Origin of the sequence: Duganella sp. S19_KUP01_CR8 (assembly GCF_036688705.1) — a bacterium.
In the GTDB taxonomy this organism is placed as follows: Bacteria; Pseudomonadota; Gammaproteobacteria; order Burkholderiales; family Burkholderiaceae_D; genus Rugamonas.
The window spans coordinates 1-57671 of sequence record NZ_JAQQPR010000026.1 but is presented as its reverse complement, the minus strand read 5'-3'; the positions used below and the strand labels follow the sequence as shown (position 1 = coordinate 57671).

The following is a 57671-nucleotide window of genomic DNA, read 5'->3' as shown; positions in this document are numbered from 1 at the left end:
GCCGGTGTAAGTGGCCAGATTCGAGCGCGGCGTGCGGCCTATCGGTTTCTGGTCGACCTGCACCAGCCGCTTGATGCCCACCATGCCGTCCGCCACCCGCCCCTGCAGCGCGCCCGGTTCGGCGTGCGCCAGCACATCGTCGGGCGCATCGGCCGGCTCGCGCGCGGGCTCGTGGCCCAGGCGCGCCTGCACCAGCTGCACCAAGGCCTGGCTGACCAGGCTGGACTTGCCGGAGCCGGAGACGCCGCTCACGCTGCTCAGCACCCCCAGCGGAAAGTCGGCGTCCAGCCCGGCCAGATTGTTGCGCACCACGCCGCGCAAGCGCAACCAGCCGCTCGCTGCGCGCACGGGCAGGTCCGACACCGGCGCCCTGCCGAACAGATAGTGCGCCGTGCGCGACTGCGCCACCGCCGCCAGCCCGTCCGGCGCGCCGCTGTACAGCACCTGGCCGCCGTGCTGGCCCGCACCGGGGCCGACGTCGACGATCCAGTCGGCATGGCGGATCACCTCCAGCGCATGCTCGACCACGAACAGCGAGTTGCCGGCCGCCTTCAGGCGGTCCAGCGCCCGCAACAGCGCTTCGGTATCGGCCGGATGCAGGCCGGCGGACGGCTCATCGAGCACATACACCACGCCGAACAGGCTGGATCGCACCTGCGTGGCCAGCCGCAGCCGCTGCAACTCCCCCGGCGACAGCGTCGGCGTGGCGCGCTCCAGGCTCAGGTAGCCCAGCCCCAGGTCGAGCAGCACCGCCAGCCGCGCCAGCAGATCGGCGGCGATGCGCTGGGTGACGATGGTCTTTTCCGGGTGGCGCTTGGCATCCCTGCGGGCGCCGCCCTTGCCGTCGGCATAGGGCTGCAGCAGTTGCGCCAGCCGCTGCAGCGACAGGCGTCCGATCTCGGTGATATCGTGGCCGGCAAAGCGCACCGCCAGCGCCTCCGCCCGCAGGCGCTTGCCCTGGCATAGCGGGCAATCCATGCCCACCAGGTACTGGGCCACGCGCTTTTTCATCAGCGCGCTTTCGGTGCCGGCGAAGGTCTGCAGCACGTACTTGCGCGCTCCCGTGAACGTGCCCTGGTAGCTGGGCGTTTCCTTGCGCTTGTGGGCGCGCCGCGCCTCGGCCGGCGTCAGCCCGGCATAGACCGGCACCGTCGGCTGCTCGTCGGTGAACAGGATCCACTCCCGCGTCTTCTTCGGCAACTCGCGCCATGGCGTATCGACATCGTAGCCCAGCGTGACCAGGATATCGCGCAGGTTCTGGCCGTGCCACGCGGTCGGCCAGGCCGCCACCGCCCGCTCGCGGATGGTCAGGCGGTCGTCCGGCACCATCGAGCGTTCGGTGGCTTCATAGATCCGGCCCAGTCCATGACATTGCGGGCAGGCGCCCTGCGGCGTATTGGGCGAAAACGATTCGGCGTACAGCAACGGTTGGCCGGCCGGATAGTCGCCGGCGCGCGAATACAGCATGCGCAGTGAGTTGGACAAGGTGGTGACGCTGCCAACCGAGGAGCGGGTGGTGGGCGTGCCGCGCTGCTGCTGCAACGCCACCGCCGGCGGCAGGCCGTCGATAGCGTCGACCTCGGGCACCGGCATCTGGTGGAACAAACGCCGCGCGTACGGCGAGACCGATTCCAGATAGCGCCGCTGGGCTTCGGCATACAGGGTGCCGAACGCCAGCGACGACTTGCCCGATCCGGACACGCCGGTGAACACCACCAGCGCATTGCGGGGAAGGTCGACATCGACGTTTTTCAGATTGTGTTCGCGCGCGCCCCGCACGCGCACGTAGCCTTCGTAATCGGTGGCAGGGTCGGCGCGGCCGCCTGTTCTGGAGCGTGGCATGGTGGATTCCGTCGATATGGATAACGCCAGCATCGCCGATCGGCCCGCATCGGTATGTACGGCAACACACGTCGAACGCTACATTGAACTGCTCAGGCCTGCCGCTTCAGCTCCACCACGCGGGCGGCGCGGAAGCGGGCCGCCAGTTCGGTCCACTGCGCGTCCGCCTTATCCAGCGCCGCCAGTTTCACGTGGCCGTAGCCGCGCACCTGGTCCGGCAACTGCGCCAGCTTCAGCGCGACCTCCTTGTTGTCGGCCTTCAGGCTGGCCGCCAGTTCGGCGGCGAACGCCAGGTAGCGGTCGCGCAGCGCGCGTTCGCGCTTGCGCTCCTGCGTGTAGCCGAAAACGTCAAGCGGCGTGCCGCGCAGCGATTTGAACCTGGCCAGCACGCCGAAGGCCGGCATCATCCAGCCGCCGAAGCGCATCTTGACCGGCACATCGGAGCCCGGCTTGCGGCGCGCCAGCAGTGGCGGCGCCAGATGGAAGGCCAGCTTGTAGTCGCCGTCGAACTGCGCGGCGATCTGCGCGCGGAAGGCAGGATCGGCATGCAGCCGCGCCACTTCGTACTCGTCCTTGTAAGCCATGACCTTGAACAGGTTGCGCGCCACGGCCTTGCTCAGCTGCCTGCGCGAGCCGCTGCCTTCCAGCGCGATCTCGCGCTGCTCGACGGCGGCCACCGCGTCCGCGTACTGGCGCGCGTAGGCGGCGTTCTGGTAGCTGGTCAGCCAGTCGACGCGGAAGGCCACGATATCGGCCAGCGACTTCGGCGCGGCGAACTGGATCACCTGCTGCGACGGCTGCACCAGCCGGTCCAGCGCGGCGCGGTCGGCGGCGGCCAGGCGGCCCAGCGTGAAGGCGCGCTTGTTCATGTCGATGGCGACGGCGTTCAGTTCTATCGCCCGCATCAGCGCCTCCAGGCCCACCGGCACCAGCCCCAGTTGCCAGGCAAAGCCCATCAACAGGATATTGCCGCCGATCGGATCGCCGAGGAAGCGCTGCGCGGTTTCCTGCGCGTCCAGTTGCAGCACGTTGGCCGCGCCGGCCGATGCGGCCAGCTTCTCCAGCAGGCCGGCCTTGTTGATCGAGGCGTCGCGCTCGCGGGTGAAGTCTGCGGTCGGGATCTCGCGCTCATTGGCCACCACCCTGGTGTGACCTTCGCGCATCACGGACAGGCTGTCCGGCATGGCGGCCACCACCAGGTCGCAGGCGAACACCGCGTCGGCCTGGCGCAGGTCGATGCGCACCTGGTTCAGGCGCGACGGCGACGACGCCACCCGCACATGCGACAGCACCGCGCCGCCCTTCTGCGCAAAGCCCATGAAGTCCAGCGTCGATGCCCCCTTACCCTCCAGGTGGGCCGCCATCGAGATCAAGGCGCCGACCGTGACAATGCCGGTACCGCCGACACCAGCCACCAGGATCTCGAACGGCTTGGCCAGCGCATGGCGCGGCGGCGTTGGATAGTCGGCCAGCGCCCGTTCCAGATCGGCCAGCGACAGCTTCACGCTTTCCGGCTTGCGCAGCGCGCCGCCGAGCACCGAGACAAAGCTCGGGCAGAAGCCTTCGACGCAGGAGTAGTCCTTGTTGCAGGACGATTGCTCGATCTGGCGCTTGCGGCCCAGTTCCGTTTCCAGCGGCAGGATGGACAGGCAGTTCGACTGCACGCCGCAATCGCCGCAGCCTTCGCACACGGCGGGGTTGACCACCATGCGGCGCGCCGGGTCGGGGAAGACCACCTTGCCCGGCTTGTTCTTCTTGCGGCGGCGGCGCTTCTCGGCGGCGCAGGTCTGGTCGTACACCAGCACCGTCACGCCGGCGATCTCGCGCAGCATGCGCTGCATCGCATCGAGTTCGGTGCGATGATGCACGGTCACGCCTTCCGGCAAGCTCACGCCCTGGTAGTTTTCCGGCGCGTCGGTCACCACCACGACTTTTTTCGCGCCCTCGCTACAGACTTGCTGCACGATCTGCGGCACCGACAGGCTGCCGTCCACCGGCTGCCCGCCGGTCATCGCCACCGCGTCGTTGTACAGGATCTTGTAGGTGATGTTGGTGCGGGCCGCAATCGCCTGCCGTATCGCCAGCGATCCCGAATGGTAGTAGGTGCCGTCGCCCAGGTTCTGGAACACGTGCGGCTCGCCGACGAAACGCGAGGAACCGACCCAGGCGACGCCCTCGCCGCCCATCTGCGCCAGGTAGTTGGTGTCGCGCTTCATCCACGTCGCCATGAAGTGACAGCCGATGCCGGCCAGCGCGCGACTGCCTTCCGGCACGCGGGTGGAGGTGTTGTGCGGGCAGCCGGAGCAGAAATACGGCGTGCGCTTGACGCCATCGGCGCCGTTGGACAGCAGCTCGGCGGCGCAGAATTCCGGCAGCATGCGCGCCAGGTCCAGCTGCGCGAACTTCGGCGCCAGCCAGCGCACCAGCGCCGGCGCGATGCGCGACGGCCGCAGCTCGCCCAGCGCCGACAGCAGCTCGTGGCCGTCGCGGTCGGTCTTGCCGATGACCGTGGGACGCTGCTCGGAAGGCAGGTTGTAAAACAGGTTCTTGACCTGCTGCTCGATGACGGCGCCCTTCTCTTCCACCACCAGGATCTCGCTCAGGCCGGCCGCAAACGCCGACAAACGGGTACGCTCCAGCGGATAGGTCAGGCCCGGTTTGTACAGGCGTACGCCCAGTTGTTCCAGCCGGGCCAAAGGCAGCTCCATGCGCTCCAGCGCCTCCAGCAGATCGAGGTAGGCCTTGCCGGCGCTGATGATGCCGATGGTGGCGCGCGGCGCCGGCACCACCAGCCGGTCGATGGAATTGGCACGGGCGAAGGCCTGCACCGCTTCCAGCTTGGCGGCCGCGCGCTGCTCCAGCGCCAGGCCTGGCAGGTCCGGCCAGCGGTTGTGCAGGCCGTCCGGCGGCGCCACGTAATCGGTCGGCGTGACGTACTGCGGCAGCGGCGGCAGCTCGACCACCGCGCCGCCCTCCACCGTTTCCGAGATCGCCTTGAAGCCGCTCCACGCTCCCGAATAGCGCGACATGGCCCAGCCGTACAGACCGAACTCCATGTACTCCTGAATATTGGCCGGATTAATCACCGGCATGCTCCAGGCGATCAGCGCCTGCTCGCTCTGGTGCGGCATCGACGACGACACGCAGCCGTGGTCGTCGCCCAGGATCACCAGCACGCCGCCGGTCGGCGACGAGCCGTAGACGTGGCCGTGCTTGAGCGCATCGCCGGCGCGGTCCACGCCAGGCCCTTTGCCGTACCACATGGCGAACACGCCGTCGACCTTGCGCGTCGGGTCGGCCTCGACCTGCTGCGAGCCCATGACGGCGGTCGCGCCCAGCTCTTCGTTAATCGCCGGCAGGAATTCGATGTGGTGGCCTTGCAGCAGGTCCTTGGCGCGCCACAGTTCCTGGTCCACGGCGCCCAGCGGCGAACCACGGTAGCCGCTGACGAAACCGGCGGTGTTGAGTTGCCGCGCCTCGTCGCTGAGCTTTTGCATGCACAGCAGGCGCACCAGCGCCTGGGTGCCGGTCAGGAATACGCGGCCTTCGGCGCGGGTCAGGTTATCGTCCAACGCATAGTGGGGATCGGCCAGGAATGGCACAGGCAGGGTCAGGGTATTCATTGTCTCGTCTATATTTTTTTGATGAGAAAGGATATGTCCCCATAGGCGAAAAATTATTTCTATCTAGTCGCCTCAGAGCGCTAAAATGGCGAAAATCTTTCTCAAAACGAGTAAAATCATGAAAAACGTGTCTATCGACCCAGCCTCGCTGAAAATCCTCGTCGAATTGCAGAAAAACGGCAGGATCTCGTCCAACGAGCTGGCGGAGAAGATCGGCATGTCGGCCAGTCCGTGCTGGCGCCGCCAAAAGGAGTTGGAGGACAACGGCTACATCGTCCGCTACACCGCGCTGGTGGACCGGCGCAAGCTGGGCCTGTCCGTGGTGTGCCTGCTGCATATTTCGCTGCTGCGGCATGCGGAGGGCGTGGTCGAGCAGTTCGAGGCGGCGATGCGGCTGCGGCCGGAAGTGGTGGAGTGCTACGAGACCACCGGCAGTTCGGACTACATGGTCAAGGTGATCGTGGCCGACATGGACGCCTACCACGACTTTTTGCACAACGTGCTGGTCAAGCTGAACGGCGTATCGCAGGTCAACACCAGCGTGGCGCTGCGCGAAGTGAAGTATGAGACGGCGCTGCCTTTGTAGGCTGACTGGCCCGCGCTTGATCTGAATCAATCAAACTTCACATTCAACTCCCTACGATGGATGCATATGCAGTGGCACCCATCACGGAGGTAGCATGTCCTACAAAACGATACTCGTGCACGCCGACGGCTCGCCCCAGGCGGCGCAACGCATCCGGCTCGCGGCCCAGCTGGCGCAGGCGCACGACGCCCATCTGATCGGCGCCGCCATGACCGGCTTGTCGCGCCATGCCGTGCCCGATGGTTCGATCGCCCCCATCGGCGCGCCCTTCCCCTTCGACCTGCGCCTGCTGCGCACCCGCGCCGACACCGCGCTGACCCAGTTCGCCGATTGTGCCAGCCGCATGGGCTTGCCCTCCTTCGAGACCCGCCTGGTCGACGACGCGGCGGACGACGGCCTGATCCTGCAAAGCCCCTATGCCGACCTGCTGGTGCTGGGCCAGGGCGACCCCGACGGCGATCCATACGCGCTGCCGAACCGGCTGCCGCAGGACGTCATGTTCCAGTGCGCCCGCGCGCTGCTGATCGTGCCCCACAACGGCCGCTTCGAGCAGGTCGGAGAACATGTGCTGGTGGGCTGGGACGGCAGCGTGGCGGCCATCCGCGCCTTGACGGCCGCCCTGCCGCAGCTGCGGCGCGCGGCGCGCGTCACGTTGGCGGTCAGCCCGGCACCGGACTACCACGCTCGGCAGGCCGGGCTGCCGGGCGTCGAGCTGGCCCGCTATCTGGCCCGGCATGGCGTCAGCGCCACCGTAACCGAAGTGGACGGCGGACGGCAGGCCGGCACAGCGCTGCTGGAGATGGCGTCCGAGGTGGGCGCGGACATGCTGGTCATGGGCGGCTACGGCCACTGGCGCGTGCGCGAATGGATGCTGGGCGGCGCCACCCGCAGCGTCCTGCGCGGGATGACGCTGCCGGTACTGATGGCGCACTAGGCGTTAGCGGCCTGCATGAAGATGGGAGCGCGGGCCGGTGCGGCGGCGGCCGGCGCGATGCCGGTGGCCAGCTCCTCCAGCTTGGCGTGGTCGAGGAGGCGCAGTTCGCGCTTGTCGACCGCGATCCAGCCGCTGGCGCGGAAGCGCGACAGCAATCGGCTGATGCTTTCGATGGTCAGGCCCAGGTAGTCGCCGATATCCTCGCGCGACATGCGCAACTGGAAGCTGCTGGGCGAGTAGCCGCGCGCCGCATAGCGGGTCGACAGGTTCAGCAGGAAGGTGGCGAAGCGCTGCTCGGCGCGCATATTGCCGAGGAAGAGCATGGCGTTTTGCTCGCGCATGATTTCCTGGCTCATGATGCGGTGGAAGTGGCGCAGCAGTTGCGGCACTTCGGCAAACAATTCCTGCAGGCGGGCGAAAGGAATCTCGCACACCTCGCTGTCCTCCAGCGCCACCACGCCGCAAGCGTGCTGGCCGTTGCCGATGGCGTCCATGCCCAGCAGTTCGCCCGCCATCTGGAAGCCGGTGATCTGCTGCTGGCCGCCGTGGTTGACGCGCGAGGTCTTGAAGTGGCCGAAGCGCACCGCGTACAGGCTGTGGAACGGCTGATCCATGCGGCACAGGTTTTCGTCGCGCTCGACCCGGCGGCGGCGGACGATGATCTTGTCCAGCCGGCCGATCTCGCTGTCGCTGAGCCCCTGCGGCAGGCACAGGTTCTTGAAGCCGCACTTCGCGCACTTGCTCTGGCCTGCGCCCGTTGCGCCGCCGGATGCGGCAAGTTGTAGATTCGTCGTCATGTCCATGCTCCCTGTTGTGCTGTCCGTCGCATCGCAGCGATGGATTCGGTATGGGATCAGTATCGACGATGGCGGGCGCGCTGCGCATCGGGCTTCGCGGCCCTGTCGTGTAGGGGGTGGCCGACAAATTCCTGTAGGGGATCCCCTACAACCGCTAGATCAGCCCGTGCTCCAGGGCGTAGCGGGTCAGTTCGGCATTGCTATCGAGTCCCATTTTTTCCAGGATGCGGGAGCGGTAGGTGGTCACCGTGTTGGGGCTGAGGTGCAGGGTTTCGCCGATGCGCACCAGCGATTCGCCGGCCGCGATCAGCTTCAGCACCTCCAGCTCGCGGTTGGACAGGGCCTCGTGGCCGGCGTTGCCGCCGCCGCCGATCAGGCTGGCCAGCTTCTCCAGCAAGGCCGGGCTGACGTGCTTGCCGCCCGAGGCGGCCTTGCGCACCGCCGCCACCAGCGTGGTGGTCGGGGCGTCCTTGATCAGGTAGCCGGCCGCGCCCAGCTTGAGCGCGCGCACCGCGTAGATGTCTTCCGAATAGGTGCTCAGCATCAGCACGGCCAGCTTGGGGCGCTCGCTGCGCAGCTGCTTGAGCAGCTCCAGGCCGTTCTTGCCGGGCATGGTGATGTCGAGCAGCGCCACGTCGAACTCCTGGGCCAGGACCAGTTGCAGCGCTTCCTGCGCGTTGCAGGCCTCGCCGTCGACGCGGATATCGTCGGCCGAGCTCAGCATCAAACGCACGCCGTTGCGCGCGATCGCATGGTCGTCGACCAGCAATACGCGGATGGGATTAGTACTCATGTTGTTCGTCCAATGGCAGGCGCAGCAGCAGGGTCGTTCCCTCGCCGGGCTGTCCGGTAATTTTCAGTTCGCCGTCGAAATGACGGCAGCGTTCATGCATGCCGAGGATACCCCAGCTCTCGCGGTTCAGCAGGCGCTCGGCCGCTATGCCCTGGCCGTCGTCGCTGATGCGCAGTTCCAGCACGCCGTCGGCATAGTCGACCTGCAGCGCGGCGTTGCTGGCGCCGGCGTGCCGCACCACATTGGTCAAGGCTTCCTGCGCGATGCGGAACAGCATCGTGCTGCGCCCGGCATCGAGTTCCAGCTCGGCCGCCGCAGCCGCCACCGTGCACTGGCAATGCAGGCCCGAGCGGCGTTCGACCTGTTCGGCGTACCACTCCAGCGCGGCCCACACGCCCAGCTGGTCCAGCACGCTGGGGCGCAGGTCGGTGATCACGCGCCGCACCGTGTCGATCGCGTCCTGCGCCAGTCCGGCCGCCTCGGCCAGCAACGGTTCGGCCGGTGCGGAGGCCGCCGCGGCGCGCTCGATGCTGACCGCGATATACGCCTTGATGCCGGTCAGCAGGCCGCCCAGCTCGTCGTGGATTTCCTGGGCGATGCGCTTGCGTTCATTTTCCTTGATCTGTTCCTGGTGCGCCGACAGGCTGCGCAGCGCCTGCTGCGACGCCAGCAAGGCCTGCTCGCCCAGCTTGGTCTGGGTGATGTCGATCATGATGCCCTGCATGAACAGCGGCTGGCCCTGCTCGTCGCGCACCAGTTCGGCCTGGTCGCGCAGCCACAGCGCGCGGCCGTCGCGCGCGTGCAGCCGGTATTCCAGATGCAGCGGGCTGCCGTCGCGGCGGCTGCGCTGCAGCGCCGCCAGCGTCGCCTCGCGCTGCTCCGGGTCCATCAGGCTGCCGTGCAGCGCCGCATCGGCCAGCCATTCGGCCGGGCTGTAGCCCAGCAGGCCGATCTGCGGACTGATGTAGCGCAGCGCGCCGTCCAGCTCGGCGATGTAGCTGATCGCCTGCATCTGCTCGACCAGCGTGCGGAACTGCGCCTCGACCTGGCGCTTGTCGTCCAGCAGCCGCTGTTCGCGCAGCATGCGGTGGATCGCGCCCGGCAGGAACTCCAGGTAGTAGCCGTCGACGTCCTTGACCAGATACTCGCGCGCGCCGCGCCGCATGGCCTCGGCCGCGACGGCGGCGCTGTCGGCGCCGGTCAGCATCATCACCGGAATGCCCTGCGCGGCGCCGTCCTCGTTCAGGTGGGCCAGGAACTCCAGCCCGGTCAGGTCGGGCAAATGGTAGTCGAGCAGGATGCAGTCGGGACGCTGGCTGCGCGCCAGCTCCAGGCCCTGCTCGCCGCTGTCGGCCTCCAGCAGCTCGAAGCCGGCGGCGGCGGCGGCGAACGCGCGCCGGCAGGCCATGCGGTCGACCGCGTCGTCCTCGACGATCAGCACGCGCAGGGAGCTGCTCACGGCATCTCGCTGATGGTCCAGTACCGGTCGATCGAGCGCATCATCTCGACGAAGCGGCGGTAGTCGACCGGCTTGGCCATGTAGCCGGCCACGCCGAGGTCGAAGCTGCGCACCTTGTCCTGCTGCTCCTCGGAGGTGGTCAGCACGATCACCGGAATCCGCCGCAGCGACGCATCATGTTTGACCTGCTGCAGGAACTCGATGCCGTTCATGACCGGCATGTTCAAGTCCAGCAGGATGATGCAGGGCCGTTCCTGCGCCGGATCGCGCAGGTAGTCCAGTCCCGCCTCGCCGTGCTCCATGCTGACCACCGGGTTGCCGACCTGGATTTCCTTCAGCGCGCGCCGGATGGTCATGATGTCGACGTGGTCGTCCTCGACCAGCAGGATGGGTTTGTTACTGACTTTCATGCGGGGCTTCCTGTTCCGGATAGTCGGGCGCCGGACTTGGGCAGCGTGAACCAGAAGGTGCAGCCCTGCCCCATCTGCGATTCGAGCCAGATGCGGCCCTGGTACATTTCCACGATTTTCTTGGCCAGCGCCAGGCCGACGCCGGTGCTCTCGACCCGGTCGCGCGAGGCCAGCGTCTGGAACAGCTGGAAGATGCGCTCGAAGTGGCGGGGCTCGATGCCGGGGCCGTTGTCGCGCACGCTGAAGCGCCAGTGGCTGCCGTCGTCCTCGCAGCCGATCTCGATCATGCCGTCCGGCTTGTCCATGTACTTGATGGCGTTGGAGATCAGGTTGTGGAACACTTGCTGGATGCGGGTCGGCTCAGCCTGCACCGTCGGCAAGGCCGGCGCCACCGTGATGCGGAACTGCGGCGGCGGCGCCAGCAGGTCCACCACGTCCACCAGCAGCCGGTTCAGATCGACCGCCGACTGCGCCTCGCGCACCCGGCCCACGCGCGAGTATTGCAGGATGCCGTCGATCAGGCTGCTCATCCGGTGCACCCGGTTGATCAGCAGCCGCATGTGCTCCTTGCCTTCGTCGTTGAACTGGTCAGCGTAGTCGGTGGCCAGCCAGTCGGCCAGCGAGCCGATGCCGCGCAACGGCGCCTTCAGGTCGTGCGACACCACGTAGGCGAAGTTGGTCAACTCCTCGTTGGCGCTGGAAATTTCCTGCATCAGGCGGCGGTTGTGCTCCTCCGCCTGCTTGCGTTCGGAAATGTCGCGCACCATGCCGGTGAACATGCGGCGCGCGCCCAGCTGCATTTCCACCACCGACAGCTCCATCGGGAACACGCTGCCATCCTTGCGCAAGCCTTCCACCTCGCGGCCCTTGCCGATGATGCGCTTCTCGCCGGTGTCGCGGTAGTGCGCCAGGTAGCCGTCGTGCAGCTTGCGGTGCGGCTGCGGCATCAGCATCGAGACGTTGCGGCCCGCCACTTCCGCCTCGGCGTAGCCGAACAGGCGTTCGGCGGCCGGATTCAACCGCTCCAGCACGCCCTGCTCGTCGATGGTGAGGATGGCGTCGACGGCGGTCTCGAAGATGGCGCGCATGCGCGCCTCGCTTTCCTGCAGCGCCTGCTGGGCCAGCTTGCGCTCGGTGACATCGCGCACCGTGGCCAGCACCAGCGGCAGCCCCTGCGAGGTGCGCAGCGGCGACAGGCTGACCTCGACGCCGAACTCGTGGCCGGCACGGTGCCGCCCGAACAGCTCGGCGCCAGCGCCCATCGCGCGGGCGCGCGGCTGCTCAAAAAAATCGGCCCGGTGGCCGACATGGGCGGCGTGGAAGCGGGCCGGCACCAGCGCCTCCAGCGCCAGCCCCAGCATCTCGCCGGAACCGTAGCCGAACATGCTCTCCAGCGCCGGATTGGCCAGCACGATGTTGCCGGCCTGGTCGACGATCAGCATGGCGTCGGTGGCCGACGCCAACAACCATTCCAGGCTCAAGCCCTCAATTCCGAGATTTTTCAACAGCGCGTCCTGTAAAACGATGCCGGTCCGGCATCCAGAACCAAATCATACGATCGAATGCCCCGGAACACAAAAAAAAGTGCCATATCGGCAATCCGCCCCACCGTGGCCGGCGCCACCCGCAAGTATTGTCGGGCATTTTGATCTGGATCAAGGGACGCTACAGACGGCGTCCGGGCATGGCCTTACAGTGAGGCCATGAATCCGTCTTTCCCACCCGACCTGGCATCGCTCGCCACCCGCCTGCAGCACCAGCACGCCGAACTGACAGCCCAGCTGCGCCGGCGTTTGGCGTCGGCGCAGCCGCTGGCCTCTCTCCTTCTGGCCGGCAACGCATCGCTGGACGACCCTGCCGTGATCCGGCAACTGCCGCGCTGCGACCTGACGCGGCTGGCGGACGAACTGTTCGCGCTGCGCAGCCTCGACGCCGCCTGCGCGCGCCTGGCCGACGGCAGCTATGGCCGCTGCCTGAGCTGCGGCGAGCCGATCGCGCCGGAGCGCCTGCGGGTCCAGCCCACCGCTCAGAACTGCCTGTCTTGCCAAACAGCACACGAGCAGCGTTTGCCGACGGCTGGCACCAGGTACCAGCCCAGCTGACGGCGAATTTCTTCCAGCGGCGGCGGTGGCGCCGACACCGCCTTGGCGCGACGCGCCAGATAGGCACGGACGGTTTCTTTTGAGGGATGCGTGGTGCAGGTCATATGCATCGCCGGCGGTTGCGCCGGCGCCTCGGTAAAATTCAGATATACCGTTTATACGCAAGCCAGCGCACACGGTTTCACCAATCTTGAGCGACTAAGCCATTGCAAGCAGCCGGGAGTAAAATGAGGGCAATGCACTCCTTCAATGGACCGACCGTGAGATCTGCAGCCACATTGATGCTTTGCCTGGGCCTGATGCAGGGGAATGTGGCCGCCGCGCGCGAAACGATACTGCTTGCCCATCCCTATCCCAAGGAAACCAACTACGCCCCGCGCGTACTGATGCTGATTTGCACGGACGCTTTCGATCAACTGGGCAAGGATGTCGACGTGCGCCTCTATCCGCCCTTGCGTGGCTCCATCGAGGCAGGGGCCGGCAAGATCGACGGCGAAGTCGGACGGGCCTATGCCTACGGCGACAACCACCCGAATCTGATCCGGGTGGGCGAAGCGCTGGTGTCGTTCCGGGTGACGGCCTTCACCCGCATACCGGGGTTGAAGATAAGCGGCTGGGATAGCCTGAAAGGCACCTCGTACCGGGTGCAGTATCGCAGCGGCTATACCACCTTCAAGACGCGGCTCGAACAGGTCCTGCCTGCGGACCAGGTTTCCTCCGTGGTAGACAGCCAGTTGGGCTTGCAAAACGTCGCGCTCGGCCGTACCGACGTCTTTGTCGATCTCGAAGAGTTTGGAGAGCTTCAGCTGGCCAGGCTGCAAAACCGCTACGGCGAGGTCTACAACGCCGGCCTGGTGCAGGACACGCCGGTCTACATCTATCTGCACAAGCGGCATGCGGCGCTGGTGCCGCGCCTGGCGGAAATCGTGGCCAGGATGAAGTCCAGCGGCGCCATCAAGCGTTATGTCGCCCAGGCGCTCGGCGAGGAACGCGGCGCCGCGCCTTAGCCTGGTTATACGCGACTGAACCGCCGCAGCTGCAGCCGGCGCTAGCCAATCAGCTTCAGCAGACGCAGCATGCCGTCGAACACCCTGCCGTAGGGCGGATGCAGCAGGCGCACGCCGCTCAGGCGCGACTGATGAAACACCGGCTTTTGCTGGCTGAAGGCGCGGAAGCCCCAAACGCCATGATAAGCCCCCATGCCGCTGGCGCCGGCGCCGCCGAACGGCTGCGATTCCTGGCACAAGTGCCACAGGCAGTCGTTGATCGTGACGCCGCCGGACACCGTCTCGCGCAGCACCCGCTCGCGGTTGCGCGCATCGCTGCCGTACCAGTACAAGGCCAGCGGACGCTCGCCGCCGTTGATATAGGCGATCGCTTCGCCGACGTCGCCGCTATAGGTCAGCACCGGCAGCAGCGGTCCGAAGATCTCTTCCTGCATGATGCGCATCGACGGCGCCGTGTCCAGCACCAGCATCGGCGCCAGCTTGCCGGCGGCGGCCGCGCGCTCCCGCTCGGCGCGGTCGGCGCAGCCCAGCGGCAGCAGCCGGGCGCCCTGCGCCTCGGCGTCGGCCAGCAGCCCTTGCAGGCGCTCCAGATGCTGGCCGTTGACGATGGCGCTGTAATCGGGATTGTCGGCCAGCGCCGGATACATGCGCGCCGCCGCCAGGCACAGCGCATCGACCATGGCGTCGCGCAGCGCGGCCGGCACCAGCAGGTAGTCGGGCGCCACGCAAGTCTGGCCGGCGTTGACCAGCTTGCCGAACACCAGGCTGGCCGCAGCCGCCTCCAGCGCGGCGCTGCTGTCGATGATGGCCGGCGACTTACCGCCCAACTCCAGCGTCACCGGCGTCAGGTTGCGGGCCGCGGCCAGCGCCACGTGGCGGCCGGTGGCGGTCGAGCCGGTAAACACCAGGTGATCGAACGGCAGCGCGGAGAAGCCCTGCGCCACCGCGCTGTCGCCGGTGACCACCACCATCTCGTCCGGCGAGAAATAGGCCGGCACCAGCTTCGCCAGCAGCGCCGAGTAGCGCGGTGTATATTCGGACGGTTTGAGCATCACCCGGTTGCCGGCCGCCAGCGCGGCGATGGCCGGCCCGAACGCCAGCTGGTGCGGATAATTCCACGGCGCGATGATGCCGACCACGCCCACCGGCTGGCACAGCAGCCGGTTGCGGCCCGGCAGGAACTGCAGGGCGGTGGCCATGCGGCGCGGCTTCATCCACTGCGTCAGGTGGCGCTGCGCATGGCGCGCGGCGCCGACGATCAGCGTCAGTTCGGCCAGCCGCGTCTCGTGCGCCGAGCGGTGGCCGAAGTCGGCGCTGATGGCCTCCACCAGCTCCTGGCCGTGGCGTTCGGTCAGCTGCACCAGCCGCTCCAGCCAGTCGTGGCGCTGGCTGCGGGCGGGATGGGGATCGCGCCGCCAGGCGGCGCGCAGACGCTGGTGGACCGCCGCGAGCGGGCATTCAATCAGGCTGGTAAAAGGCTGGTTCATGGCGTGACGATCTTGAACAGTGGATCGAAGTCGACCAGGTTGCCGAGGAAGGACAGCGCGCGCGGATCGCCTTCGAGCTTGACCTCGCCCGCCTGCACCATCTGCGCCAGCGGCGCTTTCGCCACCAGCATCTTGAACAGCGCCGGCTGCGACAGGCGCAGCGTCACATCGGGATGCGCCAGCACCCTGCCCTTGGTGTTGTTCAATACGGAGTTCGACAGCTCCAGCGCGTAGTTGTCGCCGCTGTCGGTGAAGGCCAGGTTGATGCCCACCGAGCGGCCGTCGCTCTTCTGGTGGTCCAGCCGCACCGACATGAAGTCGAACATCATCTCCAGCGGCACGGCCTTCAGCAGGTCCGCCCCCTGGGTCGAGGTGGGATTGCGCTTGACGCCTTCGCGCAGCTCCTGCGCGGCGGTCAGGTACTCGTTGCGCCATACGCCAGATTCGGCCTGGTAGCCCAGCTGCTCCAGCGCCTTGACCTGCATCGCCCGCGCGGCCTGGTTGTCCGGCTGCGCGTACACCAGGTGGTTGACCATCTCGGCAACCCAGCGGTAGTCGCCGGCGTCGTAGGCTTGCTGCGCCTTGGACAGCACCGCCCTAGCGCCGCCCATCGCCTCCACGTAGCGCGTGGCGCTCTGCCGGCGCGGCAGCGGATTGAGCGTGGCGGGATTGCCGTCGTACCAGCCCAGGTAAAAGTCGAAGACGCCGCGCAGGTTGTGGCTCAAGGTGCCGTAGTAGCCGTGCGTGGAGAAGTCGTCGCGCAGGCCGCGCGGGAAGAAGTCGGCGTTGCCCAGGTCGACCGCCGTCTTGCCCTGGTTGGCCAGGTGCAGCGCCTCGTCGTGGATGAAGCGATAGGTGTCGCGCTGGTTGACCAGCTGCTGGCGCAGCGCCTGCCGGCCCCAGGTCGGCCAGTGGTGGCTGCGGAATCCCACCTCGGCGTCCGGGAACAGGTCCAGCATCTCGTTGATGTATTTGCTCCAGCCCAGCGCATCGCGCATCCTGGCGCCGCGCAGCGTGTAGATGTTGTGCATGGTCTGCGACACCACCTCGGACAGGCACAAGGCCTTTTGCTGCGGGAAGTAGAAGGTCATCTCGGATGGCGCCTCGGTGCCGTTCGCCATCTGGAACACGATCGGCACGCCGTCCACGTCGAGCCGCTGGCCGGTCTTCGCGATGGTCTCGGTCGGCGCGATCAAGCCGATGCTGCCGACCGAGGTGGCCTTGCCCAGGCCCGTGCCTATCATGCCGCGTTCATTCCACGGCAGCGCTGTACCGAACTGGTACTGGGCGCGGCGCGTCATGGCGTTGCCGGCCAGGACGTTCTCCGCCACCGCCGATTCCATGAAGCCTTCCGGCGCGATCACGCGCACCTTGCCGGCCTTGACCTCGGCGTCGTCGATGACGCCGCGCACGCCGCCGAAATGGTCGAGGTGACTGTGGGTGTAGATTACCGCCACCACCGGTTTGTCGCCCAGCTGCTGGCGGGCGAAGCCCAGCGCCGCCCGCGCCGCCTCGGCGGTGAGCATCGGGTCGATGACGATCCAGCCGGTCTTGCCGGCCACCAGCGTCATATTGGCCAGGTCGTAGCTGCGCAGCTGGTAGATGCCGTCGGCGACCTTGAACAGGCCGTGCACGCCGTTCAGCGTCTCCTGGCGCCACAGGCTGGGATTGACGCTGGCCGGCGCCTCGCCGCGCACGAAGGCGCCGCGGCCGCTGTCCCACACCACGCCGCCCTTGGCGTCCTTGACGACGGCGTCCGGCATGGTGGCGATCAGGCCGCGCGTGGCGGCGTCGAAATCGCGCTGGTCGGCCAGCGGCAGGCTGGCGCCGAAGGCGCGGTTCAGCTCCGCCGTGCGGGCCGTCGGCGCGCCGGCCTGGCTGGGTTCCTGCGCGGGCTTGGGCGGCAATGGCGCTGCCATGGCGTTGGCGGTCAGCGCGGCCAGCAGGGCCGCATGGATCATCGTGCGTTTCATGTATGTGTCCTTGTGTTTTTTATTGTCGGGCGTCGAAGCGCATCATGTCGGCGGCTTTTTCCGCGATCATGATGGTCGGCGCATTGGTATTGCCGCTGACGATGGTCGGCATGATGGACGCGTCCACCACCCGCAGGCCGGCGACGCCGCGCACGCGCAGCCGCTGGTCGACCACCGACAGCGGATCGTCGCCGGGCCCCATGCGGCAGGTGCCGCATGGGTGGTACTGGGTGTCGGCGCGCCGGCGGATATCGGCGCGCAGCGCCGCCTCGTCGTCGGCGTCCACCGGGTACAGCATCTTGCCGCGCACGCCGTCGAACGGCGCCGACTCGATGATTTGCTGCTGGATGCGGGCGCCCTTGGCCAGCACCTCCAGATCGCGCTCGTCGGACAGGAAGCGCGGATCGATGACCGGCGCCTCGCGCGCGTCGCGCCCGGCCAGCGCCACCGTGCCACGGCTGTGCGGCCGCAGCACGTCGACGTGGCAGGAGATGCCGTGCCCGAGATGCATCTTGCGCGCATGGTCGTCGACGATGGCCAGCACGAATACCAGTTGCAGGTCCGGCGCCTCGACGCCGGGCCCGGAGCGCAGGAAGGCGCCGGCGCCGGCGTAGGGACTGGTCACCATGCCGGTGCGGTGCCGGCGCCACTCCAGCATGGCGGCGCCCATTTTGGCGCCGCCGCGCACCGACACGCCGAACGTCTCGGTGTCGCTGCGGGTGCGCCACGATTGCACATAGTCGATATGGTCCTGCAGGTTCTGGCCGACGCCCGGCAGGTCGCGCGCCACCGGGATGCCGTGGCGGCGCAGCTCGGCGGCCGGCCCTATCCCGGACAGCATCAGCAGCTGCGGCGAGCCGAAGGCGCCGGCCGACAACACCACTTCGCGTCGGGCGCGCACCTGCTTCGTCTGGCCTTCCTGATAATATTCCACGCCCACCGCGCGGCCCTCCTCCAGCAGCACGCGGGCCGACACGGCGCGCGTCAGCACCGTCAGGTTGGGCCGGTCCAGGTTGGGGGTCAGGTAGCCCTTGGCGGCGCTGCATCGCTCACCGTCCCGCTGCGTCACCTGGTACATGAAGGCGCCTGCCTGCTGTGCGCCGTTGTAGTCGTCGGTGGCGGCGATGCCGTTGGCGGCGGCGGCGTCGATGAACATCCGGTTCATCGGGCTTGCATGGCGCGGATACGCCACATTGAGCGGACCGCCGGCGCCGCGCAGCGGGGTCGAGCCGAACATCTCGCAATTTTCCGAGCGGCGGAAATATGGCAGCACGTCCTCGTAGGACCAGCCCTGGTTGCCCAGCGCGGCCCAGCCGTCGTAGTCCTGGCGGTTGCCGCGCACGTACAGCATGGCGTTGATCGAGCTGCTGCCGCCCAGCGTTTTGCCGCGCGGCTGATAGCCGCGCCGCCCCTCGAGGCCCGGCTGGGGCACGGTCTGGTAGGCGTAGTTGTTGATTTTGGTCGGCAGCATGGCCACCACCGCGGCCGGCGCGTGTATCAGCACGCTGCTGTCCGGGCCACCCGCCTCCAGCAGGCAGACCGTCACCGCCGGGTCTTCCGTCAGGCGCGCGGCCAGCACGCAGCCGGCGGAACCGCCTCCCACCACCACATAGTCGAACTCCTGCTTGCCCATGCTTGTCTCCTTCTTATGATTGTCCTGGCCTGCCGCGCCCAAAAAAGCGGCGGGGCCGAGGCCCCGCCCAAAATGGAAACAACAGATGCAGGGCGATTGTGGGCGCGCGCGGTGTTGCGCATCATCCCCCGCTTGGGGGAGCAATCTGGACTGGCGGCGGGTGGGCGGGTTACACTGGCGTCACCATGTCCTTCCCCGCCCACGGTCCCCTGATCGCCACCAAGACCCTGCCGCCCAAGGCCCGGCGCGCACTGATCGAGCGCCTGCGCCTGGCCGCGCTGGTGGCGGAAATCGAAGGCCGGTTGCTGACGCTGGTGAAGGCGCCCGGCGGCTTCGGCAAGACCACGCTGGCCCAGGCCTGGAGCGAGGCGCTGCGCAAGCGCGGCAACCTGGTGGCCTGGTTGTCGCTGGATCCGGACGACGACGAACCGCAACGCTTCCTGCACTATGTCTGCCATGCGCTGCACCGCGCACACCCGGACATGGGCGCGGCCAGCATGGCCAGCTTCGCCCACTCCGCGATGGGCGATCCGGCCCAGGTCCTGACGCTGCTGATCGATGAGATCATCGGCTGCGGCGAAGAGGTGTTCTTGTTCCTCGACGATTTCCAGTGCATCACGCTGGCCCCCATCCACGAGCTGCTGTCCTTCCTGCTGCGCTATGCGCCGTCCAACCTGCACCTGATCGTGCTGTCGCGCGACGACACGCCGCTGTCGCTGGCCGCGTTGCGGGTGCGCAGCCAGCTGCTGGAGATCGACGCCGCCCAGTTGCGCTTTACCGCCGACGAGACGCAGGAGTTCTTCAGCTGCGCCAACGATGTCGAGCTGACGCCGGAGGACGGCCGCCGCATCCACAGCCAGACCGAGGGCTGGGCCGCCGCGCTGCGCCTGATGTCGCTGTCGCAGGAGGGCAAGGCCCCGCAGCACTTCGCCGTGCCGGCCGCGCTCGCCGGCGTATCGCGCTCGATCGACGGCTACCTGGGCGAGCTGCTGTTGCAGCTGCCGGACAGCCTGATGGAATTCATGATGCAGACCGCGCTGCCGCAGCGCTTCTGCGCCGCGCTGGCGGTGGCGCTGGCCGGCAGCGACGGCGCCCACGAGCTGCTGCGCCAGCTCGACAAGCGCCAGCTGCTGACGGTGCTCGACGAGGAAGGCAACTGGTACACCTACCACCAGCTGATCCGCGAACATCTGCTGCAACGCCTGCAACAGCGCGACGGCGACCAGCTGCGCGAACTGCACTGGCGCGCGGCCGACTGGTACCGCTCGCAGGATATGTGGTCGCCGGCGGTGCGCCACGCGCTGGACGCCGGCGCCAACGACCAGGCCTGCGCCTGGATCGAGCAATGCGCGATGCCGCTGGTGAAAGGCGGCGACCTGCTGACCTTGTTGGGCTGGGAGCGTCAGCTGCGTACCCACATGGTGCGGCTGCCGCTGCGCCTGCGGCTGGCGATGGCCTGGGCGAACACGCTGGCGCTGTCGTCCGACCAGGAGCAGGTGGTCGGCCGCATCGAGGCCGAAAGCGACAGCGCCGAGCTGCGGCGCGAATGCCAGGCCGCGCGCGCGGCCGCGCTGGCGCTGGCCGATGAACATGAGCGCTGCGGCCAGCTGATCGCCGCCTGCCTGGAACATCCGATACCCGACACCTGGGTCCACAACTCGGTCTACAACGTGCAGCGCTTCGTGTGCCTGAAGACGGGCCGCTGGGCCGACCTGTACGCCGTGCCCGACCTGCCCTACCCCGACAGCGAGGCGGCGCGCAACGCCTTGTCGCTGGTGTACCGGCTGTCCATCCTAGGCCTGGCCGACATGCTGCGCGGCCGCCTGGACCAGGCGGCCGGCCGCTTGCGCGCCGCCCTGCTGCAGGACGCCGATTCCGACAGCGCGCAACAGATGCTGACCGCGCTGCCCGGCGGCCTGATGGCCTGCCTGCTGTACGAACAAAACCAGCCGGTCGAAGCGGAAGCGTTGTTGACGCCGCGGCTGGGCATCATCGCCAAGCTGGGTTTCCTCGACTGCGTGATGCGCGCCTTCACTACCGCAGCGCGGCTGGCGCTGCGCCACGGCCGCATCGAACGCGCCCACGCCCTGCTGGAACAAGGCGAACATCTCGGCCTGGCGCGCCACTGGCCGCGCCTGACGGCGGCGATGCTACTGGAACGCCTGCAATTGCATCTGCTGGAAGGCCGGATGACCGAGGCGCAGGCTTGCCTGCAACGCCTGCGCGGGCTGGACGCCGGCACCGCGCACCTGCCGGATAGTCCGCTCGGAGAAGTGGGCCAGTTCGCCGCGCTGGGCGAAGCCCGCTTTGCGCTACAGCAGTTCCGCTACGCCGACGCGCTGCTGGTGCTGGAGCCGCTGCTGGCGGAACTGCTGGCGTCGCAGCACCGTTACCTGGCCGTACGCGCAGGCCTGATGCTGGCCAATGCGCAGGCTGGCCTCAAGCGCGGCGAGCAGGCCGCGCGCACCTTCGGCGACGCGCTGGCGATGGCGGCCGGTGGCAACATGCTTGCCCCGCTGCTGGATCACGGCGCCGGCATCGGCCCGTTGCTGACGCAGGCGCACGAACAAGCGCAACGCGGCGATGCCGGCCATGGCGGCGATGACGACCGGACGCTGCGCGATTTCACCCAGCGCGTGCTGCTCGCGTGGCAAGCCCTGCACGGCGGCCGGCCGGCGCAGCAGGCTCCCGCCGCCGAAACGCTGCGCAATCCCCTCAGCCCGCGCGAGTGCGGCATCCTGGAGCTGATCGCCGACGGCAATTCAAACAAGGAAATCGCGCGGGTGCTGGGCATCGGTCCGGAGACCGTCAAGACCCACCTGAAGAACATCTTCGTCAAGCTGTCGGTCGAGCGCCGCACCCAGGCCGTGGTCCAGGCCGAGGCGCTCGGCCTGCTCAGGAACGCTCGCCGCTAGCGCCGGCATCGGAACGCAGGCGCTCCCCCACCAGCAGCGCCGCCAGCCCTGGCAGCAGCAGGATCGCCCCCAGCATATTCACCAGGAACATGAAGGCCAGCAGCACGCCCATGTCGGCCTGGAACTTCAGCGCAGAGAACGCCCACGTCGCCACCGACACCGTCATCGTCACCGCCGTGAACACCGAGGCCGTGCCGCGCTGGCGCAGCGCCGCCACGAAGCCTTCGCGCAGCGTGCAGCCGGCGGCGCGGATCTCGTGCTTCATGCTCTCGAACAGATAGATGCCGTAGTCGACGCCCACACCGACGCCCAGCGCCACCACCGGCAAGGTGTTGACCTTGACGCCGATGCCCAGCGCCGCCATCAGCGCGTTGCACAGGATGGTCACCAGCGCCAGCGGCAGGATGATGCACAGCGTGACCCGCATCGAACGGAAGGTGGCGAGGCACAGCAGCGTCACCGACGCGAACAGCGCCAGGTTGACCCACTTGTCGGCCTGCTCCACCGCCTCGTTGGTGGCCGCCATCACGCCGACGTTGCCGGCCGCCAGGCGGAACTGCAGCTCCTTGGTATCGTGCTCGCGCTTGAACTGGTGGATGACGTCGACGATGCGGCGGATGGTCGCGGACTGGTGGTCGACGGTGAAAACCGACACCGGCATCGCGGTGCAGCTGGAATTCATCAGCTCATTGCCGAGGCGCGTGGCAAAGCCCACGCCCTGCGCGATCTGCGCGGTTTCCTCCGGCAGCACGCGCCACTTGATGAAGGTCTCCGCATACGCCTGCGTCACCTGCTTGACGAAGCCGGCCAGCCCGCGCACGGCCGCCACGCCGGGTTCCTGGTTCAGCGTGAACTCCAGCTGCTCCATCCGGTCCAGCACCGGGCGCTGCACGCACGGCGTCTCCTGGCCCTTGGCTTCGGCGATCACCTGCAGCAGGTCGACGCCGATGGCGAAGCGGCTGGTGATGACGGCGACGTCGCGGTTGTAGCGCGCATCGGCGCGCAGCTCCGGCACGCCCTGCCCCAGGTCGCCGATCTGCAGCGCGCGCGCCTGCCACACGCCGCCGGCCAGCAGCAAGCCACCTACCGCCAACGCCAGCACCGCGCCCTTGCGCGTGGCCAGTACGCCGAGGCGGTCCCACAGCTGGCCGGCGGCGCCGCCGCGGGCCGCATGGCGCCGGCGCTCGTCCGGCGAGAAGCGCATATAGGACAGCAGTATCGGCAGCAGCATCTTGTTGGTGACGATCATCACCGACACGCCGACGGTGGCGGTGATGGCCAGCTCGCGCACCATCTCGATATCGATGAAGGCGATCACGATGAAGCCCAGCGCGTTGGCCAGCAAGGCCATCGCGCCGGGCACGAACAGCTTGCGGAAGCTGTTGCGCGACGCCGTCACGCCGTCCGCGCCGGCCAGCGTTTCGAGCTTCCAGGCGTTGGTCATCTGCACCGCGTGCGACACGCCGATCGAGAAGATCAGGAACGGCACCAGGATGGACATCGGATCCAGCCCAAGCCCCATCAGCGGCAGCAGGCCAAGCAGCCACACCACCGGCACCAGCGCGCACACCAGCGCGCAGCTGCTCAGCATCAGCGAGCCGCTGTACCAGTACAGCAGCAGCGCGGTGATGACGAAGGCCACGGCGAAGAAGCCCAGCACACCGGCGGCGCCGTCGGCGATGTCGCCGACCGCCTTGGCGAAGCCGATGATGTGCACCGTGACGCCGCCATGCTCGTACTTGCTGCGGATCTCCTCCAGCCGCTTGCCGACCTGCTGCAGGTCGAGCCGCTTGCCGGTGTCCGGGTCGGTGTCCTGCAGGCTGGCCACCACCATCACCGCCTTCATGTCGTTGGAGACGATGCGGCCCACCCATTCGGACTTCAGCGTATTCTCGCGCACCTTCGCCAGCTGTTCCGGCGTACCGGCGAAATCGGAGGCCACCAGATTACCGCCACGGAAACCGTCCTCCACCACCTCGTTGTAGCGCACGTTGTTAGTGAACAGCGAAGTGACCGAGCTGCGTTCGACGCCCTTCACGTAGAACACTTCGTCGGTGACCTTGCGCAGCGTCTCCATGAAGGACTTGTTGTAGATGTCGCCGTCCTGCTGGCGCAGCGCGATCAGCACCTTGTTGGCGCCGCCGAAGTCCTTCTGGTATTCGACGAACGTCCGCATGTACTCATGCTTGAGCGGGATCATCTTGGAGAAGCCGGCTTCCACCTTCAGCTGGCTGGCGAAGTAGCCCAGCACCAGCGTGACGAGGACGAACAGCGCCAGCAAAGAGCGGCGCCAGTTGAATATGCCGCGCGACAGCCGGGCCGTGAAGCCCGTCTCGCCGGTGTGGCGCAATGCATGCTTGCTCATACTAGTCTTTCTGCGGATTGTCTATGCGGACCTGCTCGACGCCGGCCTCGCCCACCACCACCAGCGTGTTGCCGGTGGCCGCGCCCAGCTGGGCGATGCCCTTGCCGCGCGCGCTCTTGTGCAATGTGAAACTGGCGCCGTTGTCGGCGCTGACCGCCACCAGGCCGGCGTTGCCGACCAGGACCAGGCGGCCGTCGTCGAGCGCGCGGCCATTCATCAGCGCCAGCGAGGTACCCAGTTTGACCTGGCTCCAGCTCTTGCCGCCGTCGGCCGAACGCCACACGTTGCCGCGCATGCCGTACACCAGCAGCACGCCGCTGTTGGCGGCCAGCGCGCCGAAATACGAACCCGCATATGGCGACGCCAGCGGCGTCCAGCTGCGGCCCCGGTCGGACGACGTGGCCAGCGTGCCGGATTCGCCCACCAGCAGCAGGCCGTCGCCGGTGGCGACGATTTGCGAGATATGGCGGTCGAAGTCCGCGCCCAGCGGCTGCCGGCGCGTCCAGCTGGCGCCGCCGTCGGCCGATTCCAGGTACAGGCCGAAGGCGCCGTAGGCGATGTAGCCGGCGCCGCCGGTATGCAAGATGCCCAGCAGCGCATCGCTGCCGGCCGCGTCGACCTTGACGGCCTGCCAGTGGCGGCCGCCGTCGGCGGTGCGCAACACGGTGCCGCCATGGCCGACAGCGACGCCCACCCCAGCGCCGGCCGCTCCCTGCGGCAGCGCGATGCCGCTCAAGGTGCGCGTGACCGGCGTGCCGACCGCGCGCCAGCTGGCGCCACGGTCTTCCGAGCGCAGCACCACGCCGCGCTCGCCCACCGCCACCAGCGCATCGCCGGCCTGCGCCACGTCGAGCAGGATCACGCGGTCGGTGCGGATGGGCGCCGCCGGCGCCAGCGTGCAGGCGCAGGCCAGCGCCGCCGCCAGCAGTTTGCCGAGGATCTTCATGCCCGGTCCTTACCTGGTGCCCGCGCGGCGCAAGGCGTCCGGCTGGAAGTCCGACCAGTTGCCCTTGGTGCCGAACTTCCATGGCGTCTTGACCTCGTTGTCCAGCGTCGACAGCAGGTAGTTGCCGTTGCTGAGGTCATGCCAGATATTCGCCCGGTACCAAGGCGTTTGCGCGTCGTAGAACTGGACGATGGGATGCACGCCGATGCGCCACAACTGGCCCTGGCCGTCATAGGCGTCCTCCTCCAGCACACCCCAGCTGTCCTCGTCCAGGTAGAAGGTGCGCTTGCCGTAGATGTGCTTCTGCCCTTTCTTCAGCGTGGCCTCGACCACCCACACGCGATGCAGCTCGTAGCGCATCAGGTCCGGATTGACGGTGTTCTTCTGGATCATGTCCGCGTACTTGAGCTTTTTGTCGGACAGCTTGTAGGCGTTGTACGGCACATACATTTCCTTCTTGCCCATCAGCTTCCACTCGTAGCGGTCCGGCGCGCCATTGTAGGCGTCGTACTGGTCGGTCACGCGCATCGCCTCGGTGCCGTCGGAGATGTTGTCGTAGGCCAGATCCGGCGCGCGCCGCACGCGGCGCTGGCCGGCGTTGTAGATCCAGGCCTGGCGCGGTTCCTTGACCTGGTCGATCGACTCATGCACCAGGTAGACCGTGCCTTGCAGCGTGGCCGGCGCCGTGAAGAAGCCGAGGAAGGAGAACTGGTGGTTCTCGGTGCGCGTATCGAAGTTGGCGTCGGAGACGCGCAGTTCGCGGAAGCCGACGCGATAGAAGTCGCCGTTGGCGCGCACCGGGAACCAGTCGTAGGTGCGGTCAAAACCGCCGCCGATGTAGCGCGTCAGGTGGTTGCTGATCGCCTCCAGGCCGTTCTTCGGAATCGGGAACGGCACGTGCGAGCCGCCCAGGTCGGTCAGCGCGTAGCCTTTCAGGTCGACCTTGGTGGCCTGCTCCTTGGCCTTGTCCGTCACCTCCTTCGGATAGGCGGCGCTGCGGTGGGTCGGGTACACCGGCATCTTGAAGTTCGGGTACTTCTTGAGCAGCGCCAGCGCGCCGGCCGGCAGCTTGTCCTTGTATTGCTCAGCGTTTTGGCCGGTGATGGTGAACAGGACCTTGTCGCCGGCGAACGGATCGACGTAGCCTTGCGCCGGCGTCCAGCCGGCCGGCGGCTTGGCCAGGCCGCCGTCCCAGGCGGGAATGGTGCCGTCCTTGTTGCCGGCGCGCTCGGCGCCGACCGGAGTCAGCTCCTTGCCCAGCTTGTCCGCTTCGGCCGGCGTGATGCCGGCCCAGGCCGCGGGCGCCGCCAGCAAGGCGGCCAGCATGATGGTGGTGGTTTTCATGTCGATGTCCTTAGAACGTGGTGCTGTAATTGACGGCGTAGTAGCCATGGTCGCGCAGCGGATCGTAGGCGGCGCCGCGGGCGAAGGTGGTCAGCGTGAACTCCAGGTTGTGCTTCTTCTGGTAGCTCAGGCGCACGCCCAGGCCGAGCTGGCGGCGGTCTTGAATGAACTGGCCGTCCATCGAATAGCCCTTGATATCGGCGGCCAGGAAGGCGCTCGGGATGATGCTGACGCCGCTGTCGAAAGCGTTGGCGTATTCCAGCTGGCCGCGCACGCGCAGGCCCCAGGCGCTGCGCGACACATAGCCGTCGTTGCGGCAGCCGTCCGGGCTGGGGTTGTTGATGGCGCTGCCGGCGCAGGTCGAGCCGCCGTACAGCGGATGCGAGCCCTGGCCGAACTGGAAGGCGCGGCCGTAGCGCAGCGCGGAAGGATCGTTTTTATAGTCCGGCACATTGTTCCACTGTCCCGCCACCTCGCCCACCAGCACCGCCTGCTGCGCACCCAGCACATTGGCGTAGGTGCTCACGCCGTTGAGCTGCAACTGCGTCTTGTGGAAGCGGTCGTAGCCGGCCAGGTAGGTGCCCGGGCCTTTGGCGACGGCGGCCAGCGCCGCCTTCGCCACCGGGCCGGCGCCCAGCAGCGCGGCGGTGATGACGTCGTTGCCATTGCGCTGCACCGCGACGTTCGGCGAATAGCTCAGCTCCGAACCTATCGACCAGCCACCCAGGTTGGTCGACGCGCTCAGGCCGACCACCCGCATGTCTTCCGGATATTCCCAGAACGCCTGCATCGGTTTGATATTCGGATTGGTGGCGGGATTGAGCGCCGGCACGCCGGCAAAGCCGGCCAGCGGCATCAGCAGCGGGATCGCCGGATTGATGGCCTTGAGGTTGGTGCCGGCCAGGCCGGAGACGATCGGCGTGCGCGAGTGGATGTTCATCGCGTACAGGCCGAACTCGGTGTCCAGCGCGGCCACCGGGAAGCGGTAGGCGACGCCGTACTGGCCGCCGTCGGACGCCTTGCGGCCCGCGATCATCGGCACATACATGCCGGCCGCATAGGCGGACGGACCGCTGATGCCGCCCAGCGGAACCAGCGGCAGCGCCTTGCAGGCGCCCGGCGTGGTGGAGATCAGCGCATCGGTCACGGCCCAATAGGTGCCGCAGCTGTCGAGCGAAGTGTTTTGCCACTGAAACTGGTAGAACGCTTCCAGCGAGTGGCCGCCGCCCAGGCCCAGGTTGGCGTTCAGCATGGCGACCGGCAGCAGCGCTTCTTTCAGCTCGGCGCCGGGACGGCGCAGCGCCGACAGGTCGACCGGATTGATCTGGTTGATGCCCTGCACGAACAGGCTCTCGCCCCAGTTGACCACCTGGCGGCCCAGGCGCAATTGCAGCGGCTTGTCGCCCAGGCGGAAGGTATCGTAGACATAGGCGTCCAGCAGATAGGCGCCGGAGAACTTCTGCAAATCCTCGAAGCCGCTGTCGCTCAGCGGCGCGTTCTTCTGGTAATTGTTGGCCATATTGCCATAGCCGACGTTACGCGACTTGGCGGCCTGGTCGTACCAGAACTTGGCGCGCACCAGCGCGCCGGCGTCGTCGCGCTTGATCTCGAATTCGCTGATCAGCTTGACCACGCTGGAGAGGCGGTCGCTCTTGCGATAGTTCAGGTTGCCGGCGTCGTTGGGATTGCCTGCGGTGCCGCCGCTCAGGCCGGCGCGCGTGCCGTCGGCCGGCGTGTACAAGGCGCTGTCCGGATTGCCGGCGCGCCAGGCCGATGACAGGCTGACAGTATTATTAAACGAACCATTCCAGCCGTTGTCGATGCTGAATTCGGCGGCGCCGGTGTGGGCCGCGTGGGCGGCCAACGCGGCGGCCAGCAGGCCCGGCAATACGGAATTGCCTTTTTTGAGTATGTGCTGCATAGGTCTCCCTCTTATGCGCCGGCAGCCGCCGGCATGGAACCCGCTATGTTGCGGATGCCTGTGCACAATAGGTGAATAGCACCACGATATCGAATCCCCCGTTCGGGGGAAGCTGGAGCATGGGACAGGAAAGCGGGATTATTTTCGTTGCTAATTTACATCGGCAGAAAACAATGCTGCTTGGTACCGGCAAGATCGACGGTGAAGTCGGACGGGGATATGGCTACGGCGACACCCATCCGAATCTGATCCGGGTGGAGGCGCCGCTGATGTCGTTCCGGGTGACGGCCTTCACCCGCATACCGGGTTTGAAGATAAGCGGCTGGGATAGCCTGAAAGGCACGCCATGCTTGATGAGGAACGATTTACTCGGCCAGACGCTCGGGAATCGCCTTGAGCCGATAATGCTCATGGAAGAACAGATCGGCCTTGTGCTGGTCCGAACAGAAGTTGGTCACTTCCTTGATTTTGCCATGCTCGAATCTAAAGACCAGGCACCAGGTCAAATCGAGGCCCATGCCGGCGGTGCTCCATCCCCGGTGGTGGTCGATGACGTAGTCGCCTTGCTCCGCGATCGCGAATGGCTGGGCTTGAAATTCAGCTTTTCCCAGCTGATCAAAGAAAGCCAGCACCTCTTTGATGCCGTGCTTCTCGCCGGCGAGGGGGTGATGGCCTGGAATGCGCCAGACGATGTCTTCCGCCATGACGTCGCTGACCGCAGCAACATTCTTGCTTGCATATGTCTCGAAAAACGCGCCTATCTTTTGAAGGTTCGACATGAAATACTTCCTTGTGAGTGATGTAATCTCTGCCTGAAATGGGCGCCACGCCTGGCGCCCCCGATCCGGCCGGGCCGGAACCATTCGACAAACAATTATTGTCAAAATGGCGACATTGACTTTAACGCATACACAAATTTTCCGCTATCCCAACTCAACGGCGCCGGAGCACAACATGGGTCGCCTTCTCCGTCCCCACGTACTCGACGCATTCATATCCCAGCGCCCGCAGGTCCGCGCCCTCGAACAAGCGCTCGCCACTGCCCAGCAGAATCGGCGAGATCGCGATATGCAGTTCGTCGATAAGCCCTTCTTGAAGATACTGTCGGATCACGTCGGCCCCGCCGCCTATGCGCACGTCCTTGCCGTTCGCGGCTTCGCGGGCCCGGTCCAGCGCTTCGTGTATGCCGCCTGTGACGAAGTGGAACGTCGTGCCGCCTTCCATCTGGATAGGAGGCCGAGCATGATGGGTCAGGACAAAAACCGGGACGTGGTACGGTGGGTTATCGCCCCACCAGCCATTCCAGCTCAGGTCGGGCCAAGGCCCGCGAACCGGTCCGAACATGTTACGCCCCAAAATCCACGCGCCGACGTTCTTGAATCCCCGCGCGGCAAAATCGTCGTCGACGCCGGTCGTGCCATCTCCCGCGCCGTGGACCTGCTGGAACGTGCGTGTCGGGATGACCCACTGGTGTAACTCTTTCCCACCCACGCCAAGCGGCTCATTAAGATCCTGATTCGGCCCCGCTCCATATCCGTCTATGGAAATCGTAAAGCTCTCAACTCGAACTCGTGTCATTCTGATTCCTCCTATTCGTGGATTCCGTCACCGCTTGCATGGAGTCGATTTTATATGGAAGCCAGGCCCACCGCACCGACCGGCCAAGCGATGAGCTTCAACGTGGCGACATGATTTTTGATTATGTAATAACGTTTCCATTTTGCCTTGGGAGTAAAGCATGAATGGAGACCAACGTCGCAACAATGTGACCAGCTCGGTGGTGGAGCACGGCATCTGGCTGGCCAACTCGAAGGGTTCGGCCATCGCCTGGACGTACATGCAGACCTATCACGTGCCGCTGGAAGCGATACGCCGCGTGTTGGCCTACCCTGAAACACGCCGGCAGCGGCCTGCCGTCTGCCATCGTTGATATCGCGCCACTAGCGATAGCTGGCCAGGATCCGCTCCAGCACGCCCGCATTGAGCAAGCGCGTTTGCGCGTTGTTCAAGTCCCGCAGCGACACGCTGCTGTATTTGGGACGCGCGCAATACATGGCGAAATGGCTGATCACCACCGGAGTGAGGCGTAGTTTTTTAAGCGTCGGATCTGTCTTCAGCTGATACTCGAAGTCCAGGCTGCGCATGACCATGAAATCGGTACGGCCGGCCACTTGCTTGAGCAATGAGGACGTCTCGTTGCTCGCATCGTCACGCTTGGCGCGACCATCGGCGAACAACGGTTCCAGGTTGCGATAGTTATAGCCGAGCACGGTCCCGATGCGGACGCCGGACAGCTCATCGATGCTCTCCGCGGACTTGCCGTTCAACGGGCCGACCAGCCGCTCCTCGACATCGAAGAACGGCGCCGGCCAATCATACAGCTCGACCTGCTCGCTGGTGAGCCAATCCGGACTGACGAAGCAGCGCAGATCCACCAATTTCTGGACCACCGCCATATCCTGGCGCTTGCGGGGCAACAGCACGTAGGCCGGCGTCCTGCCGAGTTCCCTGGCCAGCGCATCTTGCCAATCCTTGGTGATGCCGCCGGCCAGCAGCAATCGCCCATTCGGGCCCGGCACCACCAGGCCAAACGGCATGGTGCGGTTCTCCAGCATGAGGAAGCGCACCGGCGGCGCGGCATGGGCGCGCAGCATCGCTACGGCGAGCAAACAGGCTACGCCGACAAGAAATTTACATCCACGCATTGAGAACCCGTTTGCCGATTGAGGTATGCCGAAAACACACATTATCAACGTCAGTCGCTGTTTGCTAGTAGCGATATGCGTAAGCTGTTCCGCAAATGCCACATTTTGAGCGCGCGCCGTTCGCCGGTGTCGGTGGCGATTTGGTGAATTTCGCAATTGCGCACGCATCGTGTTCATTGCACAATGTTGAAATGCGACACAAGACATTCCTCCATCACGCTGCCCTGCTGGCCGCCGCGCTGGCCGCCTCCGGGGCGGCCGCTGCGGCCGACGCGACGCCGGCGCCGTCGTACAAGCCGGACTACTTCGCCCAGTTCCAGGCCAGCTCAGCGATGGACATGCTGACCCGCCTGCCCGGTTTTGTCTTCGATGGCGGGAATGCGTCGCGTGGTGTGGCCGGCAACGTGCTCATCAACGGGAAGCGCCCTGCTTCCAAAACCGATCCGCTCGGCGAGGTGCTGGGCCGGATCCCGGTGGCGGGTGTCGAGCGCATCGAGGTGATCAATGGCGGCGCGGGCGGCATCGATATGCAGGGCTACCCGACCGTGGCCAACATCGTGCTCAAACAGATGGACCTGGTTTCGGCCAACGTCAGCGTCTCCAGTTACCTGACGCAGGACGGCCTCCACCAACCCTCGCTGGATGGCAACTACAGCCTGAAACACGGGGACAAGAGCATCAACGTCACGCTGGCCAGCACCCGGTCGCCGGATATGTCGCAAGGACAGGGGCGCCGGACCACGCTGTATGCCGCCGCCACCCCGGCCGCCGAGGTGGCCATCGTGGGCGCCGGCATTGCCGAAAACAAGACGATGAAACTGAGCTATGGCCAGGATCTGCTGGACGGCCAACTGACATGGAACGCCGCGGTCTATCCCTGGACCTACCAGTCGCAGGCCCAGTACGACGCCGGGACGCGCTCGTCGGGCAGCAACGACAACGCCGGACGCACGGCGGAACAGGGTTTGGTTTATACGCGCGACCTGGCAAACGGCGCAAGCATGGACCTCAAGGCGCTGCACCGGACATCCGAGCTGAACGCCGAATCGACTTTTGCGGCAGGCGGCGGCAACCCATCGTATTCGTTCTCTAACGCCACGGCCAACGAGCAAGTCCTGGCGGGACAGCTCAGTTGGCGCGCTCTGGACGGGGTGACGATACGCGGCGGTTTTGAGCGCACCGTCAACACCAATGACAACAGCAACAGCTACCAGGCCAACGCCGGCGCCGCCGTGTCGCCGACCGGCAGCGCCTGGGTGCAGGAATCGCGCGTTGAAGGCCAGCTGTCGTCGGCATGGCAGGTCGACAGCTCGCTCAACGCCGAAGCCGGCCTGAAAATCGAGCACTCCAGCTTGCGCATCGGCGCCGACCAGCCGGAAGCCAAGGCCTACAACTATCCCAAGCCTCGGCTGCGGCTGTCGTTGTCGCCAAGCTCGTCGCTGCTGCTACGCTTACGCATGGAACGCGAGGTCAGCCAGCTGAACTTTGGCGATTCGGCAGGGTATTTCGGCATCGCCGACAAGACGCTCCGGGCCGACTTGCCCGATCTGGTGCCAGCCAAGACCTTGCTGTGCGAAGGTGCGGTCGAATACCGCTTCGGGGACCGGGGTTCCGCCGTGTTGAGCTACACGCAATCGCACATCAGCGACCTGCTCGACCGCATGCCGATCCGCACATCGAACGCCAGCTACGACGCCGCCGGCAATATCGGCGACGCCAGCGCCGACAGCGTCTCCGGCTCGCTCACGCTGCCCACCGACAGCTGGTCGCTGCCGCAGGGACTGCTCAAGTTGTCGATGACCAGGCGCTCGTCGTCGGTCACCGATCCCACCACGCTGGAAACGCGCGCGCTGTCCGGCGAGCAGCCGCTGGCGTGGCGGATAGAGTTTTCGCAGGACTTGCCACGGCAGAGAACTGCCTGGGGACTGTCCATCGACAACGGCTGGAGCAACGACAACTGGCAGGTCGCCGAACACGACACCAACAATGGCACGGGCTGGGCTCGCGCCTTCGTCAACTACCGTCCGGCGGCCAAGCTGATGGTGACGCTGGAATTGAACAACCTCGCCGGGCGCGTCGTCACCAATGACCGCACCCACTACGCCGGCGACAGGCTGGCCGGCGCGGTCGACTTCGTCGAGCACAACGTGACCCGTACCCAGCCCTTCGCCATGCTGCGAGTCCGCCGGGACTGGTAGGCGCCCGAGAAGGATTGCCATCTAGCTCACTGTGGCATTTGGAGAGATTTCAGCAACTAATGCCGCCTACAATTGCGGAGGACGCCGATCAGCTAATGCACGAGTTGGAAAAGGATAAATATGAAGGTATTTTATTCGAAGACGCTTGCCACCATGGCCTTGATTGCCACCACCGCTGGCTGCGGCGTACTCCATTCAATTGACGCGGAGCGAAAGGACTACGACTCCCCCCCGGGTAAAAACGACGTCACGATGAAGCAGTTTGAGGACGACGATTTTCTCGTCGAACTGGCCAACCGCTATGGACTCATGGCACTGTTCGCCGAGACAGTCTACCGTGGCGAGTTGAATGAGGACGTCCGCGACGAACAGGGTTGCAAGTACCTCGACCACGGTTGGAATGGCCAGGCCCAGTACGGAATGCCCCGTGTCCCCAACTCGGCATCCGGCTGGGAGCGCTGGATACCCACGGAGCCGGGGGAATCCCCCTGCATGAAGGACAGCAACGGCCTCTTTTACGAGACCTATGTGTATCGGGATGAAAACGGCACCATCGAAGAAGCTGTGATCGCCTTCCGCGGCACCGAAAATCGCAAGGGCCAGGCGGTTCCGGATTGGATCACCAATGCGTCCGCCCCGTTCGGCTTTGAGCCAGCCCAGTACAAGACCGCCCGTGAGCACATTCCCGCGTTGATCGAGCGCCTGACGAATGCGACGAAGGGAAATTCTCAGATCAAAATCTATGCCGTTGGTCATTCGCTCGGCGGCGGTTTGGCCCAACAGGCCGGACATCTGTCCAACGATGTACTGGAAGTTTTCACTTTCAATACCAGCCCCGTGACAAATTGGACTTACCTTCGGCGCAACGGCCTGGTCAAACAAGGGTACCCGATCGTTCACCGTCTCTACCATGGTGGCGAAGCCTTGGAGACTGCGCGTTTCGTCACCACTTCGGCAACCACTGCCAGTTATGGGCGGCATGAAATCGGTGTCCAGTTCGGCGAGCGTGAATTCGCGAAAGGACACTCCATGAAGATACTCGCTTGCAATTTTGGTCGGATACTCAGCCGGAAGAAGTTGCAGTCCGGATCGCACCACTATCCCTCTGCATTTATCGATCTGAATGTACTGAAGTTGGAGGATGCGGCGGCGGTGCCAGGCATTTCAGGAATGCCACGACGCATCTGTGATGATGACAGTCCCATGCAAGGCCACGGCAGCTAAATGGCGCACGAGCGCCTCGTCCCATGCTGACCATCCGCAACGCGCAGCTGCACGCGTTCGGCGAGCGCGCGCGCGCCCTGTTCATCGAGGAACACCTGGCGCATGTCGCCAGCGACTATCCGCGGCACTTCGCCAGGCTAGGCGAGACCGGATGCCGCGCGTTCATCGAGGCGGCCGTCGCGGCCGGAGAGCCGTGGCGCGTCCACTCGGGCAGTGCGCTGCGCCTGTGGATCGACCTGAGGCTGGAGTACGGGCAAGCCTTCGAGCGAATCGACGCCTCCAGCCGCGCCTGGGCGCTGCAGCTGCTGGCCCACCCCGCCTTGCCCGATACCGTGCGGTTGTCGGCGATCTGGGAGCGCTTTCGCGAACGCACCGGCGGCCGCCCCCTGGTGCCGCACGAATGAGGCGCTGATCCCATGCACAAGTGCGGCCAATGCGGCAAGGACATCCCCGGCACCTGCCAGCACGACCCGCTCGTGGCGGCCACCCCCTGCCCGCTGAAAAAGGGGGCGATCTGGGTGCATGTCACCGACGACGACAGCCGCGACGTGGCGGCCGTGCCGTGCCGCGGGCCCGTGAGCCTGCGCACCGACGACACGGGCATCGCCGCGTTCGATCCCCTGCCGCCGGGCACGTACGACATCGATCTGGACGACATCGCCAACGTCCCGGCCCTGAAGGCCGCCTACGAGAGCCCGACGGCGCCCAGCGTCCAGCGCGGCGTGGCGGTATCCGGGGGCGAGATCACGTACGTCCGGTTCGTGCTGGTGCGCAAGGCCGAATTCAAGGTCCAGGTGCACCTCAAGGACGCGCCGGGCACCTTGCTGGAAGGCGCGATCGTCAGCGTCTCGGGCGGCCTGCAGGCGGTGGCCGACCAGCCCACCGCGGCGAACGGCATCGCCGACTTCGGGCTCGTCACGCCCGGGAAGTATCAGGTGAAGGTCAGCGCGCTGAAGGCCGCCGACGCCAAACAATACGTCACGACGCACGACTTCGCCACCGCGCTGGAGGTGACGCTGAAACCCGGGCCGAACCCCGCCATGCTGGTGACCGTGGAAACGGTCAACCTCGTCAAGCCGAAGCTCGAGCTGGAATATCACGTGGTGCTGGAGGAACGCGCACGCCACCAACAGCAGGCTCCGAACGAGAAGCCTATCCTCGCCGCGCCGACGCGCGTCGAGCTGTCGTTCACCGAGACCAACCCGGCGCATCCGTACACGAAGGGCGCCAAGCTGGAGGGGCTCGCCGGCAAGGCCGACGCCTTCCTGGACGAGGCCTGCCTGCAGCCGCTGGCCGGCGACCTGACCCACACCCAACTGACGCAAGCCCAGCCTTGCCTGCTCTACCTGCGCGGCAAGGCGCCCGGACTCATCAAGCTCAAGCTGACACTGCTCGACCCCGCCGACCGTTTCGTCGTACTCGACGACAATCCGACGCCGGAGCAGGAACTGGGCGTCCTCCGTGTCGAGCTGAAGATGCACCAGCAGGACGCGGCCGCGCTGACCGCCCTCCAGGTCGATCCGGACACCGAGCCGCCGACGACATACCACGACGACCTGCACGCCGCCGCCTGGCCGCCGCAAATCGTGATGAGCGACGCCGACAAGACCGGCGTGCCCTCCGCCACCGATGCCGCGGCCCCGGGCCGCTTGCTCCACGTCCAGGATGGCGAGAATTTCGGGCGCGCCAAGCTGGTGTGCGCCAAGATCGATCCCGCCCACTTGCCGGCGGCCGCCGCGGACCACGAACTGGCGTTGTCGAGCGTGCTCGGCTTCGCGTGGAAGGCTACCCCCGCCGACGTCACGCCGGGCGACTTCCACGGCGATGCGCCGGCCGGCCCGGGCAGCGGCACCGTCTCCTTCCACGACAGCGAGGTCGGCGGCTCGACGGTGGCGAGCCCGCGGGCCAAGCTGTCGGCGCTGGCGCTGAACGACGTGACGTTCTGGGTGCAGGGTGACACCCCCACGGACCAGGTGTGCGACCTGCGCATCGAGGCCGGCATCGACCGCGCCATCGGCGGGCTGGCCAAGACGCCGAAGCGCAACGGCGACTGGGTGCGCCTCACCGTGTTGAAGATCGACGAGGTAAAGCTGGCCTATGTCGCGCCGGCGCCCGCCGGCTCGGCCCCGGAGGCCTGGGACAGCGGCACGCAGCGGTTCTACATCAACCTCAAGGCGGATCCCGCCGGCCGCCTGCTGACGATAGGCGCGAAGCTGAGCAAGCCGTTCAAGAACGTCAAGATCCACTTCGCGCTGGCGCCCGACGCCGGCAACCTGGCCGCTGACAAGTGGGGACAGAACATTGTCGGCGGCAAGTGGATATTCAAAGACCTTCACGCCGACGTCAAGCACCTGGACAAGGCCGACCGCAAGAACGTGCTGCACCTGAGCCAGACGACCAACGACACCGGCTACGCCGAGCAGGAATTGCGGCTGTCGCGCTACGGCGGCGACAAATTCCAGCCGGCCGCCTACCTCGCCGAGGACGCCCACCTGGCGAAATACGTGGCCGGCCATGTCCACCTGCAAAAGCGCAAGCCGGTGTTCTCGGCCCACGCGGTAACGGTCTGGCGCAAGTTCTGGTACCAGGAGGTCCAGGTGCCGGGCGTCGTCCAGGCCAACGTGGCCGCACCGATGGCCGAGTTCGAGAACTTCGGCGTCACGGCCGTCGCCAGCACGCCCATCGCGTTTCCCGCCAGCCGCGTCGACACGTCGGTGGCCGCCGGCACCCCCACGCCCCAGGGCAATACCGTGAGCCGGCGCGCGATCTACCCGCGCTACATGCTGGGCTTCGCGGGCGACATGAGCGACGGCCTGGTCGTCGGCGATGACAACGTCGGCGAATTCTTCGACGCCGTGGTGCACGAGGCCGACAAACCGCTGAAGCTGCCGGTCATCGCCTGCGACATCATGCTCGTCAGCGACGGCCTGACGGGCGGGGTGTCGACCAACGCCATGCCGATCGCGGCCTTTCCGTTCACGGCCACGATGAGCCACAAGATCGTCAAGCCGACCATAAACGGGGTTCCCCTGGTTGCCGGCGGCTTGATGAAGTTCTATGAGCTGACCCCGGCCGGGAGCTATACCAGCCTGGCTCCGACCGCGATCACCGACGCCCAGATCGTGATCAATACCACCCGCGGCGCCAATCGCAATAACGTCGAGGTCCACCTTCCCGCCGTCCTTCCTGCCGGCACCACCCACGCGCGCCTCGACAACCTCCAACTGCAGGCGGTGACCTCCTGGTGCGGCACGTACTACACCCCGGCGAAGCACCTGGCCGCACGCATCGAACCCGCCCATGCCGCCGATCCCAGCGGGTTCAAGAAGACCCTGATGCACGAGGTCTTCCACGCGTTGTGGCAGGTGCCGTCCGCTGCGACCAGCGGCGCACCCAAGCATCCTCACCACTACGCCCAGAACGGCGACCACTGTGGCTATGCCGCCGCCGCGTGCGTCATGTGCCACTCGGCGATCAACGGCGTCCGGATCTGCCCGGTCTGCGACCACTACCTGCGGCTGCAGGACATCTCGAGGTTCAAGCCATGACCCAAGACGCTCAGGCCCACGCGGAATCCGAACTGCGCCGAGTTCCGCTGCCCGCCGCCGGCGAGCCGGCGTTCGACGCGCTGCAGCGCAGGCTGGCCGCGATGGACGACACCGAGCTGGAACCCGGGCCGCAGGCGCTGTCGGCGCTGGCGCTGGGCGCGCCGCCCGGCTTCGACCGGCAAGAGCAACCCGGCCTGCCGGTGCTGCTGGCGTCCCGCGCCACGGACAAGCGGCAATGGGAGGTCGATTTCAACGGCAACCTGCACCTCTTCTGCGTCGACCTGTCCACCGGGGCCTTGCTGATGAGCCCGCAACCGCTGGTGCGCGGCAACAGCGCCGAGATCCCGACGCCGTCGCGCACCGGGCCGCCGCCCGAGCACGACTTCTGGGTCGTGACCAACTCGCTGCGGGCCCTCGACCTGGCGCAACTTTTCGAGAACCGGTGGCCCGACGGACGCTACACCGCCACCGCGATCGTCTACGATCGCCGCTCCAACACGGTCGCGTTCGACGTGCGGCAGAGCGGCGATCGCCGCGGCCCACCGACGCCGATGGCGGCGGCGGCCTTCGTGCATCCGGGCCGGCTGCGGGCCGCCGACCGTCCGTCGTGCCGGGTCGACGGCGCCCTGCTGCAAGCCGCCTTCCGCTTGCCCGCAGGCCAGTTCACGCTGCCCGCGGACGCGCTGCGCCTGTATCCCGTAAACCTCGTGCTGCTGCGGCTTGACGACCCGCGGCCCCACGTCGCGACGATCCCGGCGCCGATGAACGAGCTGGGCGACCGGATCGACGTCTCGCTGGCGCTCGACGTGCGCGACGCGCTGCCGGGGCTGGATGCCGGCGCGTACCAGGCCTACGTCTTCGTGGGCGACCAGGTCGCCGGACCGATGGCGATGCAGCTTACGGCGACGAGCTGAGCGCGGGCGGATTTGCCGTCCGGTGCGAAGTACATATTGCGCAGTTGGGCGGTCAGCAGGTTCGCGCGTTCAAGCCCTCCGCCAGCCGTTCGGCGATCGCCGCCACGCTTGCTCCCAACATGACGGTGTGGTGATTTCCCGGGATCGTCACGACTTCCAGCCCGTGCGAGGCCAGCTCGCGCCAGCCCAGTTCGGGCTCGCCAAATTGCTGGGCAAAACCCTCCGTGCCGCAAAACAGCAATACCGCCGTATCGCCATCGCCGCACGGCGGCTGATAAGCGCGCAGCGCGGTATCGTTGGCTTGGGCCACGGCGAGCATCTGCCGCACCTGCCCCACCCCGGCCTCTGGCGGCAGCAGTCCCTGCCGCGTGGCCGCCTCCAGCACATGCGACCACTGTTCATGCGCCGCCACGCCGCGCAACTGCTCCCAATCCATGGGCAAACGCGGCAGCAGAATACCCAGCAGCACCACATCGTCATGCAGCCAGTCCGTGCCGGCCAGCTGGCCATACGCGCCGTTGCGATACAGCGGCTGCGCGCTGGCGTTCTGCGCGCGCGAATCGATCAGCGCCAGCAGCGCGACTTCGTCGCCGGCCTGCCGCAGCTGCCTCGCCATCTCATACGCGATGCATCCGCCCATCGAATGGCCTGCCAAATGGTAGGGTCCGCTCGCCTGCCGTGTCTTGATCAAGGCAATATAGTCCGCCGCCATGTCCTCGATCCTGTCCAACGGCGCCTCCTCGCCCTGCAAGCCACGGGCCTGGACGCCGTACACCGGCTGATCGGCGCCAAGACAGCGCGTCAGCTCGACATAGCCCATGGTGTGGCCGCCATACGGATGGATGCAGAACAGCGGCGCGCGACTGCCGCTGGTGCGCATGCCGACCAGGCGTGAGCCGCCCGTCGCGCTACCGGAACGCAGCGCCTGGGCCAGGCTTTCGACCGTCGGATGCTCCAGCAAGACCGCGCTGGACAAGCTGCAATCAAAGCTCCGCTCCAGCCGCAGAATGACGTTCAGCGACGACAGCGAGCTGCCGCCCAGTTCGAAGAAATTGTCGTCAAGCGCGAGCTCGTCCACGCCCAATATCTCCGCGAACACCTTGCCCACTTCCAGTTCAAACGCGTCGCGCGGCGCCAGCTGGCGCGCAGGCGAAGACGCCGGCGCCGGCGCGGATGCCGCTTCGACGCGCGTCACGGCCGCGAAACGCGTGGCGGACGACGTCGTGGCTTGGCGCGCTTCGGGCCAATAGCGATAACGGTCGAACGGATACGCCGGCAAGGCGATGCGGCGCCGCGCCGCGTGCTCGTGCAAGCGCCGCCAATCGGGCGCGACACCGTTGCACCAGAGCTGCCCCAGCGCGGCCAGCAAGGCGGCACAGTCGGATGGCTGCGTGACGCCGGCCAGCGTCGGCCCGGCAAAGCGCACGTTCTGCTTGCCGGGATGGCGCTGCAGGATGGCGCTGAAGGTCTGCCCCGGACCGGTCTCCAGATAGATGCCGTCCGGCGTCTCCAGCAACAGCTCCAGCCCTTGCGCAAAGCACACGGTCTGGCGCATATGCCGTACCCAGTGGTCGGCGCTGGTGGCCTGCTCCGCAGTGACCCACGATCCCGTCACGTTGGTGATGTAAGGAATCTGCGGCGCGTGCAGCGCCACCTCACCCAGCCGCGCCCTGAACTGGTCCAGGATGGGGGCGAGCATGGCGGAATGGAAAGCGTGCGAGGTCGGCACGCGCTTGCTGCGCAAGCCGGCCTCCGCCAGCGGGGCCGACAGCGCTTCGATCGCTTCCATCGTCCCGGCCAGCACGCAGGCGCGCGGGCCGTTGACCACCGCCAGGTCCACCCCGGCGCCGAGCAAGGGTTGCACCTGCGCGGGGCTGGCCTCGACCGCCAGCATCGCGCCGGCGGGCAGGCTTTGCACCAGCTGGCCGCGCGCGGCGACCAGCGTCAGCGCGTCGGCCAGCGACATCACGCCGGCCAGGCAGGCCGCCACGTATTCACCCAGGCTGTGTCCCATCATGGCGTGCGGCCGCACGCCCCAGTGCATCAGCTGGCGGGCCAGCGCATACTCCACCACGAACATGGCGGGCTGCGTGATCGCCGTCTGCGCCAGCTGCCGCGCCGCATCTTGCTCGGCCTCCGGCGCGGGATACAGCAAGGTGCGCAGATCGAGGCCCAGTACCGGCCACAGCAGCTCGGCGCAGGCATCCACCTCGGCGCGGAATTCGGGCAGCGACTCGTACAGGCCGCGTCCCATGTTGACTTGTTGCAGCCCTTGGCCGGGGAACAGGAAAACCACCCGCGCGGCGCCGTCCGCCATCGCCGCCGACGCGGGATGCGCGGATGCCGACGCCAGCATCGCCGCCGCACTGGCCGCATCGGCGCCCACCACGGCGAGCCGCTGCGGCAGCGGCGCGCGCCCGGCTTGCAGCGTGTAGGCGACATCGGCCAGGTCGGCCTGGGGATGATCGCGCAGATAGTCCGCCAGATTGCGGCTCATCGCGTCCAGCGCCGTGGCCGACTTGGCCGACAGCGTCAGCAGTTGATGCGGCAGCCCGGCCGCCGTGGGCAGGGCCGGCGGCGCCTGCTCCAGGATGAGGTGGGCGTTGGTGCCGCCGATGCCAAACGAGCTCACCGCCGCACGGCGCGGCAGGTCCGATACCGGCCAGGGCGCCAGCGCGGTGTTGATGCGGAACGGGCTGCGCTCCAGCGCCAGCTTGGGATTGGGCGACTGGAAGTGCGGCATGGCCGGCACCTCGCCGTGGTGCAGCGCCAGCACCGCCTTGATCAAGCCGGTGACGCCGGCCGCCGTGTCGAGGTGGCCGACATGTGCCTTGGCCGAACCCAGCAGGCAATATTCCCGCTCGGCCGTGTAGCGGCGGTAGGCCTGGGTCAGCGCGGCGACCTCGATCGGATCGCCCAGCGGCGTGGCGGTGCCATGCGCCTCGACCAGGCCGATGCTGCGCGCATCGACGCCGGCCCGGCGCAGCGCCTGGCCGATCACGTCGGCCTGCCCGTCCACGCTCGGCGCCGTGAAGCCGACCTTGCCGTTGCCGTCGTTGTTGATGGCCGAACCCTTGATCACGGCCCAAACGGTATCGCCGTCGCGCTGCGCGTCGCTCAAGCGCTTGAGCACGACCAGCGCCCCGCCGCTGCCGCGCACCGTGCCGCCGGCGCCGGCGTCGAACGCCCGGCAGCGGCCGTCCGGTGACAGGATGTGGCCTTCCTGGTAGAGATAGCCGGTCGCGTGCGGCACCTCGATCGAGACTCCGCCGGCCAGCATCACGTCGCAGTCGCCCTGCAGCAGCTGCTGGCAGGCGAGGTGCACCGCCACCAGCGAGGTCGAACACGCGGTCTGCACCGTCAGCGCGGGGCCGCGCAGGTTCAGCTTGTGGGCCAGGCGGGTGGACAGGAAGTCCTTCTCGTTCAAGATGGTGGTCTGGAACAGTTCGGCGGCGGACTCGGGACGGACGTCAAGGAAATGCTGCAGATACCCCGCCCGGCCGACACCGCCGATCACGCCGACACGGCCGCAATCGGCTGCGCCGCCGTAGCCCGCATGCTCCAGCGCCTGCCAGCCCAGTTCCAGGAACAGGCGCTGCTGCGGATCCATCAGCTGCGCCTCGCGCGGCGGATAGCCGAAGAACGGCGCGTCGAAACAGGCCACGTCGTCCAGGATGCCCTTGCGTTTGACGTAGCGCGGCTCGCGCAGCAGCTGCGGGTCGACGCCCGCGTCGAGCAACTGCTGGTCCGTCAGCTCAGTGATGGACTCGGCGCCGGCGCGCAGATTGCGCCAGAATTCCGCCACGTTGGCGGCGCCGGGAAACTTGCCGGCCATGCCGACGATGGCGATTTCAGTGCCGGCCGGCGCGCCGGGCGCGGTTGGCGGCGCGGCATGCAGATGTTCGCGGGATTGCGCATCCAGGTCCTGCCCTTGGCTCAGCGCGGTGCGCAGGTGATTGGCCAGCGCGCGGATGGTCGGGAAGCGGAACAGGTCCATGGTCGGCACGGTGAGGCCCAGCTTCTCCTCCAGCAGCACCTCGACCTCGACGATGCTCATCGAATGGCCGCCGACGTCGAAGAAGCTGTCGTCGATGCCGACCGCCGTCAGGTTCAGCACCGCTTGCCAGATGGCGGCGATCTGCTGCTCCAGTTGGTCGCGCGGCGGCGCGATGCCGGCGTCGGCGGAGCGGCCGGCGGGCGCCGGCAGCGCGCGCCGGTCGATCTTGCCGTTGGGCGTCATCGGCCAGGCGTCGAGGAATTGGAACGCGGCCGGCACCATGAAGTCCGGCAGCTTGCCCTGCATGTGGGCGCGCAGGTCGGCGCCGGTGACGACCGCGCCGTCGCGGGCAATCGCGTAGGCCACCAGGCGCTGGTCGTTGTTCGCTTCGCGCCGCGCCAGCACCAGCGTGTCGCGGATGCCGGGATGCTCGCCGATGACGGCCTCGAGTTCGCCCAGTTCGATGCGGAAGCCGCGTATCTTGACCTGATGGTCGAGGCGGCCCAGGAACTCGAGGTTGCCGTCCTGCAGATAACGGGCCAGGTCGCCGGTCTTGTACATGCGTTCGCCGGGGGAGCCGAACGGGTTGGCGACAAAGCGCTCGGCGGTCAGGTCGGGGCGGCCGAGATAGCCGCGCGCCAGGCCGATGCCGGCGATATACAGCTCGCCGGCGACGCCGCGCGGCACCGGCTGCAGCAGCGGATCCAGCACATACAGCCGGGTGTTGGCCAGCGGCCGGCCGATGCTCACGCACTGCGTCTCCGGCGGCAGCACGGCCATCGTCGCGCACACCGTCGCCTCGGTCGGGCCGTAGGCGTTGATGAAGCGGACTGCGGCGCTCCAGCGCCTGACCAGTTCCAGGCCGCAGGCCTCGCCCGCCGTGATCACCGTCTTCAGCGTCGGCAAGTCGGCCGGCTGCAGCAACGCCAGCACCGACGGCGGCAGCGTGACCACCGAGACGCCATGCCGGTTGATGGTACGGACCAGCGCGGCGCCCGGGATCAAGTCCATTTTCGGCGCCAGGCACAGACTGGCGCCGGCGCACAGCGCGACGAAGATCTCGCTGACCGAGGCGTCGAAGCTGAACGAGGCGAACTGCAGCACCCGGCTGTCCGGCGCCACCTGGAAGCCGTCCATCATGGCGTGCGCCAGATTCGACAGGCCTTGATGTTCCAGCATCACCCCTTTGGGACGTCCGGTGGAGCCCGACGTGTAGATCACATAGGCCAGGTCGGTCGGCGCCGGGCTGGACTGCGGATTGTCGTCCGCCGCGTCCGCAATGGCGGCCTGGTCGGCGTCGACGCACACCAGCCGCGCGGCGCCGGCCGGCAGGCGCGCGTGCAAGGCGGCCTGGGTCAGCAGCAAGACGACGCCGGCGTCTTCCAGCATGTAGGCCAGCCGGTCTTGCGGATACTCCGGATCCAGCGGCAGATAGGCGCCGCCGGCTTTCAGTATGGCCAGCACGCCGATCACCAGTTCGGGCTGCCCACGTTCCATGCTCAGGCCGACCAGTTGTCCGCGCTGCAGGCCCAGCCCGCGCAAGTGATGGGCCAGGCGATTGGCGCGCCGGTTGAGCTCCTCATAGGACATGGCGTCGTCGCCGTAACGCAGCGCCGGGGCCGATGGCGTGCGCGCCGCCCACTGTTCGAACTGGCGATGGGCGCAGGCTTGCGGAAACGGCGCGTCGGTGTCGTTGTGCTCGGCGCGGATGCGCTGCTCGTTCTCCGTCAGCATCGGCAGCCGGTCCAGCGCGACCTCGGGCGCGTGGGTGGCGCCGAGCAGCAGGGTCTGGAAATGCTCGACCAGATAGGCCACGCTCTCCGGGTCCCACAGATCGGTGTTGTACCAGCACACGCCGCGCAGCGAGCCGTCCACCTCCTCCACCACGAAGTCGAGGTCGAACTTGACGCTGCGCAGTTCCAGCGGATAGGAGTCGAGTCGCAGGCCAGACAGGTCCAGGCTGGCGCCGGCCAGGCCCATCCGCGCCGCCGCCACGCCCTGCATGTGCGACAGCTGCGATTTCTGGTAGGTGAAGGCGACCTGGAACACCGGGCTGCGGCTCAGATCGCGCGGCAAGCCCAGGCGCTCCACCAGCAAGGGGAAAGGGAAATCCTGGTGGTCCTTGGCGCCGACCAGCACCTCCCGCACCTGATGCAGGAACTGAGCGAACGGGGTGTCGCCGGCCACATGGACGCGCAGCGCGCACGGACTGGCGAAGTAGCCGACGGCGCGCTCGTAGCCCTGCGGCGGCCGGCCGAAGCGCGGCGAGCCGACGGCCAGGTCGTCCTGTCCGGTGTAGCGGTACAGCACCGCGTAGAACGCCGCCAGCAGCACCGTGTAAAACGTCACGTCCTCCTGTTTGGCAAGGGCCCGCACTTGCCGGGTCAGTTCCTCGCTCAGCTGGAACGCGTGGCCGGCGCCGGCGTGGCGCTGCACCGGCGGACGGGGACGGTCGGTCGGCAAGTCCAAGTGCGCCGGGGCGGCCAGTTGCGCTTGCCAGTAGGTCCAGTGCTCGTCGCCGCGCGGCGACGCCAGCAGCTCGCTCTGCCAGGCGACGTAGTCGGTGTACGACAGCCCGTCCGGCGCCGGCGCGGACGCCTGCCCGGCAACGCGGTCGCGATACAGCACGCCCAATTCGTCCATCATGATGATCAGCGACCAGGTGTCCGTCGCGATGTGATGGCTGTTGAACAGCAGCACATGCTCGTTGTCGCTGCCGGAAAACAGGTGGCAGCGGAACACCGGACCGTTCTTCAGGTCGAACGGCAGATGCGCCGCCTCGGTCAGCCGCGCGTGCAGCCGCTGCGCGTCCCATCCTGCGGCATCGATCTGCTGAAAGCCGGCGCGTCCCTGCGGATGGATCAGCTGCACCATTTCGCCGTGCGGCGCGGCGTAGCTGGTGCGCAGGACGGCGTGGCGCTGGACCAGGTCGTGCAGGGCCGCTTCGAGCGCGGCGACATTGAGCGGGCTGCGGATGGTCCATGCCATCGGCAGACCGTACTCCGCGCCGTCGGGATTCAAATTCCACAAGAACCACATGGCGCGCTGGCCGCGTGACGGGGTCGCCACAACTGGCGCGCCTGCAGTGTTGTCGTAGGTGCTGTTGCTCATGGGGGAAGCTTCCTGGTAGGTGGTATCGATGTGGAGAGCCGGCGCGCAACGTGGCGCCGGGTGGCCTGAGGCCTAAAACGTTAGGTGCGATCAGCGCGGAGCCGGTGCGCCAACAGCATGGCCGCCGCGGACGAGACGGCCGCGCAGACCAGACTGGTTCGCAGGCCGCCGAGCGCCGCGACCTGGCCCCACAAGGCGGCGCCGGCCGCGCTCGCGCCCATGATGGCCATCTGATACATCGCCATGCCGCGCGCCCGCACCCAGTCGGGCAACGCCAGCTGCACCGACACGATCAGCGCGTTGGCGGTCGCGATCCAGGCCATGCCTGCCACAAACATGATGGGCGCGGCAAAATAAACGTGAGTGGAAAATGCCACGCCGCACATTGCGGCCGACAGCACCAAGGCGCCGCGTAGCGCTAGCATCTCACGTGACATCGATTGGCGCCAGCGAGGCAGGAATAGCGCCGCAACCACGGTGCCGCCCCCCATACAGGCCAGCAGAATAGTGAAGGTTCCGGTGCCGCCATCTTGAAAGTCACGGGCCACCAGCGGCAACAGCGCCAGCAGTGCGGTCGAGTGAAAGAAGAACAGGAATATGCGCAGCAGTACCGCCCTCAGCGGCGCGGACTGCATGGCGAAGCGCACGCCGTCAAGCATCGCGGCGGACAGGCGCTGCTGGTCCGCCAGGATGGGCGCCTGGGTATATCGCCAGCGCATGATGAGCAGCGCGGCCAGCGTCGACAGCGCGGCATTGAGTGCGAAGACCCAGGCCGTGCCGGCAGTGGCGATCAGCGCGCCGGCCACCAGCGGACCAATGATGCGCGAGGCATTCATGGAGACACCGTTGAGCGCTAGCGCCGCCGGCAATTGCGCGCGCGGCACCAGGTCAGGCACGATGGCGGCAAACACCGGCCAGCGCATGGCCAGGCCGATGCCGTTGGCGAAGGTCAGTCCCAGCAGCAGCGCAGGCGAGGTCATCCCGGACATGATCGCCAGCCACAGCAGCAACGCCACCGCCGCCACCCAGCACTGGGTGAGGATGAGGTAGCGGCGCCGGTCCACCATGTCGGCCAACGCTCCGCAAGGCAAGCCGAGCAGGAAAACCGGCAGGGTCGACGCGGTCTGCACCAACGCCACCATGACCGGCGACGCGGTGAGCGAGGTCATCATCCACGCGATGGCGACATCGTTCATCCACATGCAGACATTGGCGGTCAGCCAGGCGCACCACAGCATGCGGAACGCCGCATGCTTTAAAGGAGCGACGGCGGACGGCGGCACGGAAGACGTGTCGCCCGGAGTAATACGCGGAAGCGAAGCAGGCATGGGAAGTCAGGGATAGTGCCCGCCGGGCTGTATCGTGACGAACCGGACCGGGCAAGGGAATGAGCGCGGGATTATACCTTGGCGTAGCGCATGTCGTTATCATGCCAGCTACCGGCAGCGAGCTGCTTTTGAAAAAAGGATCTCGAAGAAAACACAATCATTGAAGGTGTCAGCAAAATCCCCGGCACCTACCAATGGCCGACAGACCGGAAATCAACCGGTCAGTGCTGCGGATACCTGCCTGACACAGCTACCAAGACAGTAGTCAAGACAACGCCCGTGCCAAGGCGCTATCGCGGAAGATTGGCGCGTGCCAGCGTGGCAGCGTTAATGCGTTTGGGACGGCTTCTGTGCGCATCGGCCAAGGAGCCGATTGAAATTGAACAATAGGCTTCAAGTTGTTCCGCATCCTCATGCAGAATATGAAGCTTCAATGATGCACCTTCTATCAAAAGCTCCATTTGAAATCCTTCTGATGTAGCGACGACTTTGCGAAATGCCGATATTTTCGAGCAGTCTACCGCGACATCGCCCAGTCTTACCCAATACGAACTTCTTTTCATTTTGTGACCTCGCTCGCCGATATGGCGATTCACAGTAGCACGCATTTGACTGCGTCGTACAACCTCATTTGGGGATCGTGGTCAGTTCCCGCAATCTGCCACGTCAAACGCCATCCGGACGTCCGACCTGCCCTCCTTACGGCGTGATGGCCGATTGCTTGAACTAACCAAGTGCCTGACGTACCCGCGCTTGTGCCGGGATCCGAGGATGTGGACGCGAACTGACTTCTTAACATTTAAATACAAAAAACCCGCGCTATCCGGAGGAGGCGCGGGTTTAGTGTACGTCCGTGGACGCCAAAGAACATTCATTTGGTGCTCCGAGCCTGAATCGAAAATCGGCTTGGAAGCGTGATGAATCCAAGCTTTGGGCTGGGTCCACAAGGAGCTGCCCCCTCAAGTGCTCCCTCGAATAAAGGCGGAAATTCTCGCTCTTGGACGCCTTATTTATTTTAGTTAAAACTATAAGAAAGTACCAGAACTGATTAGGCAGATAAAATATCTGGCGCATATCAAAATTTTAAAAATCCAAAAACCAACATAAATTTCATTACAAATGCTGGGTCCGCTTTCGCCCCGTTGCAGACGCTGCCCACGGCTGCCATCATTTATTGGAACACTTGGCTAAATTGGATGCCAGCCACAAGTTATGTTCAGGCGTAGAGCGCGTGTTCCTCATAACTGTTTCCAACTGGCGTACTGCAACGAAATGCGACGAGGCCTCCCAACGTTCAATTTCTTCCTTTTCTTGTTGAGAGAGCTGCATCGGCGTTAAGGGTGGTAGATTTTCACCACGCTCGAAACTAGTGAGAGCCTTTTCTTGTGCAAGCACAACATACTTGGCAATCTTTATCCCGGTAGTCGTCTCGTTGAAGTTGATTGCGGCTTTCAAATCTTCCGGATTTTTAAAATTATTTCCTATCAACGGAAGCAGTACCTCCTGGATATAGCTAGCAACGACCTCATCCGAGCGAAAGCAATCAGCGGAAGCTTTGGTTAGTTGACCTTGACGAAACGCCCGCGAAACCGCCATTTTGTGACCGTTCACCACAACCATCTTCATGCCGCTGTTAGTTAGAAAACGGTCGACTTCTGTATTGTTCACAATATTCTGACCAAAGGCGCTAATGTGCAGCAGCGCCAAGACAACTCCTGTACTAATGAATAATTTAAACGGTTTCATCGGCAATATCATCTTCACAAACAATCGTTGCGGCCAGCAGTACTCACGGTGACCGCCGGAATTCAGCCCGGTAGTACAGCAGGAGACACTGCTCGCAGAGCCAGAAGTTGCTCCGGCGGCTCATTCCGGCCGTATGCTTTTGGCCGCTTTCTGTCTATGGCCTTAGCCTGCCAGTTCAGCATCACTGTCAGGTACCCGGTGAAGCTGAAGGTTATGCTGAATTCCGTTGTCACATTTTACGCAAATGGAAAACGGACCTGTTTGTTCAATTGATTCTACCCACCACTGATCTTGCTTCGTGCGCCCAGCTTCGAGATATTGACTGGAGCATTGATCGTACTCGTAAGGCTTGAACGGTGCATCCAACAAGTACACGATCAAGCCGCACCCACCCACGGCACACCATCGTTCTTCAGCATCGATTATCGCAACGATTGGATCGCCGTAGAAATCACCAATAACGACTCTCGAATGGCTATCTCGGAACAGCCACACGGTCTCGTATTCATGCGAGATTCGGAAGTTCTTCGACGTGGCGAGGTCAATGAAAGGGTTAGGCATAGCGTATTTAATTTAGTGGTGACGTCCGGTCTTGGCCGTTACAGGGCGGCTAGGCCGTGTACTCAAAGTTTCCGCCATCCCGCCTCAATTAGCTCAATAACTTTTCCGCAAGCGAAGAAGCCGCCGTCCCAAAGCTCAAACTTTACGCCTGGCTTCACCACGTCAACGAAAAGTTCTGGTGCAAGCACAACACATCGAACCGTAGTCGAGTCATGCTTTTGAAATCCTTGCGCGGCTTCTGTCCACATTCCGACTGTGTTGAGGCCATCAACGCCATCCATTTTCATCGGCACACGTCTATGCAGGTTTTCGCCAAAAACGAATCGCTGCTGCCGGTCAGCACCGTGCTCTCTAAAATGAAAGGATAACTCAGCAGTAAATTGTGTTACAGGTTCCATGAAGATTTTCGTGACGTGTTTTGGGGCTGCTTCTGGCCGTTTCGGGTCACAATGCCCGTAGCATCAAACTAATCGGTGTCGGTTGCAATTATTACTTCGATCCGCTTGTCTTTTGGTCGAATAATAAGCCATGTATAGTCCCACGCCACATCGCAGAAGAATGAGGCCCACGGCAACTGCGAAACAAAAACTTGTGGGTGATCAAAATCTCCTCTCAAAAGAGACTCCGCCGCTTGAGCTGCAATTGCCATTGCATCTCGTGCAGGCATGCGCTTTGAAGTGTAAGCACCACCTCTTAAAAGTGCACGGGCCAGCGATCCTGGCAGCTCGACTGGGTGAATCCAATTGAAGGTTTCGGGTGACAACAATCTGACGTCATTGAGCGATTGGGGAAATGCACTGGCTACCGATTTCGTCTGCCAAAAGCGCTCAAAAAAGTAAGTTGAGTGAAGAGCTCCGGTATCTATGAAAGCTGCAAAATCCGGATGGTCTGGGACACCGAACGACTTATGGATAACGGCACCATTACTATACATCGCAGCTAAATCCTCTACGAATTGCAACGTAGAATCTTTCTGTTCAACGATTGGAAAGTCAAGCTCCCGCCACATTGCCATGGCTCGATCAAATTGCGAGGTAGTTGTGCTCATATGTAGCTGTTCTTTTCTTGTGCTTCAACCGTCCGTTGCTGGCCGATTGTACTCGGTCACGTCGTTGACGCAGCCGCAGCGTTGCTGACATTGGTTCGGTCATTGATAACATGGTCACGCCAGCCGTGGACCCAGCTCACTTCGTCGCGCTGCGCCTAACAAGTTCATCTCGATGCTCGAAGAAGCGCATGTTTTTCATTGCAAAAGCAGTTCCACACTTTGTACACGTACAAGCCTTTGTGTCGGTAAAAGTACTCTCCTCGCCAACCGCACCGCATTCCTGACATTGCCAGACCCATGGGAATTTCTCGGGGAGAGGTAAAGTGCAAAGGGCGATGAACTGCTGCGCGACCGTGCGTATGCAGTCATCGGATTTCTTAAGGTCCAATCTGCCATTAAAGCAAATGTAGTCTGGCCTTCTACGTTCTATCGGCTCAAAGTCACGTGAAAGGTCTATCCAAACCCAATGGATATACGGCTCATTATGATCGTCTGCGATAGTCAACATTTCAATCAAGCAGTCCCATGGTTGAGTAATACCATGCAACATTCGCTCGCATAATATGCTGGAATATGCGCAAAGAGCGACGTACCAGTCGCTCGGCAATTCGAGCCCCAGGTCGCCTACGCATGAAAGAAATAACCGTTCAACTTGATCAGGATCGATATAGGCATCCCAGCGGTAGGCCGCCAACTCCCAAATGCTGGGAACGTCACAACCGCCTTCAAGCAATTCATTTGCCCAATCAACATAGGCGTCAACTTTTAGCCGGTGCTCATCAATTCTTCTAAAAGCTAGTTCCGCGAAATCCACTTACGCTCCTTGCAGGGTTTCAGTCTCCGTGGCTAGGTGTGCAGGTCAGCCACCCTCTGTCTGCAACTGGCCGGTTGTCACCATTTCGCTAAAGGTAGAAAGCGCAACAATGCAGACGCCGACTTACCGGGGTACCCAGGCAATGTGAATGTCGCCAGTCTAGCGTTCAAACATCAATGCCAATGGGTGACACACCCAACACCATCAGGCCCTTCACTATGAAGACCGCAAACTGTCGCATCGAGTTCATTATACGTATATTCTACATGAACCAAATTTTCATTATTGAAGGAAAATTTCGCGCTGTTGTAACCCATTGGCAATAGAAGAGGTATCGGCAAAATTACGAATACTGTAAGGCCGCGCCACGCGAGGCCATGACGATAGGTCAATGTGCGAACTCCATTTATGACGTTCTCGCTATTGGGTGCCCCCCACATCCTGATGAGTGTATCTGGTTTAATGTTTTTGGCGCCAGTCTGATTCGGAAGTGACTTATTTTCACAGGCGATAATCATTTTTTCGTAACTGGTAGGGCAAAGTGCCATATTCCCAGCATCATTATCATACCAACCCAGAGTCTTCTCAGTAACGGTGCCGGCACCAAAACAACCACTAAGCGAGTAAGATGCCATAAATAGTAGTGCCAACTTGTAAGCGCGCATTTTTAGCATTGCAGAAAGTCAATAAAGTTTTAATTGAATTTTTAACGTTAACCAGCGGCCGTTCTTGGCCGATGGCGGCTAATCTTGCTGATATTTTTTCAAGCAGAGTTCAAGCTTGGCAATAAGGGCCTTGACCTCCGCTTCACCTAGGTCAAGTGGGTCCCCGTGAGTTCCTACAGCAATGACACATACGGCCGAGCCGTCATACCAAGCATCGAGTCTGTCCTCAGAAAATAATTGTGGCATTCGTTTCCTTTGGTAAGTTGTCGGTCCGGTTTTGGCCGCTACCAGCACTCTGTGTCAGCCGTTGCAGGGTCGAATGTACCATCACGAACTTCTAGCACAAGCTCGTAAGGTGCTGTTGGCGCGAATGCGGCGCGAAGAAAAATGCAATCGCCAACAGATGCGGAGTTTAGGCAAATGTCCATAGTATCAGCCAGCGCCGCTATCTCTTTCAATGGTCCGGCAATCCAATGGTCGGTGATTTCCGAATGCTGCCATGTTCCAAGTTCAAGATACATGTACGGCCCGAAGTGTTCATGCTCCGACACTAATTCATTTTCAGGCTTTTCTGCATACGCCCGCATGGCGGCAGAAAATCGTCTAAGACCTATCTTGGAACCTTGGAGCCGCCATTCTTTGGCCTCATCGTTTCGTTCGTAAAAGAACCCGAGCTCACGCCATTCGCGTTGTGTACTTTCATTGATTTTTGGGGAAGGCATTATTGCTCCGAAGAGGTTACTACTTTTCATGTCCGTCTAGGTCTGCTTCTGGCCGAACTCCGTCACCGAAGTGTAAGCAAGCCATCTACCAGCTGCCCGAGTGTCGCATCCCCCATAGATTCCCAAAATGAACTTGGGGGACTCAACGAGTAGTCTCGCTCTAGCATTTCAACAATATCATCAAAGGCGGCATCAGGGTCACTGAAGTCGAAGCGAGGACCATGAAAGGCAACCATCGCGATATCCTGGGGAATGAACAAGGCAGAACGCCAACCAAGCTGCACGTGCAATATCTGGGATATTTTTTCTGCCAAAATCTGACGCTCACCACCTCCCCACTGGGACATATCAGCAGCGGTTCGGTTCGCCTGAAGTTCTTTTAGCGTTTTAAAAAATGATAGGTCCGGCCCCAACCATCGGACACCGATGAAAAATTTCTTCCATTTGTCAGTTGGTGGAAAGTGGGGAGGAAATTCAAGAATATCCATCGTCATTATGCTATTGATAGTCGTCGTGGTCTGCTCTTGACCGCTAGATACCATGGCGTGCATTGGTTGAACTGCCCAACAATACGTGGCAAGCCTCGAAAATATCATCCACGCAGTCGGCGGTCGAGATTCCAACCTGGTCATGCCCAGATTGGTCATGAGCTAAGGCGGAAAATAATTCCAGGGACTCAGGATGGCGAAGCTTCACAGCGATAGATGCAATCAGTGCGCAACCTATGTTCGCATCAAGCGATTTGGAGAGGATGTCCTGAGCCAAAAGCTTTGCATCATCGAACGTCTCGTACGTTCTTATATCACTCATTCCAATTCCTCTTTCGTGCTATTTCGAAGGTCTGCAAATGGCCGAATTCGGTCCGCCTCGTTCCATGCCCTATATCGGGTCTAGGTCTGTAGGAAACTGACTGGCTCGTTGCCAAGTCTCTTCATCAACGTCATCAGCGTGGTTCCGTCGATGCCAAGCTCTATTCAAATGCGAAAAAACGTGCCCAAGGTCAATTCGCAAATTTGCTTCGTCATATTCGGGGTCTTTGTTCATCTCCGAAATAAGAGTCGCTAAATGCTCCTGTGCGTCTTCCAGTTCGTACATAAGTGCAGCCCAACCAACTGGAGCGCTTTCCTTGCTAATCATCGGTTTCCCTCAATTCCATTGTTCGTGGGCTGGCGACTTCCGCTTTTGGCCGAACTCGGGCGCCAGCTTACCACTCCCAAGACGGCAGTTCATCGTTCTCGCTAAGTTCGCAGCCGTAGAAACTTGCGCCACGGACTCTAACTTCCTCCAGTTTCGCGCCATTTGTCTTTATCGACTCGATTGCGGCAAGTTCAAGTATTGCGCCAGTGAGGTCGGCAGCTGAAAAATTAACACATTTCAGATTACATTCTCTAAAGCTCACGCCGCGCAAGCTCGCTCCAGAAAAATCAGCATCAAAAAACCAAGAATGCTTTTCGAAGTCAGCGTCATCCAGTTTGATTCCAACAAGAGACTCGCCGCTCAAGTCGGTATTCGGGAAGTGGCGTTCTCCAGCAGCATATCGCAGTTCAAGCTCGGCTCGGTTTTCAGGTGGCTTGTAGCCTTCGGTTGAACATGAATTCATATAAAAACTTTCTACAACGACAGGCAGCTTCTGGCCGCATTCAGTCAACAACGAGTGCTCTTTTATCTGCGAACATCGAAATTAAGCCAGTTCGATTCTTTTGCCAGATAATTGTGGAGGCTTAAATTGCAGCGGAGCTCGAGCATAGCCATCAAGCAACTTTATGGACTCTAACGGAACATCCGGCAGATCATGAAGAGCCATCCAAATAAATCGATAGCCTATTACGAGAAGGTCAGCACTCATACGTTCAAGGTCTTCAAGTTTGTAGCGGGATGTCTTTGCCTGTTTTGGCAAGGCGTGCGGGGCTGTAGACGTTGTGAAGTGGCCGCCGTCATATAACGCCCCATAATGCATAATCGCGTTTCGCACCGTCAAAATAGACTTCATTTGACTCAGTGCTTTATCAACTTCGTTCTCAATCGCTTTGCCCTTGGCTTCGTAAATTTGCCTGATTAGGTTAATTGAAACATCCACCCTGGTACTGGCAAACAGCGCTTGTGCGATTTCACGTGAGACTCCTGCCATTGCCGCCAGCGCAAATTTTAAATTGTGTTCTGCTGTTGCGAATGCATCTACAAATCGACCTAAAGAAAGGTGGTAACTGTCATCATTATTCATTTTTCGATAGATCCGGTTGAAGTAAATATTTATACCATATTTGAAGGGCTGCTACTGGCCGTTAATGCCCTACTAGCCACATTTAGAAAAAAACTTCTGCGCAGATTGCATGCGAGCGATTAACAAACCGGCTTGCACCCCTACGCCACCAGAAGTGATATCTGACACGTTACTGTTGGCATTTCGTATTTCATCGGAAACACTCTCGATATAGCTACCGGCGCGCTCTTTAAATAGTTCGTCAACAACTTTACGGTCTGAGTGATTCACCATCTTAGTACTGATGTATATCAGGTCATTAAGAGCTTGTGCGCCGGCTTGGATTCTAAAGCTTGCATCAACTATCCGCATTGCCATTCCGAAGTCTGACGAGCGCCGACTTACTGTCTGAACGACATTCATTGTTGTTGTCCGAAGTTCTCGAATTTCCTGCATGAGTAGCAGGCGGTCAAAGTCACTGGGCGCGCATCCAGCCCTAGCGCTACCCAGAAATAGTAAAAGTGCGACAGTAACAGTACTCTTTATCATTTTCGTCGCTTGGGAATGGTGACAATCTTTGTAAAGCCCGCTTTTGGCCACTAACCTAGCTGCAGTCGGTCGCGGTTCACTGATATGCCGGGTGGTCGGAAATTAGCGGAACTCGTAATCAGCAAGGCCACCAAAGCCGTCCGGGTGAGTAACAGCACGGTAGATTTTGCCGTCAGGGCGGATTTCATAGTCAGGGAGACCGCTCCAGCCATCCGGATGCGTTACGGTCTTGTAAATCTTGCTATCGCCCCGAAACTCATAATCCGGAAGGCCGCTCCAGCCATCAGGATGCGTCACGGAACGATAGATTTTCCCATCATCACGTATCTCATAATCGGCTAGTCCTCCCCATCCTTGTGGATGCGTCACGGCACGGAATATCTGCTTCAAGAGAGTCTCCTATTTAGCTAATGTCTTATTTGAAGGTCCGTTGTTGGCCGAACGCGGCCTAAGATGGTGAGGATAGCATCTTGCTCGCGTGCAAAGTTCACGGTTTGTCACGATGGGGCAGAAGTCGCCCCGATGCAGACGTGGCGCCAGTCGATCCGACCGCCACAAAGCGGCCACGCACGCTGCGCGTAGCCCCCCCCCCCCTAGTCTCGCTCAGCCTGGTCAGGCGTTCCTAGCCGCGCAATGATCAAGGACGAGAAGCTGCTTACTCCGACTCGGATGCTTTCTTCATCTACTTGAAAATCCGGCGCGTGGTTCATTGCAACGAAACCTTTCTCGGCATTTGATCCACCGAGGAAAAAGTACACACCCGGAATTTTCTGTTGAAAGTAGGCGAAGTCATCATTGAAGAACGGTGCCTGCCCAAAAGCTGGCCTGACCGCGTCAACTCCGCGGCTTCGCTGCAGTATGCGGATGGCGGAGCGAGTCAGTGAGGCGTTGTTGAGCACAGTGGGATTATCTTGTACATACGACACGGAGATCAATTGCCTCTTGTGGCCGCTGGCATCAATCACGCGCTGGACGCGAGAAATGATGCCATCCAGCTTCGATGCGTTTGTTTCATATAGATAGAAGTCAAGAACAAGCTCCTCGTTTTCTGTGCGAGTATCAAAGGTCGCATCCATGATCAGGTAGTCCTGAAACGCAGTATTCGGGGACGTCAATCCGATCACAGGATCATCAATATTCTGAATCTCCCAAGGCTTCGCACCAGTCCGGCTTCGAGACAGCTCACTGTTCACATTCTTTGTCAACTGCACTATATCCGCTCCCGACAATTCGTTTTTCAGCCTGATGCTGACTCGCCGCTGATATGCGAACATTTCATTCGCCTTGACCACAATCTGCCCAACGGGCAATGCCGTCACGTGCAGGCCATAGATCTCATCCGGGGTGATGGACGAGAAAACACCCCGGTCGATCAGGCCCTTGGCGCCCTTGAAGGTCTCCTCTTCCGCCTGAAACACGAAGACAACCGTTCCATGCAAGAACTCTCGCTGCTTCGCAAGGACCTCGGCGATTCCTAAGGCAATTGCAATGTGGATATCGTGCCCGCAGGCATGATGAACACCGGGATTTTGCGACCTGAAGAGTGCGGGATCACGGAACTCGCCAGGAAGTGCATCAAGCTCGGCTCGCCATGCAACCGTCTTTCCCGGGTGCCCGCCTCGTAGTATGCCGATAACACTTTGGCCGTACTGACCAGTCTGAACTTCAAGCCCCATTTCACGCAAGTGCGCGCTTATTGTCGCTGAAGTTCGAGATTCATAGCCGGCCAGTTCAGGGTGCTGGTGGAGATCTCGCCTGACGGCGACAAGCTTCTCGAAAAGGCCATCCGTCTGCAAATGAATCGCATCCGGAGCAGTGCGCTGGCTTTGGTTGTATTGGCATCCGCCAAGTAGCAGTCCGAAGACACTTGAGAGAATTATTAAAAGTCGCTTCATGGTTTTGGGCTTCATGGTGGTGGGGTGAAATTGCGTCTATGACCTCAAACGTCATTCCTGAAATGTCGCCTGAACGGGAATAGCGAAGAAGTGCAACTGGCGAATCGAGTGTGTCACATCGTCCATTCACGTGACACCCCAATTGCGATGAACTGCAGTTCGCTCCGATGAACTGCGGCTCGCTGCGATAAACTGCGGTGCTGGGTCATACAGGCATGGTGTAATCAAAGCTGGTAAATGGGATGAACGCCTCCCTCCTCCCGGATGCGCCCGTCGGCAAGCGACAAGTGCAAAATGGTGAGGCCGACC

The 57671-nt window shown here is 63.9% G+C and carries 44 protein-coding genes and 1 pseudogene (1 of these 45 running past the window's edge); 11 read left to right on the top strand and 34 right to left on the bottom strand.

From position 1 onward, the window contains the following. Both V6M89_RS23210 and V6M89_RS23205 read right to left on the bottom strand, forming a co-directional pair. A protein-coding gene (locus V6M89_RS23210) for an excinuclease ABC subunit UvrA (protein WP_332855407.1) crosses the window boundary here: on the bottom strand, positions 1 to 1842 show its 5' portion. It extends 723 nt beyond the left edge of the window; 1842 of the gene's 2565 nt are visible here — the first part of the coding sequence; it begins with the start codon at positions 1840 to 1842; its stop codon lies beyond the left edge, outside the window. Between the two features lie 92 nt (positions 1843 to 1934). Next, positions 1935 to 5465, bottom strand: coding sequence for an indolepyruvate ferredoxin oxidoreductase family protein (locus tag V6M89_RS23205; protein ID WP_332855406.1), 3531 nt, complete (start codon positions 5463 to 5465; stop codon positions 1935 to 1937). 118 nt (positions 5466 to 5583) lie between these two features. Between V6M89_RS23205 and V6M89_RS23200 the strand changes: the two genes are divergently transcribed. Together V6M89_RS23200 and V6M89_RS23195 are read left to right on the top strand one after the other, a co-directional pair. Further along, entirely contained in the window at positions 5584 to 6051 is a 468-nt protein-coding gene (locus V6M89_RS23200; RefSeq protein WP_332855405.1) for an Lrp/AsnC family transcriptional regulator, read from the top strand. A gap of 94 nt (positions 6052 to 6145) precedes the next feature. Continuing rightward, positions 6146 to 6985, top strand: coding sequence for a universal stress protein (locus V6M89_RS23195; protein WP_332855404.1), 840 nt, complete (start codon positions 6146 to 6148; stop codon positions 6983 to 6985). On the opposite strand, the gene fnr is transcribed toward V6M89_RS23195, so the two are convergent. The 5 genes from fnr to V6M89_RS23170 form a co-directional block, all read right to left on the bottom strand. Continuing rightward, complete coding sequence (gene fnr, locus V6M89_RS23190; protein ID WP_332855403.1) at positions 6982 to 7782, bottom strand: fumarate/nitrate reduction transcriptional regulator Fnr; 801 nt, start codon at positions 7780 to 7782, stop codon at positions 6982 to 6984. The two genes, V6M89_RS23195 and fnr, sit on opposite strands and share 4 nt — an antisense overlap. A gap of 154 nt (positions 7783 to 7936) precedes the next feature. Continuing rightward, a complete protein-coding gene (locus V6M89_RS23185; RefSeq protein ID WP_116991030.1) occupies positions 7937 to 8575 on the bottom strand; it encodes a response regulator in 639 nt (212 codons plus the stop codon). Beyond that, positions 8565 to 10034: a hybrid sensor histidine kinase/response regulator gene (locus V6M89_RS23180; protein ID WP_332855402.1), complete on the bottom strand. Its 1470-nt coding sequence runs from the start codon at positions 10032 to 10034 to the stop codon at positions 8565 to 8567. Before V6M89_RS23180 ends, V6M89_RS23185 begins: the two co-directional genes overlap by 11 nt. Further along, a complete protein-coding gene (locus V6M89_RS23175; RefSeq protein WP_332855401.1) occupies positions 10031 to 10444 on the bottom strand; it encodes a response regulator in 414 nt (137 codons plus the stop codon). Before V6M89_RS23175 ends, V6M89_RS23180 begins: the two co-directional genes overlap by 4 nt. Next, a complete protein-coding gene (locus V6M89_RS23170) occupies positions 10441 to 11949 on the bottom strand; it encodes a sensor histidine kinase (RefSeq protein WP_332855400.1) in 1509 nt (502 codons plus the stop codon). Before V6M89_RS23170 ends, V6M89_RS23175 begins: the two co-directional genes overlap by 4 nt. A 198-nt stretch (positions 11950 to 12147) precedes the next feature. On the opposite strand from V6M89_RS23170, the gene V6M89_RS23165 reads away from it, so the two are divergent. Together V6M89_RS23165 and V6M89_RS23160 are read left to right on the top strand one after the other, a co-directional pair. Next, positions 12148 to 12546: a TraR/DksA family transcriptional regulator gene (locus tag V6M89_RS23165; RefSeq protein ID WP_332855399.1), complete on the top strand. Its 399-nt coding sequence runs from the start codon at positions 12148 to 12150 to the stop codon at positions 12544 to 12546. Between the two features lie 260 nt (positions 12547 to 12806). Next, positions 12807 to 13553, top strand: a complete 747-nt coding sequence (locus V6M89_RS23160) for a substrate-binding periplasmic protein (RefSeq protein WP_332855398.1) — start codon at positions 12807 to 12809, stop codon at positions 13551 to 13553. A 41-nt stretch (positions 13554 to 13594) separates the two neighbouring features. Here V6M89_RS23160 and V6M89_RS23155 read toward each other — a convergent pair whose 3' ends face one another. Genes V6M89_RS23155 through V6M89_RS23145 form a run of 3 tightly spaced genes read right to left on the bottom strand, consistent with a single transcriptional unit; the run spans position 13595 to position 18646 of the window. Continuing rightward, on the bottom strand, positions 13595 to 15040 hold the full coding sequence (locus V6M89_RS23155; protein WP_332855397.1) for a coniferyl aldehyde dehydrogenase: 1446 nt from the start codon (positions 15038 to 15040) through the stop codon (positions 13595 to 13597). Continuing rightward, the gene (locus V6M89_RS23150) at positions 15037 to 17013 is read right to left on the bottom strand and encodes an alkyl/aryl-sulfatase (protein WP_332855396.1); all 1977 of its coding nucleotides are present in this window, start codon (positions 17011 to 17013) and stop codon (positions 15037 to 15039) included. The genes V6M89_RS23155 and V6M89_RS23150 overlap by 4 nt, the downstream gene beginning before the upstream one ends. A 19-nt stretch (positions 17014 to 17032) precedes the next feature. Continuing rightward, positions 17033 to 18646 carry a GMC family oxidoreductase gene (locus V6M89_RS23145; protein ID WP_332855395.1) on the bottom strand — a complete coding sequence of 538 codons (1614 nt, stop codon included), beginning with the start codon at positions 18644 to 18646 and terminating at the stop codon, positions 17033 to 17035. A gap of 185 nt (positions 18647 to 18831) precedes the next feature. Here V6M89_RS23145 and V6M89_RS23140 point away from each other — a divergent pair, with 185 nt between their 5' ends. Next, the gene (locus V6M89_RS23140; protein WP_332855394.1) at positions 18832 to 21561 is read left to right on the top strand and encodes a LuxR C-terminal-related transcriptional regulator; all 2730 of its coding nucleotides are present in this window, start codon (positions 18832 to 18834) and stop codon (positions 21559 to 21561) included. On the opposite strand, the gene V6M89_RS23135 is transcribed toward V6M89_RS23140, so the two are convergent. The 6 genes from V6M89_RS23135 to V6M89_RS23110 all read right to left on the bottom strand — a co-directional run bounded on the left by V6M89_RS23135 (position 21542) and on the right by V6M89_RS23110 (position 29715). Then, entirely contained in the window at positions 21542 to 23926 is a 2385-nt protein-coding gene (locus V6M89_RS23135; protein ID WP_332855393.1) for an efflux RND transporter permease subunit, read from the bottom strand. The genes V6M89_RS23140 and V6M89_RS23135 overlap by 20 nt on opposite strands. Position 23927: 1 nt before the next feature. After that, on the bottom strand, positions 23928 to 24872 hold the full coding sequence (locus V6M89_RS23130; RefSeq protein ID WP_332855392.1) for a WD40/YVTN/BNR-like repeat-containing protein: 945 nt from the start codon (positions 24870 to 24872) through the stop codon (positions 23928 to 23930). A 9-nt stretch (positions 24873 to 24881) separates the two neighbouring features. Beyond that, positions 24882 to 26216 carry a DUF1329 domain-containing protein gene (locus tag V6M89_RS23125; RefSeq protein ID WP_332855391.1) on the bottom strand — a complete coding sequence of 445 codons (1335 nt, stop codon included), beginning with the start codon at positions 26214 to 26216 and terminating at the stop codon, positions 24882 to 24884. A gap of 10 nt (positions 26217 to 26226) precedes the next feature. Further along, on the bottom strand, positions 26227 to 28137 hold the full coding sequence (locus tag V6M89_RS23120; RefSeq protein WP_332855390.1) for a DUF1302 domain-containing protein: 1911 nt from the start codon (positions 28135 to 28137) through the stop codon (positions 26227 to 26229). Between the two features lie 365 nt (positions 28138 to 28502). Continuing rightward, on the bottom strand, positions 28503 to 28841 hold the full coding sequence (locus V6M89_RS30445; protein ID WP_442881995.1) for a nuclear transport factor 2 family protein: 339 nt from the start codon (positions 28839 to 28841) through the stop codon (positions 28503 to 28505). A 229-nt stretch (positions 28842 to 29070) separates the two neighbouring features. Then, complete coding sequence (locus V6M89_RS23110; protein ID WP_332855388.1) at positions 29071 to 29715, bottom strand: dihydrofolate reductase family protein; 645 nt, start codon at positions 29713 to 29715, stop codon at positions 29071 to 29073. Between the two features lie 160 nt (positions 29716 to 29875). Between V6M89_RS23110 and V6M89_RS23105 the strand changes: the two genes are divergently transcribed. After that, a complete protein-coding gene (locus V6M89_RS23105; RefSeq protein WP_332855387.1) occupies positions 29876 to 30067 on the top strand; it encodes a hypothetical protein in 192 nt (63 codons plus the stop codon). A gap of 10 nt (positions 30068 to 30077) precedes the next feature. Here V6M89_RS23105 and V6M89_RS23100 read toward each other — a convergent pair whose 3' ends face one another. Further along, complete coding sequence (locus V6M89_RS23100) at positions 30078 to 30806, bottom strand: substrate-binding periplasmic protein (RefSeq protein WP_332855386.1); 729 nt, start codon at positions 30804 to 30806, stop codon at positions 30078 to 30080. Between the two features lie 227 nt (positions 30807 to 31033). Between V6M89_RS23100 and V6M89_RS23095 the strand changes: the two genes are divergently transcribed. The 5 genes from V6M89_RS23095 (at position 31034) to V6M89_RS23075 (ending at position 38726) form a co-directional block, all read left to right on the top strand. Then, positions 31034 to 33040: a hypothetical protein gene (locus tag V6M89_RS23095; protein ID WP_332855385.1), complete on the top strand. Its 2007-nt coding sequence runs from the start codon at positions 31034 to 31036 to the stop codon at positions 33038 to 33040. A 120-nt stretch (positions 33041 to 33160) separates the two neighbouring features. Beyond that, positions 33161 to 34264: a DUF6792 domain-containing protein gene (locus V6M89_RS23090; protein WP_332855384.1), complete on the top strand. Its 1104-nt coding sequence runs from the start codon at positions 33161 to 33163 to the stop codon at positions 34262 to 34264. A 23-nt stretch (positions 34265 to 34287) separates the two neighbouring features. Continuing rightward, complete coding sequence (locus V6M89_RS23085; RefSeq protein WP_332855383.1) at positions 34288 to 34668, top strand: hypothetical protein; 381 nt, start codon at positions 34288 to 34290, stop codon at positions 34666 to 34668. Positions 34669 to 34680: 12 nt separating this feature from the next. After that, entirely contained in the window at positions 34681 to 37812 is a 3132-nt protein-coding gene (locus tag V6M89_RS23080; RefSeq protein ID WP_332855382.1) for an MSCRAMM family protein, read from the top strand. Next, positions 37809 to 38726 (top strand): hypothetical protein, encoded by a 918-nt coding sequence (locus tag V6M89_RS23075; RefSeq protein ID WP_332855381.1) that lies wholly within the window; start codon positions 37809 to 37811, stop codon positions 38724 to 38726. The genes V6M89_RS23080 and V6M89_RS23075 overlap by 4 nt, the downstream gene beginning before the upstream one ends. Positions 38727 to 38778: 52 nt before the next feature. On the opposite strand, the gene V6M89_RS23070 is transcribed toward V6M89_RS23075, so the two are convergent. From V6M89_RS23070 to V6M89_RS22990, 17 genes and pseudogenes are all read right to left on the bottom strand, one after another. Beyond that, complete coding sequence (locus tag V6M89_RS23070; protein ID WP_332855380.1) at positions 38779 to 45834, bottom strand: non-ribosomal peptide synthetase/type I polyketide synthase; 7056 nt, start codon at positions 45832 to 45834, stop codon at positions 38779 to 38781. A gap of 83 nt (positions 45835 to 45917) precedes the next feature. Continuing rightward, positions 45918 to 47162, bottom strand: a pseudogene (locus V6M89_RS23065) (MFS transporter); the annotation flags it as partial. Between the two features lie 290 nt (positions 47163 to 47452). Beyond that, on the bottom strand, positions 47453 to 47758 hold the full coding sequence (locus V6M89_RS23060) for a hypothetical protein (protein ID WP_332855379.1): 306 nt from the start codon (positions 47756 to 47758) through the stop codon (positions 47453 to 47455). 571 nt (positions 47759 to 48329) lie between these two features. After that, positions 48330 to 48908, bottom strand: a complete 579-nt coding sequence (locus V6M89_RS23055) for a hypothetical protein (RefSeq protein ID WP_332855378.1) — start codon at positions 48906 to 48908, stop codon at positions 48330 to 48332. A gap of 162 nt (positions 48909 to 49070) precedes the next feature. Then, positions 49071 to 49469 (bottom strand): hypothetical protein, encoded by a 399-nt coding sequence (locus V6M89_RS23050; RefSeq protein ID WP_332855377.1) that lies wholly within the window; start codon positions 49467 to 49469, stop codon positions 49071 to 49073. A gap of 62 nt (positions 49470 to 49531) precedes the next feature. Further along, positions 49532 to 49867, bottom strand: a complete 336-nt coding sequence (locus V6M89_RS23045; protein WP_332855376.1) for a hypothetical protein — start codon at positions 49865 to 49867, stop codon at positions 49532 to 49534. 68 nt (positions 49868 to 49935) lie between these two features. After that, positions 49936 to 50517 (bottom strand): hypothetical protein, encoded by a 582-nt coding sequence (locus V6M89_RS23040; RefSeq protein ID WP_332855375.1) that lies wholly within the window; start codon positions 50515 to 50517, stop codon positions 49936 to 49938. Between the two features lie 136 nt (positions 50518 to 50653). Next, positions 50654 to 51331 carry a hypothetical protein gene (locus tag V6M89_RS23035; RefSeq protein ID WP_332855374.1) on the bottom strand — a complete coding sequence of 226 codons (678 nt, stop codon included), beginning with the start codon at positions 51329 to 51331 and terminating at the stop codon, positions 50654 to 50656. A gap of 173 nt (positions 51332 to 51504) precedes the next feature. Next, a complete protein-coding gene (locus V6M89_RS23030; protein WP_332855373.1) occupies positions 51505 to 51996 on the bottom strand; it encodes a hypothetical protein in 492 nt (163 codons plus the stop codon). A gap of 284 nt (positions 51997 to 52280) precedes the next feature. Beyond that, the gene (locus V6M89_RS23025; RefSeq protein ID WP_332855372.1) at positions 52281 to 52718 is read right to left on the bottom strand and encodes a hypothetical protein; all 438 of its coding nucleotides are present in this window, start codon (positions 52716 to 52718) and stop codon (positions 52281 to 52283) included. Positions 52719 to 52780: 62 nt separating this feature from the next. Next, positions 52781 to 53206 carry a hypothetical protein gene (locus V6M89_RS23020; RefSeq protein ID WP_332855371.1) on the bottom strand — a complete coding sequence of 142 codons (426 nt, stop codon included), beginning with the start codon at positions 53204 to 53206 and terminating at the stop codon, positions 52781 to 52783. Positions 53207 to 53249: 43 nt separating this feature from the next. Further along, on the bottom strand, positions 53250 to 53528 hold the full coding sequence (locus V6M89_RS23015) for a hypothetical protein (RefSeq protein ID WP_332855370.1): 279 nt from the start codon (positions 53526 to 53528) through the stop codon (positions 53250 to 53252). 394 nt (positions 53529 to 53922) lie between these two features. Beyond that, on the bottom strand, positions 53923 to 54369 hold the full coding sequence (locus V6M89_RS23010) for a pentapeptide repeat-containing protein (protein WP_332855369.1): 447 nt from the start codon (positions 54367 to 54369) through the stop codon (positions 53923 to 53925). 30 nt (positions 54370 to 54399) lie between these two features. Then, positions 54400 to 54939: a hypothetical protein gene (locus V6M89_RS23005; protein WP_332855368.1), complete on the bottom strand. Its 540-nt coding sequence runs from the start codon at positions 54937 to 54939 to the stop codon at positions 54400 to 54402. A gap of 72 nt (positions 54940 to 55011) precedes the next feature. Next, the gene (locus V6M89_RS23000) at positions 55012 to 55467 is read right to left on the bottom strand and encodes a hypothetical protein (RefSeq protein ID WP_332855367.1); all 456 of its coding nucleotides are present in this window, start codon (positions 55465 to 55467) and stop codon (positions 55012 to 55014) included. Between the two features lie 102 nt (positions 55468 to 55569). After that, positions 55570 to 55857 carry a hypothetical protein gene (locus V6M89_RS22995; RefSeq protein ID WP_332855366.1) on the bottom strand — a complete coding sequence of 96 codons (288 nt, stop codon included), beginning with the start codon at positions 55855 to 55857 and terminating at the stop codon, positions 55570 to 55572. 203 nt (positions 55858 to 56060) lie between these two features. Continuing rightward, on the bottom strand, positions 56061 to 57362 hold the full coding sequence (locus V6M89_RS22990) for a M20 metallopeptidase family protein (RefSeq protein ID WP_332855365.1): 1302 nt from the start codon (positions 57360 to 57362) through the stop codon (positions 56061 to 56063). Positions 57363 to 57671 lie beyond the last annotated feature (309 nt).

Bases quoted from the DNA above. Each gene is read 5' to 3' on its own strand.
- V6M89_RS23200 (WP_332855405.1), top strand. From the start codon at position 5,584: ATGAAAAACGTGTCTATCGACCCAGCCTCGCTGAAAATCCTCGTCGAA.
- V6M89_RS23000 (WP_332855367.1), bottom strand. From the start codon at position 55,467: ATGATAAAGAGTACTGTTACTGTCGCACTTTTACTATTTCTGGGTAGC.
- V6M89_RS23050 (WP_332855377.1), bottom strand. From the start codon at position 49,469: ATGCCTAACCCTTTCATTGACCTCGCCACGTCGAAGAACTTCCGAATC.
- V6M89_RS23030 (WP_332855373.1), bottom strand. From the start codon at position 51,996: ATGCGCGCTTACAAGTTGGCACTACTATTTATGGCATCTTACTCGCTT.
- V6M89_RS23125 (WP_332855391.1), bottom strand. From the start codon at position 26,216: ATGAAAACCACCACCATCATGCTGGCCGCCTTGCTGGCGGCGCCCGCG.
- V6M89_RS23070 (WP_332855380.1), bottom strand. From the start codon at position 45,834: ATGAGCAACAGCACCTACGACAACACTGCAGGCGCGCCAGTTGTGGCG.
- V6M89_RS23020 (WP_332855371.1), bottom strand. From the start codon at position 53,206: ATGGATATTCTTGAATTTCCTCCCCACTTTCCACCAACTGACAAATGG.
- V6M89_RS23005 (WP_332855368.1), bottom strand. From the start codon at position 54,939: ATGAATAATGATGACAGTTACCACCTTTCTTTAGGTCGATTTGTAGAT.
- V6M89_RS23095 (WP_332855385.1), top strand. From the start codon at position 31,034: ATGCGACACAAGACATTCCTCCATCACGCTGCCCTGCTGGCCGCCGCG.
- V6M89_RS23045 (WP_332855376.1), bottom strand. From the start codon at position 49,867: ATGGAACCTGTAACACAATTTACTGCTGAGTTATCCTTTCATTTTAGA.
- V6M89_RS23055 (WP_332855378.1), bottom strand. From the start codon at position 48,908: ATGAAACCGTTTAAATTATTCATTAGTACAGGAGTTGTCTTGGCGCTG.
- V6M89_RS23205 (WP_332855406.1), bottom strand. From the start codon at position 5,465: ATGAATACCCTGACCCTGCCTGTGCCATTCCTGGCCGATCCCCACTAT.
- V6M89_RS23120 (WP_332855390.1), bottom strand. From the start codon at position 28,137: ATGCAGCACATACTCAAAAAAGGCAATTCCGTATTGCCGGGCCTGCTG.
- V6M89_RS23025 (WP_332855372.1), bottom strand. From the start codon at position 52,718: ATGCCTTCCCCAAAAATCAATGAAAGTACACAACGCGAATGGCGTGAG.
- V6M89_RS23185 (WP_116991030.1), bottom strand. From the start codon at position 8,575: ATGAGTACTAATCCCATCCGCGTATTGCTGGTCGACGACCATGCGATC.
- V6M89_RS23110 (WP_332855388.1), bottom strand. From the start codon at position 29,715: ATGACACGAGTTCGAGTTGAGAGCTTTACGATTTCCATAGACGGATAT.
- V6M89_RS22990 (WP_332855365.1), bottom strand. From the start codon at position 57,362: ATGAAGCGACTTTTAATAATTCTCTCAAGTGTCTTCGGACTGCTACTT.
- V6M89_RS23165 (WP_332855399.1), top strand. From the start codon at position 12,148: ATGAATCCGTCTTTCCCACCCGACCTGGCATCGCTCGCCACCCGCCTG.
- V6M89_RS23040 (WP_332855375.1), bottom strand. From the start codon at position 50,517: ATGAGCACAACTACCTCGCAATTTGATCGAGCCATGGCAATGTGGCGG.
- V6M89_RS23155 (WP_332855397.1), bottom strand. From the start codon at position 15,040: ATGAACCAGCCTTTTACCAGCCTGATTGAATGCCCGCTCGCGGCGGTC.
- V6M89_RS30445 (WP_442881995.1), bottom strand. From the start codon at position 28,841: ATGGCGGAAGACATCGTCTGGCGCATTCCAGGCCATCACCCCCTCGCC.
- V6M89_RS23080 (WP_332855382.1), top strand. From the start codon at position 34,681: ATGCACAAGTGCGGCCAATGCGGCAAGGACATCCCCGGCACCTGCCAG.
- V6M89_RS23150 (WP_332855396.1), bottom strand. From the start codon at position 17,013: ATGAAACGCACGATGATCCATGCGGCCCTGCTGGCCGCGCTGACCGCC.
- fnr (WP_332855403.1), bottom strand. From the start codon at position 7,782: ATGACGACGAATCTACAACTTGCCGCATCCGGCGGCGCAACGGGCGCA.
- V6M89_RS23140 (WP_332855394.1), top strand. From the start codon at position 18,832: ATGTCCTTCCCCGCCCACGGTCCCCTGATCGCCACCAAGACCCTGCCG.
- V6M89_RS23085 (WP_332855383.1), top strand. From the start codon at position 34,288: ATGCTGACCATCCGCAACGCGCAGCTGCACGCGTTCGGCGAGCGCGCG.
- V6M89_RS23105 (WP_332855387.1), top strand. From the start codon at position 29,876: ATGAATGGAGACCAACGTCGCAACAATGTGACCAGCTCGGTGGTGGAG.
- V6M89_RS23145 (WP_332855395.1), bottom strand. From the start codon at position 18,646: ATGGGCAAGCAGGAGTTCGACTATGTGGTGGTGGGAGGCGGTTCCGCC.
- V6M89_RS23175 (WP_332855401.1), bottom strand. From the start codon at position 10,444: ATGAAAGTCAGTAACAAACCCATCCTGCTGGTCGAGGACGACCACGTC.
- V6M89_RS23090 (WP_332855384.1), top strand. From the start codon at position 33,161: ATGAAGGTATTTTATTCGAAGACGCTTGCCACCATGGCCTTGATTGCC.
- V6M89_RS23135 (WP_332855393.1), bottom strand. From the start codon at position 23,926: ATGAGCAAGCATGCATTGCGCCACACCGGCGAGACGGGCTTCACGGCC.
- V6M89_RS23015 (WP_332855370.1), bottom strand. From the start codon at position 53,528: ATGAGTGATATAAGAACGTACGAGACGTTCGATGATGCAAAGCTTTTG.
- V6M89_RS23130 (WP_332855392.1), bottom strand. From the start codon at position 24,872: ATGAAGATCCTCGGCAAACTGCTGGCGGCGGCGCTGGCCTGCGCCTGC.
- V6M89_RS23195 (WP_332855404.1), top strand. From the start codon at position 6,146: ATGTCCTACAAAACGATACTCGTGCACGCCGACGGCTCGCCCCAGGCG.
- V6M89_RS23075 (WP_332855381.1), top strand. From the start codon at position 37,809: ATGACCCAAGACGCTCAGGCCCACGCGGAATCCGAACTGCGCCGAGTT.